The 57,671-nt window shown below is 67.9% G+C and carries 50 protein-coding genes (1 of these 50 running past the window's edge); 18 read left to right on the forward strand and 32 right to left on the reverse strand.

Features of this window, described 5'->3' with window-relative positions; genetic code table 11:
* The 3 genes from AC50YC_RS16945 to AC50YC_RS16955 form a co-directional block, all read right to left on the reverse strand.
* Positions 1-1,084, reverse strand: a 1,084-nt coding sequence (locus AC50YC_RS16945; protein ID WP_494954467.1) for a DUF4192 family protein, incomplete at its 3' end; no start/stop codon positions are given.
* Between the two features lie 102 nt (positions 1,085-1,186).
* Positions 1,187-2,518: an MFS transporter gene (locus AC50YC_RS16950; RefSeq protein WP_494954468.1), complete on the reverse strand. Its 1,332-nt coding sequence runs from the start codon at positions 2,516-2,518 to the stop codon at positions 1,187-1,189.
* A gap of 35 nt (positions 2,519-2,553) precedes the next feature.
* Positions 2,554-3,492 carry a proteasome assembly chaperone family protein gene (locus AC50YC_RS16955; RefSeq protein ID WP_494954469.1) on the reverse strand — a complete coding sequence of 313 codons (939 nt, stop codon included), beginning with the start codon at positions 3,490-3,492 and terminating at the stop codon, positions 2,554-2,556.
* 290 nt (positions 3,493-3,782) lie between these two features.
* Between AC50YC_RS16955 and AC50YC_RS16960 the strand changes: the two genes are divergently transcribed.
* From AC50YC_RS16960 to AC50YC_RS16980, 5 genes are all read left to right on the forward strand, one after another.
* Complete coding sequence (locus AC50YC_RS16960; protein WP_494954470.1) at positions 3,783-5,309, forward strand: leucyl aminopeptidase; 1,527 nt, start codon at positions 3,783-3,785, stop codon at positions 5,307-5,309.
* A gap of 254 nt (positions 5,310-5,563) precedes the next feature.
* Positions 5,564-6,949: a dihydrolipoyl dehydrogenase gene (gene lpdA, locus AC50YC_RS16965; RefSeq protein ID WP_226759879.1), complete on the forward strand. Its 1,386-nt coding sequence runs from the start codon at positions 5,564-5,566 to the stop codon at positions 6,947-6,949.
* Positions 6,950-7,075: 126 nt separating this feature from the next.
* Entirely contained in the window at positions 7,076-8,863 is a 1,788-nt protein-coding gene (sucB, locus tag AC50YC_RS16970; protein ID WP_494954471.1) for a 2-oxoglutarate dehydrogenase, E2 component, dihydrolipoamide succinyltransferase, read from the forward strand.
* A 163-nt stretch (positions 8,864-9,026) separates the two neighbouring features.
* Entirely contained in the window at positions 9,027-9,377 is a 351-nt protein-coding gene (locus AC50YC_RS16975; RefSeq protein WP_494954472.1) for a hypothetical protein, read from the forward strand.
* Positions 9,378-9,564: 187 nt separating this feature from the next.
* Entirely contained in the window at positions 9,565-9,993 is a 429-nt protein-coding gene (locus AC50YC_RS16980; RefSeq protein WP_494954473.1) for an OsmC family protein, read from the forward strand.
* A gap of 98 nt (positions 9,994-10,091) precedes the next feature.
* On the opposite strand, the gene AC50YC_RS16985 is transcribed toward AC50YC_RS16980, so the two are convergent.
* Entirely contained in the window at positions 10,092-13,745 is a 3,654-nt protein-coding gene (locus tag AC50YC_RS16985; RefSeq protein ID WP_494954474.1) for a S41 family peptidase, read from the reverse strand.
* A gap of 74 nt (positions 13,746-13,819) precedes the next feature.
* Between AC50YC_RS16985 and AC50YC_RS16990 the strand changes: the two genes are divergently transcribed.
* The gene (locus tag AC50YC_RS16990) at positions 13,820-14,722 is read left to right on the forward strand and encodes a TIGR01777 family oxidoreductase (protein WP_494954475.1); all 903 of its coding nucleotides are present in this window, start codon (positions 13,820-13,822) and stop codon (positions 14,720-14,722) included.
* Here AC50YC_RS16990 and AC50YC_RS16995 read toward each other — a convergent pair.
* On the reverse strand, positions 14,719-16,578 hold the full coding sequence (locus AC50YC_RS16995; protein ID WP_494954476.1) for a serine/threonine-protein kinase: 1,860 nt from the start codon (positions 16,576-16,578) through the stop codon (positions 14,719-14,721). The genes AC50YC_RS16990 and AC50YC_RS16995 overlap by 4 nt on opposite strands.
* Positions 16,579-16,685: 107 nt before the next feature.
* Here AC50YC_RS16995 and lipB point away from each other — a divergent pair, with 107 nt between their 5' ends.
* From lipB to AC50YC_RS17015, 4 genes are all read left to right on the forward strand, one after another.
* Positions 16,686-17,354, forward strand: a complete 669-nt coding sequence (lipB, locus tag AC50YC_RS17000; RefSeq protein WP_494954477.1) for a lipoyl(octanoyl) transferase LipB — start codon at positions 16,686-16,688, stop codon at positions 17,352-17,354.
* A complete protein-coding gene (gene lipA / locus AC50YC_RS17005) occupies positions 17,351-18,358 on the forward strand; it encodes a lipoyl synthase (RefSeq protein WP_494954478.1) in 1,008 nt (335 codons plus the stop codon). The genes lipB and lipA overlap by 4 nt, the downstream gene beginning before the upstream one ends.
* 89 nt (positions 18,359-18,447) lie before the next feature.
* Positions 18,448-19,209, forward strand: a complete 762-nt coding sequence (locus tag AC50YC_RS17010; protein WP_494954479.1) for a DUF4191 domain-containing protein — start codon at positions 18,448-18,450, stop codon at positions 19,207-19,209.
* 138 nt (positions 19,210-19,347) lie between these two features.
* Positions 19,348-19,698: a DUF3817 domain-containing protein gene (locus AC50YC_RS17015; protein WP_494954480.1), complete on the forward strand. Its 351-nt coding sequence runs from the start codon at positions 19,348-19,350 to the stop codon at positions 19,696-19,698.
* 67 nt (positions 19,699-19,765) lie between these two features.
* Here AC50YC_RS17015 and AC50YC_RS17020 read toward each other — a convergent pair whose 3' ends face one another.
* On the reverse strand, positions 19,766-20,203 hold the full coding sequence (locus AC50YC_RS17020) for an RDD family protein (RefSeq protein WP_494954481.1): 438 nt from the start codon (positions 20,201-20,203) through the stop codon (positions 19,766-19,768).
* 295 nt (positions 20,204-20,498) lie between these two features.
* On the opposite strand from AC50YC_RS17020, the gene glnA (AC50YC_RS17025) reads away from it, so the two are divergent.
* On the forward strand, positions 20,499-21,923 hold the full coding sequence (gene glnA, locus AC50YC_RS17025) for a type I glutamate--ammonia ligase (RefSeq protein WP_494954482.1): 1,425 nt from the start codon (positions 20,499-20,501) through the stop codon (positions 21,921-21,923).
* A gap of 100 nt (positions 21,924-22,023) precedes the next feature.
* Here glnA (AC50YC_RS17025) and AC50YC_RS17030 read toward each other — a convergent pair whose 3' ends face one another.
* Positions 22,024-22,224: a death domain-containing protein gene (locus AC50YC_RS17030; protein ID WP_494954483.1), complete on the reverse strand. Its 201-nt coding sequence runs from the start codon at positions 22,222-22,224 to the stop codon at positions 22,024-22,026.
* Positions 22,225-22,642: 418 nt separating this feature from the next.
* On the opposite strand from AC50YC_RS17030, the gene AC50YC_RS17035 reads away from it, so the two are divergent.
* Positions 22,643-23,728 carry a hypothetical protein gene (locus AC50YC_RS17035; protein ID WP_494954484.1) on the forward strand — a complete coding sequence of 362 codons (1,086 nt, stop codon included), beginning with the start codon at positions 22,643-22,645 and terminating at the stop codon, positions 23,726-23,728.
* Positions 23,729-23,781: 53 nt separating this feature from the next.
* Here AC50YC_RS17035 and AC50YC_RS17040 read toward each other — a convergent pair whose 3' ends face one another.
* The 4 genes from AC50YC_RS17040 to glnA (AC50YC_RS17055) form a co-directional block, all read right to left on the reverse strand.
* Positions 23,782-24,297 carry a GNAT family N-acetyltransferase gene (locus AC50YC_RS17040; protein WP_494954485.1) on the reverse strand — a complete coding sequence of 172 codons (516 nt, stop codon included), beginning with the start codon at positions 24,295-24,297 and terminating at the stop codon, positions 23,782-23,784.
* A 48-nt stretch (positions 24,298-24,345) separates the two neighbouring features.
* The gene (locus AC50YC_RS17045; RefSeq protein WP_494954486.1) at positions 24,346-24,762 is read right to left on the reverse strand and encodes a VOC family protein; all 417 of its coding nucleotides are present in this window, start codon (positions 24,760-24,762) and stop codon (positions 24,346-24,348) included.
* Positions 24,763-24,856: 94 nt separating this feature from the next.
* Positions 24,857-27,868, reverse strand: a complete 3,012-nt coding sequence (locus tag AC50YC_RS17050) for a bifunctional [glutamine synthetase] adenylyltransferase/[glutamine synthetase]-adenylyl-L-tyrosine phosphorylase (protein ID WP_494954487.1) — start codon at positions 27,866-27,868, stop codon at positions 24,857-24,859.
* Between the two features lie 10 nt (positions 27,869-27,878).
* Entirely contained in the window at positions 27,879-29,219 is a 1,341-nt protein-coding gene (glnA, locus tag AC50YC_RS17055) for a type I glutamate--ammonia ligase (RefSeq protein ID WP_282383217.1), read from the reverse strand.
* A 264-nt stretch (positions 29,220-29,483) separates the two neighbouring features.
* On the opposite strand from glnA (AC50YC_RS17055), the gene panB reads away from it, so the two are divergent.
* The 3 genes from panB to AC50YC_RS17070 all read left to right on the forward strand — a co-directional run bounded on the left by panB (position 29,484) and on the right by AC50YC_RS17070 (position 31,819).
* Entirely contained in the window at positions 29,484-30,413 is a 930-nt protein-coding gene (gene panB, locus AC50YC_RS17060; RefSeq protein WP_494954488.1) for a 3-methyl-2-oxobutanoate hydroxymethyltransferase, read from the forward strand.
* A 205-nt stretch (positions 30,414-30,618) separates the two neighbouring features.
* Positions 30,619-31,014 carry an SHOCT domain-containing protein gene (locus AC50YC_RS17065; protein WP_494954489.1) on the forward strand — a complete coding sequence of 132 codons (396 nt, stop codon included), beginning with the start codon at positions 30,619-30,621 and terminating at the stop codon, positions 31,012-31,014.
* A 46-nt stretch (positions 31,015-31,060) separates the two neighbouring features.
* Complete coding sequence (locus AC50YC_RS17070) at positions 31,061-31,819, forward strand: MBL fold metallo-hydrolase (RefSeq protein ID WP_494954490.1); 759 nt, start codon at positions 31,061-31,063, stop codon at positions 31,817-31,819.
* Positions 31,820-31,874: 55 nt separating this feature from the next.
* Here AC50YC_RS17070 and AC50YC_RS17075 read toward each other — a convergent pair whose 3' ends face one another.
* Positions 31,875-33,908, reverse strand: a complete 2,034-nt coding sequence (locus AC50YC_RS17075) for an alkaline phosphatase family protein (RefSeq protein ID WP_494954491.1) — start codon at positions 33,906-33,908, stop codon at positions 31,875-31,877.
* 120 nt (positions 33,909-34,028) lie between these two features.
* The gene (locus tag AC50YC_RS17080; protein ID WP_128081649.1) at positions 34,029-34,196 is read right to left on the reverse strand and encodes an SPOR domain-containing protein; all 168 of its coding nucleotides are present in this window, start codon (positions 34,194-34,196) and stop codon (positions 34,029-34,031) included.
* A gap of 70 nt (positions 34,197-34,266) precedes the next feature.
* Between AC50YC_RS17080 and map the strand changes: the two genes are divergently transcribed.
* Positions 34,267-35,145 (forward strand): type I methionyl aminopeptidase, encoded by an 879-nt coding sequence (gene map / locus AC50YC_RS17085; RefSeq protein WP_494954492.1) that lies wholly within the window; start codon positions 34,267-34,269, stop codon positions 35,143-35,145.
* Positions 35,146-35,234: 89 nt separating this feature from the next.
* A complete protein-coding gene (gene ppgK / locus AC50YC_RS17090; protein WP_494954493.1) occupies positions 35,235-36,038 on the forward strand; it encodes a polyphosphate--glucose phosphotransferase in 804 nt (267 codons plus the stop codon).
* A 144-nt stretch (positions 36,039-36,182) separates the two neighbouring features.
* On the opposite strand, the gene nrdR is transcribed toward ppgK, so the two are convergent.
* The 3 genes from nrdR to AC50YC_RS17105 form a co-directional block, all read right to left on the reverse strand.
* Entirely contained in the window at positions 36,183-36,674 is a 492-nt protein-coding gene (gene nrdR, locus AC50YC_RS17095; RefSeq protein ID WP_494954494.1) for a transcriptional regulator NrdR, read from the reverse strand.
* A gap of 146 nt (positions 36,675-36,820) precedes the next feature.
* Positions 36,821-38,212, reverse strand: coding sequence for a histidinol dehydrogenase (hisD, locus tag AC50YC_RS17100; RefSeq protein ID WP_494954495.1), 1,392 nt, complete (start codon positions 38,210-38,212; stop codon positions 36,821-36,823).
* Positions 38,213-38,297: 85 nt separating this feature from the next.
* Positions 38,298-38,897 (reverse strand): hypothetical protein, encoded by a 600-nt coding sequence (locus tag AC50YC_RS17105; protein WP_494954496.1) that lies wholly within the window; start codon positions 38,895-38,897, stop codon positions 38,298-38,300.
* 208 nt (positions 38,898-39,105) lie between these two features.
* On the opposite strand from AC50YC_RS17105, the gene AC50YC_RS17110 reads away from it, so the two are divergent.
* Positions 39,106-39,564 carry a flavin reductase family protein gene (locus AC50YC_RS17110; RefSeq protein ID WP_494954560.1) on the forward strand — a complete coding sequence of 153 codons (459 nt, stop codon included), beginning with the start codon at positions 39,106-39,108 and terminating at the stop codon, positions 39,562-39,564.
* A 4-nt stretch (positions 39,565-39,568) separates the two neighbouring features.
* Here the strand turns inward: AC50YC_RS17110 and AC50YC_RS17115 are convergent, their stop codons facing one another.
* The 16 genes from AC50YC_RS17115 to mraY form a co-directional block, all read right to left on the reverse strand.
* Complete coding sequence (locus tag AC50YC_RS17115) at positions 39,569-39,844, reverse strand: hypothetical protein (RefSeq protein ID WP_494954497.1); 276 nt, start codon at positions 39,842-39,844, stop codon at positions 39,569-39,571.
* 2 nt (positions 39,845-39,846) lie between these two features.
* Positions 39,847-43,404 carry a DNA polymerase III subunit alpha gene (gene dnaE, locus AC50YC_RS17120; RefSeq protein WP_494954498.1) on the reverse strand — a complete coding sequence of 1,186 codons (3,558 nt, stop codon included), beginning with the start codon at positions 43,402-43,404 and terminating at the stop codon, positions 39,847-39,849.
* Positions 43,405-43,498: 94 nt separating this feature from the next.
* Positions 43,499-44,569: an RluA family pseudouridine synthase gene (locus AC50YC_RS17125; RefSeq protein WP_494954499.1), complete on the reverse strand. Its 1,071-nt coding sequence runs from the start codon at positions 44,567-44,569 to the stop codon at positions 43,499-43,501.
* A complete protein-coding gene (lspA, locus tag AC50YC_RS17130; protein ID WP_494954500.1) occupies positions 44,559-45,143 on the reverse strand; it encodes a signal peptidase II in 585 nt (194 codons plus the stop codon). The genes AC50YC_RS17125 and lspA overlap by 11 nt, the downstream gene beginning before the upstream one ends.
* A 141-nt stretch (positions 45,144-45,284) precedes the next feature.
* Positions 45,285-45,971, reverse strand: coding sequence for a DivIVA domain-containing protein (locus AC50YC_RS17135; protein WP_494954501.1), 687 nt, complete (start codon positions 45,969-45,971; stop codon positions 45,285-45,287).
* Positions 45,972-46,120: 149 nt separating this feature from the next.
* On the reverse strand, positions 46,121-46,429 hold the full coding sequence (locus AC50YC_RS17140; protein WP_354173416.1) for a YggT family protein: 309 nt from the start codon (positions 46,427-46,429) through the stop codon (positions 46,121-46,123).
* Between the two features lie 138 nt (positions 46,430-46,567).
* Entirely contained in the window at positions 46,568-47,098 is a 531-nt protein-coding gene (locus AC50YC_RS17145; protein ID WP_494954502.1) for a cell division protein SepF, read from the reverse strand.
* 87 nt (positions 47,099-47,185) lie between these two features.
* Positions 47,186-47,935, reverse strand: a complete 750-nt coding sequence (locus AC50YC_RS17150; protein ID WP_494954503.1) for a YggS family pyridoxal phosphate-dependent enzyme — start codon at positions 47,933-47,935, stop codon at positions 47,186-47,188.
* Between the two features lie 7 nt (positions 47,936-47,942).
* Positions 47,943-48,728 (reverse strand): purine nucleoside phosphorylase YfiH/LACC1 family protein, encoded by a 786-nt coding sequence (locus AC50YC_RS17155; RefSeq protein WP_494954504.1) that lies wholly within the window; start codon positions 48,726-48,728, stop codon positions 47,943-47,945.
* Between the two features lie 99 nt (positions 48,729-48,827).
* Positions 48,828-50,054, reverse strand: a complete 1,227-nt coding sequence (gene ftsZ, locus AC50YC_RS17160; protein ID WP_494954505.1) for a cell division protein FtsZ — start codon at positions 50,052-50,054, stop codon at positions 48,828-48,830.
* 213 nt (positions 50,055-50,267) lie between these two features.
* Positions 50,268-51,140: a cell division protein FtsQ/DivIB gene (locus AC50YC_RS17165; protein WP_494954506.1), complete on the reverse strand. Its 873-nt coding sequence runs from the start codon at positions 51,138-51,140 to the stop codon at positions 50,268-50,270.
* Positions 51,133-52,548 carry a UDP-N-acetylmuramate--L-alanine ligase gene (gene murC, locus AC50YC_RS17170; RefSeq protein WP_494954507.1) on the reverse strand — a complete coding sequence of 472 codons (1,416 nt, stop codon included), beginning with the start codon at positions 52,546-52,548 and terminating at the stop codon, positions 51,133-51,135. Before murC ends, AC50YC_RS17165 begins: the two co-directional genes overlap by 8 nt.
* Before the next feature lie 4 nt (positions 52,549-52,552).
* Positions 52,553-53,719 (reverse strand): undecaprenyldiphospho-muramoylpentapeptide beta-N-acetylglucosaminyltransferase, encoded by a 1,167-nt coding sequence (murG, locus tag AC50YC_RS17175; protein ID WP_494954508.1) that lies wholly within the window; start codon positions 53,717-53,719, stop codon positions 52,553-52,555.
* 6 nt (positions 53,720-53,725) lie between these two features.
* Entirely contained in the window at positions 53,726-55,270 is a 1,545-nt protein-coding gene (gene ftsW, locus AC50YC_RS17180) for a putative lipid II flippase FtsW (RefSeq protein WP_494954509.1), read from the reverse strand.
* A 2-nt stretch (positions 55,271-55,272) separates the two neighbouring features.
* Positions 55,273-56,874, reverse strand: a complete 1,602-nt coding sequence (murD, locus tag AC50YC_RS17185; RefSeq protein ID WP_494954510.1) for a UDP-N-acetylmuramoyl-L-alanine--D-glutamate ligase — start codon at positions 56,872-56,874, stop codon at positions 55,273-55,275.
* Positions 56,856-57,671: the 3' portion of a phospho-N-acetylmuramoyl-pentapeptide-transferase gene (mraY, locus tag AC50YC_RS17190; RefSeq protein WP_494954511.1), read on the reverse strand. 294 nt of this gene lie beyond the right edge of the window; the window shows 816 of its 1,110 coding nt (coding positions 295-1,110); the start codon falls outside the window, past its right edge; it ends in the stop codon at positions 56,856-56,858. The genes murD and mraY overlap by 19 nt, the downstream gene beginning before the upstream one ends.

Consider the following 57,671-nt stretch of genomic DNA (forward strand, 5'->3'; position numbering starts at 1 on the left):
CCGCTCGCCCGGCGCCCGCTCGCCCGGCGCCCGCTCGCCCGGCGCCCCCTCGCCCGGCGCCCCCTCGCCCGGCGCCCCCTCGCCCGGCGCCCCCTCGCCTGGGGCCTTCTGCGTTGGGGCCCTCTGCTTTGGTGCCCCGGCCGCCCTCTCTCTTGGCGCCTTCTCTCCTGGCGTCCCGGCCGCGGGGAGGAAAGCCTTCCAGCGGCGGCAGCGGAGCGAGTGGCCGTGCAGATGGATCGGAGGCAGCAAGGGAACCGTCCCGTCCGGGCTTCGGTGTCCCGCCGTCGAACACACCGAAGTCTTCGGCTCCGCGCTCGGCGGCCTCCTGCCCGGCGGCCGCCATCACCAGCACCGCGTCCCGCCAGGACGGGACGCACAGGGACGCACGCAGGTAACCGATGAGCGCCGTTGACAGCGTCGGTGCGCGGGCCTGCAAAACCCGGCCCCACACGTCCAGGACCTGGCCGAACTGGAGCCTGTCCCGCACACACGCGGAAAACAATTGCGCCCAGTCCCGCTGTGCCTCCAGCACGGCGGGATCCGGCTCACCCGGCGGCGGCGTGAGCAGGGCAGTGCCGGGAGCCGCTCCCACGGTGCTGCCGCGGTAGACCATCTCGGCATTGAGCCTGCTGTTCCTGATCTCCTCCACAGGGCGCCCGGGCGGTGCGCAGCACGACGGGTCCAGGCAGTAGGCGTTGCGCCAGTAGTCGGCGCCGACCAGCCAGGCGTCCCGTACGGGCATGCCGGCGTCGGCCAGCGCGTTCTCCAGCGACGCCAGAAGTTCTGCCCACGGCGTGCTGTCCCCGTCGGTCTCGGTGAAGAAGGCCAGCAGCGAGCCGTCCGCCTCGGCGTCGGCCTCCAGGTAGGACGCCACGGAACGGGCAAAGGCCGCCGGCCCGGGACAACCGGACCAGTCAGGGCCGCCGCCGTCGCCGGGGAGGTCGACCCGCAGCGTGGCCCCGAGCCGTTTGCCCTGCATGGTCATGGCCACCAGGCTGCGGGCCGGCCAGTAACCCAGGGAGTGCGGGATGAACCCCAGGATGTCCTCCGGGCCGGTGATTCTCAGGTGATCGGGAGCTGTCATGAAGCCAGCTTCGCGGTCCCCGCACCCCCTTGTCAGTGCCGGATTGTCCTATGTGGATAACCAGGAGTGAACACGGCGGGAGACCACGCCACGTCCCCGCGGTCAGGGCGTGCGGCGCCGCTCTGCACTGCGCCGGCGCTGTTCGGCGAGGGCCGCCAGCAGCGGCGGCACCTGGACGCCCTGCGCCGCCATCTGCCTGCGCACCTTCCGGCGGATGACAAGGATGGCTCCCGCCCCGCCGGCCAGTAGCAGGAACTGCACGCTCAGGGCGATCCGGAACGGGTCGAGCCCGTACAGCTGGCCCTGGGAGAAGCCGGAGGCATACAGCAGGTCAAGGACCAGGCCGATCAGGTAGATGGCGATGAGGGAGGCGATAAAGCCGCCGACGTTCACAATCCCGGTCGCGGTGCCGATCCGGTGGGCCGGGTTGAAGGTGCGGGCAAAGTCGAAGCCGATCATGGACCCGGGGCCGCCGATGGCGAGCACCACCACCAGCCCGGCCAGCAGCCACAGCGGGGAGCGTCCCGGGATGAGCAGCACTGCCGCCCAGGCCGCGGCGGTGGCGGCGGAAATCAGCAGCACCATGGTGGACCGCCGCAGCGGGTGCCGGGCGACGAAGCTGCCCATCAGCGGCCCGGCGGCGATGGCCGCGGCCACGTAAAGCGTCATCAGCGCCGAAACGGCGGGCGTCTCCAGGCCCTGGGCGGAGATCAGGAAAGGATAGCCCCAGGTCATCGCGAAGACTGTGCCGCTGAACTGGACCGTGAAGTGGCTCCATAGCCCCAGCCGGGTGCCGGGCTGCCGCCAGGCATGGGAGATGGAAACGCCGGTGGCGCGCAGCCCCTGGGACGGTTCCGGGGCCGGGTGTCCGGGCGGCAGGTCCTGGAGCAGGACCAGCACGAGCACCAGGGCGAGGACGGACATGGCCGTGAGCGCCAGGAACGCGGGGGTCCAGCCGGCGAGGTGCAGGATCATGGCGAACGGCACCACGCTGAAGAGCTGGCCGAGCTGGCCGGACATCCCGGTCAGCTGGGTGAGCAGCGGGACGCGGGCGGGGGCAAACCAGATCGGGATCAGCCGGATCACGGAGATGAACGTCATCGCGTCCCCGGCGCCCACCAGGACCCGGCCCAGCACGCCTCCGGGGATGTTGTCGGCAAAGGCCAGCTGGAGTTGCCCCAGACCCATCAGGACGGCGCCGCCGGCGATCATGGCCCGGGAGCCGAAGCGGTCCACCAGGATGCCGACCGGAATCTGGAGGGCGGCATAGACAAGGAGCTGAAGCACGGTGAAGAAGGAGATTTCGGCCGCGCTGGCCTGGAAGCGTTCCGTGGCCTCCAGTCCCACCACACCGAACGAGGTGCGCTGGCTGACCGCCACGAGGTACGCGAACACCCCGACGATCCAGATCAGCCAGGCGCGGGGTGAAGTCACTCCCCCATTATGCCCAGCGGATAGAGAAATAGTATTTATTCGCCGGGTTCTTTACGGGCCAGGTAGGCCTCGACGGCGGCCCCGAGATCATCGGCGTTGGGCAGCTGGTCGTTCTCGTCGGCGAGCAGGGACCGGCGCACGGTCCCTTCGGCGTTCTCGTCGTAACGGGTTTCGAGCCGTGAGACCACCTGCTGCACTTCCTCCGAAGCCTCAATCTGCTCGGCAATCTGGCGCCCGACGTCCCGGCCCGCTTCGCGGAGCCGGTCGGCGGGCAGCATGAGCGAGGTGGCCGCGCCGAGGTATTCAAGTCCGGCGACGGCGGCCGTCGGGTACTCGGCTTCGGCAAGGTAGTGCGGCACATGCATCACGTAGCCGGCGACGTTGCGGCCGGCCTCCGTCAGGCGCAGTTCCAGGACGTGGCCGACGGCGGCAGGCACCTCGACAGTGGGCTTCCACACCGAGATGCCCTCGATGAGTTCCGGGCGGTTGCCGTGCACCGTCACCCCGACGGGCCGGGTGTGCGGCACCGGCATGGGAATGGAATGGATCCAGGTGACCAGGTTGACGTCCAGCTCCTCAACGATGCCCACGACGGCACGCGCGAACCGCTCCCATTGCAGGTCCGGTTCGAACCCGGCCAGGAGCAGGAACGGGCTGCCGAGCCCGTCGACCAGGCGGTAGAGCGCCAGGCGCGGCGCCTGGTAGTCCTGCAGGTGGTCCTCGACGAAGCTGATCTGCGGGCGGCGGGTCCGGTAGTCGATCAGCTGGTCGGCGTCGAATTCGGCCACCATCTCGGAATCCAGGGTGTCCAGCAGTTCCGCGGTGATCTGCCGGACGACGTGTCCTGCGTCGGCGAACCCGGTGAAGCCCATGACGAGGTTCAGCCCGCGCAATTCGGGGCTGTGGAACAGCGCGTCATCACGCAGGTAAAGCGATTCGGGGTCCAGCAGGGAGCCGGAAATCCGTTCAAGCACGGCATGTTCCTTTCGTCGTAGTCAGTGGGGCAGCCGGGCGGGCCCTGCGGGGCGGCGGCGCTGATATCGGGTACAACACGGCGGGGTACCGGCGCATTCCTGATCGGGGTGTGCTCCAGCTCTCATTCGATTGAACACCCGCGCCGCGGAGAGACTACGATCGGAGCTGGCCTTATGACGGCTTGAAGACACGTGGGTCACGTCTCAACCGGCAGCGGCCCAGGTTCCAAGGCAGGGCGCCAAACATGCAGTTCCTGCCGTAAAAACTCAGAGAATTGAGGACTGTTTTCGTGGTCAAGAATACTGAAATCAAACTTAGTGCAGTCGCAGGGGACCTCAAGAAGTCCCCCGGCGACGCCCTCGTCATCGGCGTCGGGCAGGGCACGGACGGTCCCGTCCTGCTCAGCAACCCCCTGACCGCCAAGGCAGCCGAAGCCCTGGCGGAATCACTGAGTGTTCTTGGCATCACCGGGGCAGCCGACCAGGCCCACCGCCTCCCGGGCCTGAGCGATTCGGGCGCGAAAGTCCTCGTGCTCGCCGGCGTCGGCAAGATCTCCGCCTCGCAGCCGCTCACCGAAGAGGCGCTCCGCCGCGCCGCCGGCTCGGCCGTCCGCCAGCTGGCCGGCGTCAGCACGGTCACCCTGGCTCTCCCGACGGCGACGCTCGGCGATGTTGCCGCCGTCGCCGAGGGTGCCGCGATGGGCGCCTACTCCTTCACCGAGTACCGCTCCTCCAAGGAGGGCCTGAAGGATCCGGTGCAGAATGTTGTGATTGTCACGGACTTGGCCGCCGACAAGGGTCTGAAGCCGGTCCTGGACCGTGCCGCACTGATCGGCAAAGCCGTCAACGCGACCCGTTCACTGGTCAACCAGCCGCCGAGCCACCTCTACCCCGAGTCCTTCGCGGACGCGGCCAAGGAACTGTCCAAGGGCCTTCCCGTTAAGGTCACCGTGTGGGACGAGAAGCGCCTGGAAAAGGAAGGCTTCGGCGGCATCCTCGGTGTCGGCAAGGGCTCCACCCGGCAGCCGCGCCTGGTCAAGGTCGAATACTCCCCCGCCCGGGCCACCGCCAAGATCGCGCTGGTGGGCAAGGGCATCACCTTCGACACCGGCGGAATTTCGATCAAGCCGGCCCTCGGCATGGGTGACATGAAGTCCGACATGGCCGGCGCCGCCGTCGTCCTGAACAGCGTGCTTGCCATCGCCGGCCTCGGCCTGCCCGTCAAGGCGACCGCCTGGCTCTGCATCGCCGAGAACATGCCCTCCGGCGCCGCCCAGCGCCCGGCCGATGTGCTCACCATGTTCGGCGGCAAGACCGTCGAGGTCCTCAACACCGACGCCGAGGGCCGGCTGGTCATGGCCGACGGCATTGTCGCCGCAAGCCAGGAGTTCCCGGACGCCATCATCGACGTCGCCACCCTCACCGGCGCGCAGCTGATCGCCCTCGGCGACCGCACCGCCGGCGTGATGGGCGCCGACTCCGTCACCGGCCCGCTCAAGGCTGCCGCCGACCGCGCCGGCGAGCTGGTCTGGCCGATGCCCCTGCCCGAAGAGCTGCGCCCCAGCCTCGATTCGCAGGTCGCGGACATCGCCAACATCGGCGAACGCCACGGCGGCATGATGACCGCAGCCGTCTTCCTGCGCGAATTCGTGGGCAAGGGCAAGGACGGCGAGCCGATCCCCTGGGCCCACATCGACATCGCCGGCCCGTCGTTCAACAACGGCAGCCCCTACGGCTACAACCACAAGCAGGGCACGGGCTGCACCGTGCGCACGTTGGTGGCCTACGTCGAGGACATCCTGGCCAAAACCGCCTAGCCGCAATCCGTCCAGCCGTCCGCGCCGCCTGGTGGCCGGGGCCACTCTGCCCCGGCCACCAGGCCGCGTGACACTGGACACAAGGGCTCCACAAACGCCACGGCAAGGTGGAGCATGTATTAGTGGTTCGCTAAGGTGAACACCGGTAGTCACAAATGAAAGGGAACTTACCTGCTGGCATAATCACGGCAGGGAAGTTCCAAGACCAGATGATGCGTACTCTCGTGTCATCGTTCACGCGAGGGAGCGTTTTAGTGGCCGATCAGGCAACTGCGCAAGAATTCGACATCCTGGTACTCGGCGGCGGCAGCGGCGGCTACGCAACTGCCCTGCGTGCCGTTCAGCTCGGCCTCACCGTCGGACTGATCGAAAAGGGCAAGCTCGGCGGCACCTGCCTGCACAACGGCTGTATCCCCACCAAGGCCCTGCTGCACTCGGCGGAACTGGCCGACCACGCCCGTGACTCGGCAAAATACGGCGTCAACGTCACCCTTGACAGCATCGACATCACCGCTGTCAACGCCTACAAGGACGGCATCATTGCCGGCAAGTTCAAGGGCCTGCAGGGTCTCATCAAGGGCAAAAAGGGCATCACCGTCATTGAGGGCGAAGGCAAGCTCCAGGGCACCGACACCGTCGTCGTGAACGGCACCGCGTACAAGGGCAAGAACATTGTCCTCGCGACCGGTTCTTACTCTCGCTCCCTGCCGGGCCTGGAAATCGGGGGCAAGGTCATCACCTCCGACGAAGCCCTCACCATGGATTTCATCCCCAAGAGCGCGATCATCCTGGGCGGCGGCGTGATCGGCGTCGAGTTCGCCTCGGTCTGGAAGTCCTTCGGCGTCGACGTCACCATCATCGAGGGCCTGCCCTCACTGGTCCCCAACGAGGACGCGACGATCGTCAAGGCCTTTGAGCGAGCCTTCAAGAAGCGTGGCATCAAGTTCTCCACCGGCACCTTCTTCCAGGGCGTCGAGCAGAACGCCGACGGCGTGAAGGTCACCCTCGTGGACGGCAAGACCTTCGAAGCCGACCTCATGCTCGTCGCTGTCGGCCGCGGCCCCGTGACGGCCAACCTCGGCTACGAGGAGGCCGGCCTGACCATTGACCGCGGCTTCGTTATCACCAACGAACGCCTGCACACTGGCGTCGGGAACGTTTACGCCGTGGGCGACATCGTCCCGGGCGTCCAGCTGGCCCACCGCGGCTACCAGCAAGGCATCTTCGTCGCCGAAGAAATCGCCGGCCTGAAGCCCGTCGTCGTCGAAGACGTCAACATCCCCAAGGTCACCTACTCCGAGCCCGAAATCGCCACGGTGGGCTACACGGAGAAGGCCGCCAAGGCCAAGTTCGGTGACGACCAGATCCAGACCCAGGAATACAACCTCGCCGGCAACGGCAAGAGCTCCATCCTGGGCACCAGCGGCCTGGTCAAGCTGGTCCGCCAGAAGGACGGCCCCGTCGTCGGCGTCCACATGATCGGCGCCCGCATGGGCGAGCAGATCGGCGAGGCCCAGCTGATCGTGAACTGGGAAGCCTACCCGGAGGACGTGGCCCAGCTGGTCCACGCACACCCGACCCAGAACGAGTCCTTGGGCGAGGCCCACCTGGCTCTGGCCGGCAAGCCCCTGCACGGCTAGCAGTTCCGCCCGCACCACCGCAAGAACTCAGGGCTTAGTGCACCCGGCCGAAAATGCCGGGTGCACTAAGCTCGACCAAGGCAGCAATCATCCGCACTAAAGATCAATAAGGAGAACGGGGACGACATGTCTGAATCCGTTAACTTGCCCGCCCTCGGTGAGAGTGTCACCGAAGGAACCGTCACCCGCTGGCTCAAGCAGGTAGGTGACCGGGTAGAAGTGGACGAGCCGCTGCTCGAGGTTTCCACCGACAAAGTAGACACCGAGATCCCCTCTCCGATCGCCGGCGTGATCGAGGAAATCCTCGTCGCCGAAGACGAGACCGCTGAAGTTGGCGCACCCCTGGTGCGCATCGGCGACGGCTCCGGTTCAGCCGGCTCGGGCGAAGCCCCCGCCGCTGAAGCGCCGGCCGAGGAAGCACCGGCCGAGGAAGCACCGTCAGCTGAAGCTGAGGCCCCTGCCGCCGAGTCCCCGTCCGCGGCCGAAGCACCGGCCCCCGAGGCTGAAGCACCCGCCGCCGAGGCACCCGCTGCCGAGGCCGCTGCTCCCGCCGGAGAGGGCCACGAAGTCACGCTTCCGGCCCTGGGCGAGAGCGTTACCGAAGGTACCGTCACCCGCTGGCTCAAGAGCATTGGCGACACCGTCGAGGTCGACGAGCCGCTGCTCGAGGTTTCCACCGACAAGGTCGACACCGAGATCCCGTCACCGGTGGCCGGTACCCTGCAGGAAATCCGTGTCGCCGAGGATGAGACGGCCGAGGTCGGTTCTGTCCTCGCCGTGATCGGTTCCGGCGCGGCGGCCCCCGCCGCGGCACCTGCCAAGGAAGCCCCGAAGGAAGCTGCAGAAGCTCCGAAGCAGGAAGCTGTTCCGGCTGAGGCGCCGAAGCAGGAAGCACCGAAGCAGGAGGCGCCGAAGCAGGAAGCGCCGAAGCAGGAAGCGCCCGCGCCGGCAAAGGAAGCTGCCGCGGCCGCTGCGTCCGCGGAGTCCGGCTACGTCACCCCGCTCGTCCGCAAGCTGGCGAACCAGCAGGGTGTGGACATCTCCTCGCTGGCCGGCACCGGCGTGGGCGGACGCATCCGCAAGCAGGATGTACTGGCGGCAGCGGAAGCCAAGGCCGCTCCGGCGCCCGCCGCGGCTGCCCCGGCTCCGTCCGCCGCTCCGGCTGCGCGTCCCTCCGCTGACCAGTCCTCGCTGCGCGGCACCGTGCAGAAGGCCCCGCGGATCCGCCAGGTCATTGCCCGCCGCATGCGCGAATCACTGGACATCTCCACCCAGCTGACCCAGGTGCACGAGGTCGACATGACCAAGGTTTCCAAGCTGCGCGCCAAGGCCAAGAACTCCTTCCAGGCCCAGAACGGCTCCAAGCTGACCTTCCTGCCCTTCATCGCCAAGGCTGTGGCAGAGGCCCTGAAGCAGCACCCGAAGGTCAACGCCTCGTACGACGAGGACAAGCAGGAGATCACGTACCACAACGCCGAGCACCTGGCGATTGCGGTGGACACGGATAAGGGCCTGCTGGTTCCGGTCATCGCCGACGCCGGCAACCTGAACCTCGCCGGCCTCGCCGGCAAGATCGCCGACGTTGCCGACCGCACCCGCAACGGCAAGATCGGCCCGGACGAGCTCTCCGGCGGAACCTTCAGCATCACCAACATCGGTTCCGTGGGCGCCCTGTTCGACACCCCGATCATCAACCAGCCGCAGGTTGCCATCCTCGGCACCGGCGCGATCGTCAAGCGGGCCGTCGTGGTCGCCGATGAGAACGGCGACGACTCGCTGGCCATCCGCTCCATGATGTACCTCTCCCTGACGTACGACCACCGGCTGGTCGACGGCGCCGACGCAGGACGCTTCCTGCAGACGCTGAAGGCCCGCCTTGAGGAAGGCGCCTTCGAAGCCGACCTGGGGCTCTAGCCTCCAGCGGCAAACGACACACACACGGCGACGGCGGCACGGACACCGGTGGGAAACCACCGGAGCCCGTGCCGCCGTCGCCGTTTCCGCGGCTGGTGGGGCGAGTTTCCGGACCGGGCGGGTCTTACTACGGCGCGTAGAATCTTCTGGCTAAACTGGGGCCATGAATATCGTCTATAACATCGTGGTCTTCCTGCACATCGTCGGCGCCGCCATGATCGTGGGAATCTGGATCGGCCAGATGAAAAAGCCCACCGTGCACCCCCGCCAGTTCGACGGCGCGATGCTTCAGCTCCTCACCGGCGTCGCCCTGATGGGGCTCATCCCGGCCCTGGACATCGATGCCGACTACGCCAAGCTCGGCGTCAAGCTGGTCGTGGCCGTAGCCGTGGGCGTCCTGGCCTTCATCGGCCGCCGCAAGTACAAGAAGGGCGAGGACGTCAGCAGGGGCCTCGCGCACGCTGTTGGCGGACTGGCACTGCTCAACGTGGCCATCGCCACCCTCTGGAAGTAGAGCTCTCCCTTTCACCACGACGGCGATGCATCCCCTGCGGGGTGCGTCGCCGTCGTCGTCGGATCGGGGTCACAATCCTCCAAGAGCGAATACCGGTGCGCCGGGGGCGGGGAATCCCTAGGATGGACACGGCATGATCCGGCTCATCGCCGGGTCTGTGGGAAATCAACGATCTTGAGGAGTGGACATGGCAGCTACACGCACCGCACACACTGTATGGAATGGCGACCTGATGACGGGCGCCGGCAACACGACGCTCGACAGCTCCGGCCTGGGTAACTTCGATGTCACCTGGAAGGCGCGCACCGAGGCCTCCGAGGGCAAGACCAGCCCCGAAGAGCTCATCGCCGCCGCGCACTCGGCCTGTTTCTCCATGGCGTTCAGCCTCGCCGTCGCCCAGGCCGGCCACACGCCGGAGGAAGTCAACACCAAGGCCGATGTCACCTTCGTGCCCGGTACCGGCATCACGGACAGCCACCTGACCGTCAGCGCGCGGATCCCGGGGATCACGGAGGATGAATTCCAGCGTATCGCTGAGGAAGCCAAGGTGGGCTGCCCGGTCTCGGCCGCCCTCACCGGCCTCAAGATCACGCTGGACGCCACGCTGGCCTCCTAGCCCCTGACGCGCCAACGCCGAAGGCCCCCGCTCCCTGCTGGTCAGGGAACGGGGGCCTTCGCCGTGCGCGGGCCGCGCGGACGGGCGCGAGACGCGGCCTAGCTGCCTAGCTGGCGGGCCGGCAACGGGGCGGGCCGGACCTGCCGGTAGCCCTCGCGCAGCGGCGGCCGGTCGGTGGGCAGCTCCTGGATCATTTCCTTGAGGGCGCCGATGCCGTATTCCAGCTGCGGGTCGGTGCCGGCGGCATAGGCATGCGGCGGGAAGGTCACTTCGATGTCCGGGGCGACGCCGAAGTTCTCGACCCCCCACCCCACGCCGCCGGAGAACCAGGTGGCGTAGCGCGGCTGGGTCACTCCGGTTCCGTCAGCCAGGGCGAAGCGGTTGTCGATGCCGACGACGCCGCCCCAGGTCCGGGTGCCGATGACCGGGCCGATCCCCCGCAGCTTGGAGACCTGGGTGATGATGTCGCCGTCGGATCCGGCGAATTCGTCGGTCAGGATGATGACAGGCCCGCGCGGCGCATGGTGCGGATACGTCCGCGCCCGCTCCCCGCGGGGCATGCTCCAGCCGGTGACCTTGCGGCCGATAAGCTCCGCGACGAGCTGGGAGGTGTGCCCGCCCCGGTTACGGCGGACGTCGACAATCAGGCCGTCAAGGGCCGTCTCGGTGTCGAGGTCGCGGTGCAGTTGGGCCCAGCCGTTGGCCATCATGTCGGGGATGTGCAGGTAGCCGAAGGTTCCCTGCGAGGCCTGCCGGACAGTCCGGCGGTTCGCGGCAACCCATTCCTGGTAGCGGAGCCGCTCCTCGTCCCGGACCGGGACCACCGCCACGCGGCGCTGCTTTCCGGCCTGGCTTCCGTGCCCGGCGCCGTTGCGCAGGGTGAGCTCGACGGCGCGTCCCGCGGCGCCGACCAGCTGCATGGCGGGCGTGCGCGCTTCGCTCAGCTCGACGCCGTCGATCGCCAGCAGCACGTCGCCGGTTTTAGCGTCAGCGCCGGGGCGCGTCAGCGGCGAGGTGGCCAGCGGGTCGGAGGACTCCCCCGCGAGGATGCGGGTGATCTCCCAGCCCTCGCCCGTGAAGGCGAGATCGGCGCCGAGGCGGCCCTGGCCGTTGCTGCCGTTCTCGGTGACGGCGGGGGGACGGACGTACGCGTGGGATGTGCCCAGTTCGCCGTGGAGCTCCCACAGGAGGTCCACGAGGTCATCGTGCGAGCCGAGCCGGTCCACAATCGGGCGGTAGCGGGAGTGCACCGAGTCCCAGTCCTGCCCAGCCATGTCTTCCGTCCAGAAGAAGTCCCGCTGGAGCCGCCAGGCCTCGTCGAAGGCCTGGCCCCAGACGCTGAGCGGGTCGAGCTGCACCCGGATGCGGCTGAGGTCAACCTTGACCAGCTGCCCGGATTCCTCGTCCGCCTTGGCACTGGCGGGCGAGACCCGGATCTGCTTGTCCTGCAGGGCCACGACCTTCTCGCCGTCGCCGGAGAGCCGGTAGCTGTCCAGGGCGTCCACGATGGTGGTGGTCTTGCGCCGGGCCAGGTCGAAGCGGACCAGACAGGGTGCCGCGTTCTTGTCCTCGAGGCTGGCACGGCCCTCGCCGGTGACGCCGAAGAGTTCGCTGTCGAGCCAGAGCAGGGCCCCGGCGGTGGCGGTGAGGGACGAGTAGTTCCCTTGCGGCACCGGCACGCTGATGACGCGGTGGGCCAGGCCTTCGGCGTCGACCCGGACCGCGGGAACCTGGTCCTGCGCTGCAGCTTCCGCGGCGCTGTCGCCAGTGCCGGCGCCGGCGCTGTCCTGCAGGTCGACGCTCGGGCCGAAGGGCGAGGGAGTGTCCGCGGCAAGGGCCACGAGGTAGGGCTTGATCGGGCTCGGGAAGGACAGGTCGAAGGAGTGACCGTCGTAGACCGGGTCGAAGCTGCGGTTGGAGAGGAAGGCCAGGTACTTGCCGTCAGGGGTGAACGCGGGCGATTCGTCGCGGAAGCGCCCGTCGGTGACGTCGATGATCGTGTGCGTCCCGGCCGCTGCGGCGCCGGCGTCCTCCACGCCGGTGATGCGCAGCCTGCTGCGGGAGCCAAAGGACGTGACCGGCTCGGACCAGCCCAGCCAGGCCGAGTCCGGGGACCAGCTGAAGCCTTCAATGCTGCCCTCGCCGATGCTGCTTACGAGGGACAGGGCGCCGGTACGGGTGTCGGCCACGTAGATGTCGCCGAAGGCGGTGCCGACGGCGAGCCAGTTGCCGTCCGGGCTCGCCTCGATGGCGCTGGCCCTGGTCGGCTTGGGGAAATCGATCCTGGTCAGTCGGCCGGACGGTTCCTGCACCGCCGGGACGTTGCCTTCCGCGGGACCGGCAGTGTCGGCAGCGTCGTCCGGGCTGGCAGCGTCGTCCGGGCTGGCAGCGTCGTCCGGGCCGGCCGCGGTGGCGGTCAGGTTGCGGTCTGATCCGTCCGGCTTTGCCGCCGGGACCGCTGTTACCGTACCCGGCCGGGTGAAGGCTGCGGCCGGGACCGGGCTGGGCAGGGGCATGCCGGCGTCGGTATCCCCACCCGTAGGAGCGGCATTCTGCGGCGCCGGAGCGGCAGGCTGCGCACCCGGCTGGTGCCCGGCTCCGGGGTTTCCGGCGCCCGTGTTTCCGGCGCCCGTGTTTCCGGCATCCTGGGATGCGGTCTCCAGGGGCGGGGCGATCGCCTTCAGGTACAGGGCTTCGACGCCGTCATGGTCGGCAACGTAGGCGATCCGGCCCGCGCCGAACGGGCGGGGCAGGCGGGCCCGGACGCCGGGGGTGGCTTCCAGCACACGCGAGGGGCCGTCCTTGTGCCGCAGCCAATGCAGTGTGCCGTGGGCCTCCACGGCGCTGGAGCCGCCGGTAAGGTCGGGAACCACATCGCCGAGGTGCCGTGACGGCTTCAGCGGTGCGCCGCGGCGGGCCTGGGAAGCGGATCCCAGTGAAATCTCGAGTTTAACGGCGTCCGAGCCGAGGTCGGGCAGCAGCCACAGCTCACCGGCGGATTCGAAGATGACCCGCTGGCCGTCGGTGGCGGCGTGCCGGACGTAGAAGTCCTCGTGGTCCGTGTGGCGGCGCAGTCCGGAGCCGTTGGGCAGCACGGAGTAAAGGTTGCCGTAGCCCTCGTGGTCGGAGAGGAAGGCGATCCGGCCGTTGACCCACATCGGGTCGGTCAGGTTGCCGTCCAGTTCAGCGGCGAGGCGTTCGAATTCGCCGTTTCCGTCGGCATCGATCCAGAGCTTGCCGGCGGCGCCACCCCGGTAGCGCTTCCACCACGCGGGTTCACGGGAGAGCACGCTGGCGAGGACGACGGGGCGTTCGTCGCCGACCACCGGCCCGAAGGCAACGGATTCCACCGGGCCCAGCGGGAGTTCGGTGGCCCAGCCGCCGGTGACCGGCAGGCTGTAGGCGTGGGTGTGGCGGCTGTCTGCCTGGCGGAAGGCGCTCGTGACCAGGACGTCCCCGTCGGGGGTGAAGCCCTTGACTTTGGTGCTGGCGTGCCCGAAGTAGCTCAACTGCCGGTAGCCACCGCCGTCGACGTCCGCGGTGACAACTTCCGGGGCCGTACCCTGAACGACCGTCCACACCAGGCGCTTGCCGTCGGGCGTGAAACGGGGGTTGCGGGCTGGCAGCTGCAGCGAGGAGACGCGCCAGGCGCGGCCCCCGCCGAGGGGCGCAATCCAGACGTCGTCCTCGGCCACGAAAGTGACCAGATCGCCGTGCAGATGCGGGAAACGGAAGTAACTCGAAGAGGTCATCGTTAGATCATAGTCAAGACGGGCCTTCCCGCCGGGGAGGTTTCCCTGCCGTGCCGGGCATGGTGAGATGGATCATGCGAATCATTGTTGCCGGAGCCTCAGGCCTGCTCGGAACCGCCATTTCCCGCTCCCTCCGCAGCGCCGGACACGACGTCGGCACGCTGGTCAGGCGGGTGCCCGCCGCACCGTCGGAGTTCCAGTGGAACCCCGCGGAGGGCAGCATCGACGACACCGCGCTGAAGCGGGCGGACGCCGTCATCAACCTCTCCGGCGCCGGCATCGGAGACCGGCCCTGGACCAGGTCCCGCATCAACGAACTCCGCAATTCGCGCCTCGGGCCGACGCGGACGCTGGCGGCCGCCATGGGACGCCTGGACACTCCCCCGGCGGTCTTCCTCAGCCAGTCGGGAGCCAACTACTACGGCAACGCCGGACTGGCGCTGCTCCGGGAGAACGCCCCCGCCGGCAGCGGCGTGCTGGCCAGGATCTGCGCCGACTGGGAAGCGGCCGCGCACGAGGCTCCGGCCGGCGTCCGGGTGGTCACCCCCCGCACCGGCGTCGTGCTGAGCCGTTCGGGTGGCGCGCTGGGACGTCTCATGCCGCTGCTGCGCCTGGGCGTGGGCGGCCCCTTGGGCAACGGCCGGCAGTACTGGCCGTGGGTCACACTCCCTGATGTTGCCGGCGCCTTTGGTTTCCTGCTCAGCAGCCGGCTGTCCGGGCCAGTGAACCTGTGCGCCCCGGAGAGCGCGGACGTGAACTCGCTGATCGCGGCGCTGGCCGGGGCCCTGCACCGGCCGGCGGTACTCCGCGTTCCCGCCCCGGTGCTGCGCCTGGCGATGGGCAAGCTTGCCGAAGAGCTGCTGCTCTCCAGCCAGCGGATGGAACCGGCCGCCCTGAGCGAGGCGGGTTTCGAGTGGCAGCATCCCTCGCTCGCCGAGGCCGCCGCCTGGGTGGCGGAACGCGGCCCGAAGTCCTAAGTTTTCCCGGCGGCGTCTACCGCGGCGGTCCCGGCGGCGCCGGGAAGGATGTCCTGGATCCGCCAGCGTCCCTCGACCGGCGCCAGCACGAGCCGCAACTGCAGTTCCGGTGCGGCTCGGGCGTCCGCCACCACCGTCCCGCTGGCGTCGCGTTCCTGGTAGGCGGACGTGCTCGCGGTGACGTCCACGACGGCCAGGGACGGGCCGCTGTCCCCCGTCTCCGCCGCGACATGTGCCACGTGGGTCAGGAGTGTCGTGAATCCGGCCAGCACCCGGCCTGATTCCGTCAGTCTGGCGCTGATCCGCCCGTCCGCCACGGCCGCCGCCGACGCGGGCACGTTGACCTGCTCCAGCAGCCCGAAGTCCCCCGAGCTGAACGCCAGGGAGCGGAGCCGGGCCAGTCCGCGGACCGCTTCCGCGGGGTCCGGCGATGCGAGCTGGGCCTGCACCCCGGGCGGAAGGGCCGCCGCAGCATCGGCTGCGGCATCCGGGGCCGCGGCATCAGGGGCCGGCGCCGCGGTTGCCGGGGCCGACTCCTTGACGGACCCGGCGTCGTTGACGGCATAGCCCGGTAACGGCGAGGGCAGCCCGGCCCGGGCGAAACCCCACCCGGTAACAAGGACAGCCGCGAGGGTCAGGCCCCCGGCCACCACCCGGAGGCCGCGGCGGCCCGGCCGCGCCGGGCGGGCGGGCGGCCGGAAGGAGCCAGACCGGAAGGCGCCAGACCGGAAGGGGCTCCGGTTGCTGGCGTCCCGGCGGGCAGAGTGGCGCGCGGCAAGGCGGCCGGCACCGGACGGCGCCGGGGCCGGGGGCGGCGCGGCCGCACTCGGCATGCGGATGCGGCCCGGCAGGGACCGGAGTTGTTCGACCCGACGCTCTCGGGCCGTGCCCGGTGTGGTGCGGCGGGTCAGCAGCTGCGGAATGACCGTGGGGTGGACCGAGACCGAGAGGTCCACCGGTACGGCCCCGGCGCTGCGGTGAACGGCGGCGGCCAGCTCTGCGGCAGTGGGCCGAAGCCTGCGGTCATCATGAAGTCCGGATTCCAGCGCAGCTGCCAGGGCAGGCGGCACCCCGGGAACCAGCAGCGGAAGCGGCGGCCGCTGCGCGCCCGGCTCCGGCGCGCGGCCGGTCAGGCAGTACCAGCCCAGGGCCGCGAGGGAATACACGTCGCGTTCCGGTTGCAGCCCTGCCCGGACGGCGTCCACTGGTGCCGGGTCGCGGAAACCCTCGGTTCCGGCGTCGGGCACCGCCTGGGCGTCAGCCACCATCCGGGCGATGCCCAGGTCGGCCAGCAGCGGTTTGCCGTGCGCGGTGAACAGCACATTGCCGGGAGAGACGTCCCCGTGGATGAAACCGTGACCGTGCAGGTAGGCCAGGGCCTGGCCGATCGGAGTCAGGACCGTCACGGTCTCCCCCGGCCCCAGGCTCCCCCGGCCGGCCACGAGCTGCCCCAGCGAGCCACCCGCGGCGTAGTCCATGGTCAGCCCGAGGCTGCCGGCCACCGGCGGGTCAACGTCACTGTCACCTTCGCCTTCGCCTTCAACGGTTCCGGCGCCGGTGCCGTTGCCGTTGGAACCACGCCACCGGCCCCCGGGCAGGCGCAGCACCGAGTGGGCCCGGACCAGATGGTCATGGTCGAGTGCGGACAGGATCCGCACCTCGCGCCGGATCGCCTCTTCTGCCTCACCGGGGCTGGTGGCGTCGCTCGAGGAGAAGCACTTCAGCGCGTACTCGCGGCCGGTCGACTGGTCGGTCACCAGCCAGACGGTGGCGCCGCCGCCGCGCCCGAGGCAACGGCCGACGTCGTATCCGGGGACCTCGGGCGCCGCAGTTCCGGACGGTGCGTAATCTTCCATAACCAAGGAATAGCGGATCCCGGGGAATCCCGCTGGAGTTATCCACAGGGGTGAGAGCTTGGCCACAGAATCGGCTGCTGCGACAGCCGGGGTCTAAGCTGGATGCCATGACTCTTGAGTTCTCCCAGCTGGGTCTCGACCCGGAATTCGTCGATTACACGCGCGGCTGGGACATCCAGCGCGAACTCCATGGGAGGGTCCTCGCCGGCGCCGCCCCGAGCACGGTCCTGCTGCTGGAGCACGCCGCCGTCTACACGGCAGGCAAACGCACCGAGGACCATGAACGCCCCTTTGACGGCACTCCCGTGGTCCCGGTGGACCGCGGCGGCAAGCTCACCTGGCATGGTCCGGGGCAGCTGGTCGGCTACCCCATCATCAAGCTCAGGAACCCGGCCGGGATCCGCGACTACGTGGAGCGGCTTGAAGCCGTCATCATCGCCGTCCTGGCCGACTACGGCATCGAGGCGGTCCGGATCAAGGGGCGTGCCGGCGTCTGGATCGACGAGGACGGGAAGGGGCCCGCGCGCAAGATTGCCGCGATCGGCATCCGCGTCAACGAGGGCGTGACCATGCACGGCTTCGCCATCAACTGCAACAACGATCTTGCACCATACGCCCAGATCATCGCCTGCGGGATCACCGACGCCGGTGTCACCACCATCGCGCAGGAGATCGGCCGGGACGTCACCCCCGCCGATCTCGTGTCGCGGATCATCGAAGAACTGCGCAACAATGAAGAAGCGCTAGTTGCAACCCATGAAGGAGCTCTACTGTGACCCTGGCACCAGAAGGCCGGAAAATGCTGCGTATCGAGCAGCGCAATGCGGCCACCCCGGTGGAACGCAAACCGGAATGGATCAAGGCCAAGGTCCAGATGGGTCCCGAGTACGTCCAGCTCAAAAACCTCGTCAAGAAGGAAGGCCTCCACACCGTATGTGAAGAGGCCGGCTGCCCCAACATCTTCGAATGCTGGGAAGACAAGGAAGCCACCTTCCTGATCGGCGGCTCCGAATGCACCCGGCGGTGCGATTTCTGCCAGATCGACACCGGCAAGCCCTCCCCGGTGGACGTTTTCGAACCCACCAAGGTGGCCCGCTCGGTACAGGCGATGCAGCTCCGCTACGCCACCGTCACCGGTGTGGCCCGCGATGACCTCGCCGACGAGGGCGTCTGGCTCTACGCCGAAACGGTCCGCAAGATCCACGAACTCAACCCGGGCACCGGCGTCGAACTCCTGATCCCGGACTTCTCCGGCAAACCGGAGCACATCGAAGCGATCTGCGACTCCAAGCCCGAGGTGTTCGCGCACAACGTCGAGACCGTCCCGCGGATTTTCAAGCGCATCCGTCCGGCGTTCCGCTACGAGCGGTCGCTGGATGTCATCACGCAGGGCCGCAACCTAGGCATGGTCACGAAGTCCAACCTGATCCTGGGCATGGGCGAGACCCGCGAGGAAATCTCCGAAGCGCTCCGGGACCTGCACGACGCCGGCTGCGACCTGATCACCATCACCCAGTACCTGCGCCCGTCCGAACGGCACCTGCCCGTTGACCGCTGGGTCAAGCCGCAGGAGTTCGTGGACCTGCAGCAGGAAGCCGACGAGATCGGTTTCCTCGGCGTCATGAGCGGTCCGCTGGTGCGTTCCTCCTACCGTGCGGGCCGGCTCTGGGCCACCGCGATGCGCAAGAAGGGCTGGGAAATCCCGGCCCAGCTCGCCCACATCGAAAGCTCCGGCAGCACCCGCCAGGAAGCCAGCTCACTGCTCGCCGCGCGTTCCTGAATCCAGCTGTAACGATCGCGGCGAAGGGCCGGCACCGGAGGAATCCGGCGTCCGGCCCTTCGCTGTCCATCACGTAGAATTAAGGCACTATGGCGAATTCCCCTGATTCCAGCAACTCCACTCCGGCTTCTGATGCTCCGAAGCGCGGCCTCTTTTCCCGAAAGCCCAAGGTGGCCAAGGTCAAGAAGCCGAGCCGCCTGAAGCAGATCCGGGAAGTCTTCCAGATGACCCGCCAGCACGATCCGATGGTCCCGTGGCTCATGCTGCTGGCGTTCCTCGGCGTCGTGGCTGTCAGCTTCGTCATCGGATTCCTGCTGGATAACTGGATCACGGGCCTGATCATCGGCCTCCCGCTGGGTCTCCTCGCGGCAACCCTGATCCTGTCCCGCCGCGCCGAGCGCGCGGCCTTCGCCCGGATTGAAAACCAGCCCGGCGCCTCGGGCGCTGCGCTGGGCACGCTCAAGCGCGGCTGGATCGTCGAAGAGCAGCCCGTCGCGGTGAACCCCCGCACCCAGGACGCCGTTTTCCGCGCCATCGGCCGTCCCGGCGTTGTCCTGGTCAGCGAGGGCCCCAGCCACCGGGTCAAGCCGCTGCTCGACGCCGAACGCAAGCGGCTCGCCCGCATCCTGCCCAACGTCACCATCCACGTGATTGAAAGCGGCCGTGGCGAGGGCCAGGTTCCGATCAGCCAGGTCTCCAAGAAGATGACCAAGATGAAGAATGAACTGACCAAGCTCGAGGTCAGCACGGTTTCCAAGCGCATCTCTTCGCTCGGAAGCCGCCTGCCCATCCCCAAGGGCATTGATCCTTACAAGGCCCGTCCGGACCGCAAGGCGGCCCGCGGACGCTAGGCCACACGCCAGCCCGCAGGAACGCCCCGGTAACCGCCTTCCAGGCCGGCAGCCGGGGCGTTTCCTTTGCCCAGCCCATATCGTCCCCTCGGGACAGAACCCGGAGATTCCGCCATGAAACTTCCGTCCACTTCTGCCGTGATCCGCATCTTCCGGGTCCTGGCCATCGCCGAGGGCTTCAGCTGGGCCGCGCTGTTGGTGGGGATGTTCCTTAAGTGGGTCACCCGGACCACGGAACTCGGGGTGGAGATCGCGGGCCCGATCCACGGGGCGTTCTTTATCGGCTACGGGATCGCAGCACTGACTTTGTGGGGCATGCTGCGCTGGCCGTTCCGGGTGGCCGTGTTCGCCGGGCTCTCCGCGGTTTTCCCGTTCGCCACGGTCTGGTTTGAGCGTTGGGCGGGCCGCCACGGTTACCTGACGGCAAAGGCCGGACAGGATGCTGCGCAGCCGTCGCAGGAGACGGCCGGCGAAACTGCCGGGGTCTAGCCACGGTTACATTCGTGGGTTCTTCCCCGGGATGGCGCGGACGGGCGCCAGCACCGACCGGCCGACGCTACATCCGGACGAGGACGGTGTTCATGGCCTTGTCGTGGAGCCCGCGGTGGTCCGGGTCGAAGATGACGGCGGGGATCACAAGGCACAGCAGGAGGCTGCGGACCAGGGCCGGCAGGGGGCCGGCGGGGCCGCCGCCGAGCCGGACGACGTGGATGCCCATGATGCGGTGGCCGATGCTGTAGCCGAGGGTGCCGACCAGCAGGGCCTGCTCGACGGCGAAGACGGCCAGGGTCGCCCAGGGGTCGCCGGCGAAGGCGTAGTTGCTGATCAGCAGCGCGATGGCCCAGTCAACGCAGATGGCGACGATGCGCCGGCCGGCACGGGCAATGGAACCCGGCCCGGACTCGGGCAGGCCCAGCCGCTCCCCCGGGTACTTCGAAATGCCGGAAGTGTCCGGCCCGCTGAGCCATGAACCTATGTCTTTACGATCAACCACCTTCCAAGACTATCGGCAATGGCCCCTCCCCGCGCTGTTCAGAGTGTGGACATTCGGGGGCCACACTCTGGTCACGGATAGGCCACGTTGTGGACAGCGACTACCGTTTACCTGTCAGGGCATTCTGTAACCTGCCGGAAACAAGGCGGACACCATGGGGAAATCCCGTGTCCTTAGAGTGGTAACAGTTGCTAGCGGCATAGGAGCGGGGGAACTTTTGTGTTTTCCCCGCTGTCCGACTGCGCTGGACCACACGGCCTGACGGCCAGATCTTTCACATGCATAAGGAGCATAGATGTTCAAGACTGCGGACGAAGTCCTCAAGTTCATCAAAGACGAAGACGTTAAGTTCGTCGATATTCGCTTCACCGATCTCCCTGGCGTTCAGCAGCACTTCAACGTGCCCGCCAAGAGCGTTGACGCGGACTTCTTCGTCAACGGCCAGCTCTTCGACGGATCGTCGATCCGCGGTTTCCAGGGCATCGCCGAGTCGGACATGCAGCTCATCCCGGACGTCACGACGGCGTTCCTCGACACGTTCCGCATGGAGAAGACCCTTGCGCTGAACTTCTCGATCGTGAACCCGCGCACCGGTGACCCCTACCACCGCGACCCCCGCGGCGTAGCCGAGAAGGCCGAGGCCTACCTGGCTTCCACCGGCATCGCCGACACCGCATTCTTCGCACCCGAGGCCGAGTTCTTCGTCTTCGACAACGTCCAGTACGAGTCCTCCCCGCAGGGCAGCTTCTACAAGATCGATTCCGAGGAAGCACACTGGAACACCGGCCGCGAAGAAGTGGGCGGAAACCTCGGCTACAAGACCCCGGTCAAGGGCGGCTACTTCCCGGTCTCCCCCACCGACAAGCAGGCCGACCTCCGCGACGCCATGTGCATCGCCCTGGACGAGGCCGGCCTTGAGGTCGAGCGCAGCCACCACGAAGTCGGCTCCGCCGGCCAGGCTGAGATCAACTACAAGTTCACCACGCTGACCCACGCGGCTGATGACCTGCAGAAGTTCAAGTACGTCATCAAGAACACCGCCGATGCCTGGGGCAAGTCGGTCACCTTCATGCCGAAGCCGGTCTTCGGTGACAACGGCTCGGGCATGCACTGCCACCAGTCGCTGTGGAACGGTGGAGAGCCGCTGTTCTACGACGAAAAGGGTTACGCCGGCCTGTCCGACATGGCCCGCTGGTACATCGGCGGCCTGCTGAAGCACTCCTCCGCCGTCCTGGCCTTCACCAACCCGACGGTGAACTCCTACCGCCGCCTGGTCAAGGGCTTCGAAGCTCCGGTCAACATGGTCTACTCGCAGGGCAACCGCTCCGCCGGTATCCGCATCCCGATCACGGGCTCCAACCCGAAGGCCAAGCGCATCGAGTTCCGCGCTCCGGACCCCTCCTCCAACCCGTACCTGGCCTTCGCTGCCCAGCTGATGGCCGGCATTGACGGCATACGCAACCGCATCGAACCGCCTGCTCCGATCGACAAGGACCTCTACGAGCTCCCCGCCGAGGAAGCCAAGGACATCCCCAAGGCCCCCGGTACGCTCGAAGAAGCCCTGGATGCCCTGACCGAGGACAACGAGTTCCTCCAGGCCGGCGGCGTCTTCACCCAGGACCTGATCGACACCTGGATCGAGTACAAGTACGAGAACGAGATCCGTCCGCTCTCGCTGCGCCCGAACCCGTACGAGTTCGAGCTGTACTACGGCGTCTAGCTAAAGGCTGTCCCCAAGGGATTGCACGACGGCGGCCCCCACCTCACGGTGGGGGCCGTTTGTCGTTGAGCCATAAACCTCTAAGCCACTGCCGTCCGGGTCAGCGCTTTCCGTACTTTCGGTGCACGGCCTGCTTGCTGACGCCGAGACAGGTTGCAATGGCTTCCCACGACAGGCCTGCCCGGCGCGCACGCAGGACCATTTCCGCCTCGGTGCGGGCCACTTCCTTGCGCAGCTCGGCCACCTCGTACAGTGCCTCCGCCAGACCCTTGCCGTCCATCGAACCGATCAGTGTTCTCATCGGGCACCTCCTCGACGTCAACCCTAGTTGACAAAAAGTTCTCAAGTCAACGCAAGTTGACGACATTGTGGCTGCTTTGAGGCGCCTTACTGACACGCCAGAACGGAAGCCGCGGATTTCTCTTGTAGCATGTGCCCTAGGTCCCTTCCCCGTCGCGGTAAGGGCATTCTTTGGGGGAAAATTTGAAGAGATCTCAGTCGCGCGCGGCTTCGGCCGTCGGTGCCGCCATCATCCTGTCGACCGTCGGCTTTGCTGGCCCCGCCCAAGCGACATACGCATGCTGGGACAGTGGTTATGGGACGCCATGCCGCGACTACCCCGAAAGCGCCGCAGGCCTTGCCATAGTCCGGGCGGCTGAGCAGCCGAATTTCACCGGCATCCTCTAAGCGGGACAACCCCTCACATCCTCCCCAGGCGTGTGGCTCTACGGCCAACAGATACGCTGAAATACCAGTGGCTGCGCGACGGTGTCGGCATCCCCGGAGCCATCGGGGAAACCTACAGGATCACGAAGTCCGACACGGACCATTCCCCGGCGCTGCGTGTGAGCGCGTCCGCCCCAGGGGTGAACGACGGGGTGGAGACAACCCTGCCGTCCCCGAAAGTCAGCGAGGCCAACACCGCCGAGTACACCGGCCGGCCCGGCATCACCGGCGAGGCCCCGACCGTGTGGGGCCGGACCAGGGTCGGATCCACGCTGGAGGTCAGCAACCTTGGGACCTGGTCGCCCAGCTGGATGGCCCTGAAACTTCAGTGGCAGGCTGACGGCGTGGACATCGAGGGGGCCACCGCCAACGCCTACACGATCAAGGCGGCCGACCTGGGCAAAATGGTCACCCTGAAAGCGACCGGCATTTCGGCCGGCGTGCCAAGCGTGTCCTTGTCAAACACTTCGACGGCGGTCACCCCCGGCTTCATCGCGCCCCCCGATGAAATGTGGCTGTCCGGCGGGGACAAGGTCGGCAACACGCTCAGTGTGGAACCCATCCAGTGGTGGTACGCCGGCGGCGAACTCATAACCCTTCTTTACCAGTGGGAGCGGGACGGCCAGGCGATCGCCGGGGCCACCGCAAGCACGTACACCGTCGTGGCCGCCGACAGCGGGCACTGGGTCCGGGCGAGGGTCACCGCAACGGCGCCGGGCTACAATCCGAACACCCAGACGACGCTGTACACCGACATCGTCGACGCCGGCACGGGCGCGAACGGCGAGGTGGACCCCGGCGACCAGCCCGTCGTCCCGGAACCTGCCCCCGTGCCGGTACCGGCCCCGACGGAATCCTCCCCCGCGGCCCAGGCACCGGCTGCCACGGCGGGCCCGTCGCCGTCCCCGTCGGCTGCATCCGCACCGGCGGCCGCCACCACACAGGCAGCCGCCACACCCTTCAACCCGCTGCCGATATTCTTCACGGTCGCCGGGGTCCTGATCGCCGCCGGACTGGTCTGGGTCATCCGTCCGCTGCGCGCCTCCATGGCGCGGATTGCGCGCCGGAAAGCCCCCTAGGACCTGCCAGGACCCGCATCGCCCGTCGCCCGTCGCCCGTCACCCTCGGCGGATCAGAAGGGCCGGTACATGGTCCGCTGCGGGCCGGCGTCGCCGCCGAGGTACTGGCCGCGGTCCTCGAACCCTGCCTTGCGGTAGGCGGCCTGCCCGGCAGGGTTGTGTTCGTTGACCGAGAGCACCACGCCGGCCTGCCCGCCGCCGAGCGCTGCCGTCAGCTTGGCGGCGGCCCGCACGGCAGCCTCTGCTGCCAGCGTGCCCAGGCCTTTGCCCTGCTGCCTGCGGTCGATCAGGAAGCCGCGCAGCAGCCAGACCGAATCGTCGTCCACCCAGCCGGCCAGGGTCGCGGCTCCGGTCTGCAGCGTCAGGACCCCGACGGCCGATCCGTTGGCGTCAATGGCAAAGGGGTGCCGGGAATCCTCTTCCAGCCCGATCAGCACCATCCGCAATGGCTCCCCGACGAACTTGCGCTGGCCTTCCAGCACGTCGAGTTCGGCAATCTCCCCGAGCTTGATGGCCCGTGCGTCGTCGTCGAGGTCCTTCAGCGGCAGCAGCCACACGTGTTCAGCCATAAAAGAAGCCTACCCACGCCGGCGGGAGCCCGCCTCCGGGCGCTCAGATCAGAGTGCCGCTTCCTTGGGCGGTCCGGCCGGGTCCATCCAGAAGACTTCCCACAGATGGCCGTCCGGGTCCTGGAAGCTGTGGGTGTACATAAATCCATAGTCCTGGGCTTCCTCGGACGGGGTCCCGCCGGCGGTGAGGGCCGTCCTGACCAGCTCGTCCACGGCCTCGCGGCTGTCCAGGGAGAAGGACATGATCGCCTCGGTGGTGCTGCGGGCGTCAGCAAGGGGTTTGGACGTGAAGGTCTTGAAGTAGCTCTCCACCAGCAGCATCACAAACGCGTCGTCGTTGATGATCATGCATGTGGCGTTCTCATCGGTGAAGTCGGGGTTGAAGGAAAACCCCAGCCCGGTGAAGAACTTAACCGATTTGTCGAGGTCCTTCACGGGCAGATTCAGGAACATTTGCTTGGCCATGGGCCCAAAGTAGCATCGGGGCCCGGCGCGTGTCAGCCCTTGCGGGCCAACGCCGGAGCACACCGGAGCCCCGACAGGGTCCCGGCGGACGACGTTACTGGCCGTAGAAGACCCGTTCGAACACGCTCCGGGCCCGGCGGCTGAGCCGCAGGTAGTCCTCCTCGAGTGCCGCGGCGTTGCCCTGCCCGTAGCCGCACCAGCGGGCCACCGCTTCCAGGTCCCGGCGGGAGGACGGCAGCACATCCGAGGCCCGGCCGGTCCAGATCACATTGGCCGACCGGATCCGGCTCGCCAGGCGCCAGGCCCGGAGCAGGATCACCACGTCCTCCGCGTCGAGGAGCCCGACGGCCGCCGCGGCTTCGAGCGCCTCGACGGTGGAGGTGGTCCGCAGCTCGGGGTGCTGCCCGGCGTGCTGCAGCTGGAGCAGCTGGGCCAGCCATTCGACGTCGCTCAGGCCACCGCGGCCCAGCTTCAGGTGCCGGGCGGGGTCCGCGCCGCGGGGCAGGCGCTCCGCTTCCACGCGGGCCTTGACGCGCCGGACCTCGCGCGCGTCCTGGTCAGAGAGCGACTCGGGGTAGCGGATCGGGTTGATCAGCGCCACAAACCCGGCGGAGAGCGCGTCGTCGCCGGCCATCGGGCGGGCGCGCAGCAGCGCCTGAGCCTCCCACACGAGCGACCACCGGCGGTAGTACTCCGCGTAGGACTCCAGCGACCGCACCATGGGCCCGCTCTTGCCCTCCGGGCGCAGATCGGCGTCCACCATCAGAACGCGCTCGGCGAGGATGGCAGGTTTGAGCGGCTGGGTCAGCAGGTTGGAGAGCCTGCTGACGATCTGCAGGGCCTGCTGCTGGGCCTCGTCCTCCGGGACTCCGGGGAGTCCGCGGTGCACGTACATAACGTCCGCGTCCGAGCCGTAGCCGATCTCCCGGCCACCCTGCCGTCCCATCGCGACCACCAGCACATGCGTCTTCAGCGGCTCGTCGGCGGTGACCATGGTTTCCGCGACGCGCAAGGCGCCCAGGACCGCGGCCCGGTCAGTGTCTGCCAGCGCTGCGCCGACCTGGTCCTGGTCCAGAAGCCCCGCGCTGTCCGCGATCGCAATCCGCAGGATCTCGCGGCGCCGGATCAGGCGGATGAGGCGCATCGCGCTTTCCGGCTCCGCGTGCCGGGACATCTTCGAGACGATCTCGAGCCACTGCGCCTCGAACGTCACCGGCACGAGTTCCTTGTCAGAGCCAAGCCAGGCCACAGACTCCGGCGAGACCTCCAGCAGGTCGGCGATCAGGCGGGAGTTGGAGAGCACGTGGCAGAGCCGCTCAGCCGCCGCCGTCGAGTCCCGGAGCATACCGAGATACCAGTGGGTGGTGCCGAGTGCTTCACTGACCCGCCGGAAGGCCAGCAGGCCGGCGTCGGGGTCCACGCCCTCCGCGAGCCAGCCGAGCAGGATTGGCAGGAGCTGGCGCTGGAGCGCGGCGCGGCGGCTGACTCCGCCGGTGAGGGCTTCGATGTGGCGCATGGCGCCGCCCGGATCGAGGTAGCCCAGGGCAGCGAGGCGCCCCTGCGCGGCTTCCGGGCTGAGCTTGGCTTCCTCGCTGCTGAGCGCTGCCGCAGTGTTGAGCAGCGGGCGGTAGAAGATGCGTTCGTGCAGCTCACGCACGGAGCGTTTGGTCTTTCGCCAGGCCTCGGCAAGGGCGTCGGGTTTGGGCCGTTCGCTGGAGAAGGGCCCCAGCACGGCTTTGGCGAGGGCCCGCAACGAGGCCTCCTTGACCGGCATGAGGTGGGTGCGGCGCAGCTGGAAGAGCTGGATCCGGTGTTCGAGGAGCCGCAGGTAGCGGTAGTCGCGGTCGAACTCGGCGGCGTCGGAGCGGCCGATGTAGCCGCCCGCGGACAAGGCGGCGATGGCCGAGGTGGTGTCGCGGCAGCGCAGCGTCTCATCGGATTTGCCGTGCACCAACTGCAGCAGCTGGACGGTGAATTCGACGTCGCGCAGCCCTCCCCGGCCCAGCTTGATCTGCCGCTGCTCTTCCTCGGCGGGGATGTGTTCGGTGACGCGGCGGCGCATCGACCGGACGGACTCCACGAAGCCTTCCCGGCCGGCGGAGGACCAGATCAGCGGTGCGACGGCGGCCTCGTAGCGGGCGCCGAGCTCGGTGTCCCCGGCGATGGTCCGGGCCTTGAGCAGGGCCTGGAACTCCCAGCTCTCGGCCCAGCGGGCGTAGTAGCTCTGGTGCGAGGCCAGGGTTCTGACCAGCGGCCCGGACTTGCCCTCCGGACGCAGGTTGGCATCGACCTCCCAGAGCCCGGGCTCGCGGCCGACGGACATGATGGCCCGGGAAATGCCGAAGGCCAGGGCCGTGCCGATCGTGTTGGCGCGCGAATCGTCGAGCTCGCCGGACTCGATCACGTAGATGACGTCGACGTCGGAAATGTAGTTGAGTTCGCGGGCACCGCATTTGCCCATGCCGATGACGGCCAGCCCGACGTCGGCCACCTCGGTGGCGCTGAAGTGCTCGGCGGCCTCGGCCCGCGAGACTGCCAGGGCCGCCTCGATCGCCGCGCCGGCGAGATCCGCCAGTTCGGCGCCGGCAGCGGGCATAAAATCCAGCGGATCCGCGGCGCAGAGGTCCTTGACGGCCAGCTCAACAAGGCCGCGCCGGTACTCCGTGCGGAGCGCCACGTAGCCTTCCTGCCCGGTCAACGCCGCGACCGGGCGGGCGGACTTCGGATCGGCATGCACGGAGCGCAGCAACCTGGCACGCAGCTCCGCGGCGTCCGCGGCCCGCGGTTCCGGGCTGGCGGTCACCTCGAAGGCCTCCAGATGCTCGGGATGGCGGATCAGGAACTCACCCAGCGCCTCGGAGGCGCCCAGCACCCGGTACAGGGGTTCGCTGCGCTCCGGTTCCGCGACCGCCAGCTTCCGCAGGTCCGGGTGCTTTTCGATCAGCCGGACCAGCGACTGCAGCGCCGTGTCCGGGTTCGCGGCCAGCTGCAGCCCGGAGAAGAGGATGTCCTGGTCCAACCCCTCCAACTCTGGGGCGGCCAGCCACCGTTCGCCGTTTTCCAGATCGCTGAAACCGGCGGCAATAAGGCGTCGTGCCAGGCTCACCTTAGGAAGCCTAAAGGATGCCGAGGTTGCGCTGCAGCTCGTAGGGCGTGACCTGGAGACGGTAGTCCTGCCACTCGGCACGCTTGTTCCGCAGGAAGTGCTCGAACACCTGCTCGCCCAGGATCTGCGGCATGAGTTCGGAGTCCTCCATCGAGCGGATGGCGTCGTGCAGGCTGGCCGGGAGCGGATCGTGGCCCATCGCACGGCGTTCGGCCGAACTCAGCGACCAGATGTCGTCCTCGGCTGCGGCGGGAAGCTGGTAGCCCTCCTCGATGCCTTTGAGGCCGGCGCCCAGCAGCACGGCGTAGGCGAGGTAGGGATTGGCTGCCGAGTCGATGCCGCGGTATTCGATCCGCGCTGACTGGCCCTTGCCGGGCTTGTAGAGCGGGACGCGGACCAGGGCGGAGCGGTTGTTGTGGCCCCAACTGAGGTAGCTGGGTGCTTCTCCGCCGCCCCAGAGCCGCTTGTAGGAGTTCACGAACTGGTTGGTGACCGCGGTGAACTCCGGGGCGTGCTTGAGGATGCCGGCGATGAACTGCCGGGCCGTCTCGGACAGCTGGAACTCCGCTCCCGCCTCGTAGAACGCGTTCGTGTCGCCCTCGAAGAGCGAGAAGTGGGTGTGCATGCCGGAACCCGGGTGGGCCGTGAACGGTTTCGGCATGAAGGTGGCGTACGTGCCCTGCTGGAGCGCGACCTCCTTGATTACCGTGCGGAACGTCATGATGTTGTCCGCGGTCTGCAGCGCATCCGCGTAGCGCAGGTCGATCTCGTTCTGGCCGGGGCCGGCCTCGTGGTGGCTGAACTCCACGGAAATGCCGACCGATTCCAGCATGGTCACGGCTGTACGGCGGAAGTCCTGAGCCACACCGCCCGGTACGTGGTCGAAGTAGCCGCCCTCATCCACGGGGACGGGCGCACCGTCCGGACCCGGCTGCTGGGACTTGAGTAGGTAGAACTCGATCTCGGGGTGGGTGTAGCAGGTGAAGCCCATGTCCGCGGCCTTGGCCAGATTGCGCTTGAGGACGTTGCGCGGATCAGCAGCGGAGGGTTCGCCGTCGGGCGTCAGGATGTCACAGAACATCCGGGACGTCGCTTCGGTCTCGCCGCGCCACGGCAGGATCTGGAAGGTGGCGGGGTCCGGCTGGGCCAGCATGTCGGACTCGAAAACGCGGGCCAGGCCCTCGATGGAGGAGCCATCAAAGCCCAGGCCCTCCTCGAACGCGCCTTCCACTTCCGCCGGGGCCAGCGCCACGGACTTCAGCGATCCGACGACGTCGGTGAACCACAGCCGCACAAACCGCACGTCGCGCTCTTCGATCGTCCGCAGGACAAACTCTTGCTGGCGGTCCATACTGGCCTCTTTCCGGTTCTTTCGTCCGTGCCCCAGGCCCGTCATGCATGGGTCCCGCAGCTGCTCACGGTTCACTTTACTAATCATTGCCACCGATTGCTGGCGCAGCTGCCCCGCGTAACACAGCGTTAACACCGGAAGGCCATAATTCGCCGCTCCAGGGCTTCCCCCGGGCGTCCGGCCGGCTGCCGTGTGATGTGATTCACGCGCCCACGGGCTGGAGCCCGGTAGCTAGGACGCGAGGTATCGCACTACGCTCGTGCCATGGCCACAAGCACCAGCCCCGATTCCAGCATGCCCGCAGAACTAGCCGCCCCCTATGGCAACGGCCCGGCGGGCGCGTCCGCGGCCCCGGCCGCGGGTTCCACGGCGGGCCAGGAGCCTGGCGCCCGGAAACCGGTGGCGAAAATCCGCACGCACCACCTGCGCCAGGCCAAGCTCAACGGCGAGCGCTTCGCCATGCTGACCGCCTACGACCAGTACACGGCGGAAATCTTCGACCAGGCCGGCATCGAGGTCCTCCTGGTGGGCGACTCAGCGTCCAACAATGTCTTCGGCAATGAAACCAGCCTGCCCGTCACCGTGGACGAACTGCTGCCCCTGTGCCGCGCCGTCACCCGCTCGGCCAAGCGCGCCCTCGTCGTGGCGGACCTTCCCTTTGGCAGCTACGAGGTTTCCGCCCAGCAGGCGGTGGCCACCGGCGTCCGGTTCCTCAAGGAAGGACTGGCCCACGCGGTCAAGATCGAGGGCGGGAAGTTCTATGCCGAGACCGTCCGGGCCATGGTCCAGGCCGGCATCCCCGTGATGGCGCATATCGGATTCACTCCGCAGAGCGAGCACGCCCTCGGCGGCTACCGGGTCCAGGGCCGCGGCGATGACGCCCAGCGGCTGGTCGACGACGCCGTCGCTCTCGCCGACGCTGGTGCCTTCTGTGTCCTGATGGAAATGGTTCCGGCGGCGACGGCGGCTGCCGTGGACGCCGCCGTCGACGTCCCCACCGTCGGCATCGGCGCCGGCAACGCGACCACCGGCCAGGTGCTGGTGTGGCAGGACATGGCGGGCCTGCGCGCCGGCAGGATGGCCAAGTTCGTCAAGCAGTACGCGGACCTGCGCACCTCCCTCAGCGACGCCGCAACAGCCTACGGCGAGGACGTGCGCTCAGGGCAGTTCCCCGGCCCCGAACACTCCTTCTAGGCGGCCGCCGCCGGCTGGCCTCCACGGCCGCCACTGCGCAGTCGCGGTCCCACCTCATCCTTCACGGGCGATGCACTGTTCCGCTGGTCCGGGCACGCTGGCCTTTAAGGGCCTGCACCGGGTCCCAGCAATTGTTCCGCCGTCCGGACGGATTCGTGGCGAAGCGACGGGCCAGACGCCGGCGGACACTAGTGGAGGAGTAGCCATGGACTCAATTACGACTGACTTCTGGGACATCCTGCTGTGGAGCTTCTGGTTCTTCATCTGGATCTCCGCCCTGATGGTGTGGTTCCGCTGCCTGTTTGACCTGTTCGGGGACAGCACCCTCAGCGGCTGGGGTAAGGCCGGCTGGGCCATACTGCTCGTCTTCCTGCCCTGGATCGGCGCCATCATCTACCTGATCGCCCGCGGCCGCAGCATGGCCGACCGTCAGATGGCCATGATCGCCGACCAGCAGGCCGCCCAGCAGAAGTACATCCAGCAGGTCGCGCGCAAGTCGGCAAGCCCCGCCAGCCAAATCGCCGACGCCAAGGCCCTGCTCGACTCCGGCGCCATCAACCAGACCGAGTTTGACTCCCTCAAGGCAAAGGCCATGGTCTGAGCCGGGTTTCCGGGCAACGCCCGGGGCGCTCCGACCTGCCGGCGGCATGAAACTCACCTGGCTGGGTCACTCCTCGGTGGTCCTGGATCTCGATGGGGTTCGGGTCCTGACCGATCCGCTGCTGCGTCCCCATGCGGGGCTGCTGCGGCGCCTGGCACCCCGGCCGGACCCCGCGTCGTGGAGCCGTCCGGACGTCGTGCTCCTCTCCCACCTGCACCACGACCACGCCGAGCTGCGCTCCCTCCGCATGCTGCCCGGGGCGGTCCTGATGAGCGCCCCGGCGAACGTCGCCTGGTTGCGCCGCCGGACGCCGATGGACGCAGTCCCCCTGGGAGAGAGCTGGACCGCGGTGGGCCGCGGGGTCGAGATTCGCCAGGTGCCGGCGGAGCATCGTCACCGCCCGATGCCGCATCGTCCCAACGACGCCCACGGCCAGCTGGTGCGCGGCCCCTCGGGTACCGTCTGGATCGCGGGCGACACGGGGTTGTTTCCGGAGATGGCCGGGCTCTCCGGCATGGCGGGCGGCCGCATCGATGTTGCCCTGGTGCCGGTCTGGGGGTGGGGACCAAGGCTCTCGGCAGGACACCTGTCCCCCGAGACCGCGGCCCGCGCCGTCGCCCTGAGCGGGGCGCGGTTCGCCCTGCCGGTGCACTGGGGAACGCTGCATCCGCCCTTCGTCACACGCTTTGCCCGGAGCTGGCTTGAGCAGCCCGGGCGCCGATTTGCTGACGCCGTGGCGGAGCAGGCTCCGGGCTGCACGGCTGTCGTCCTCTCCCCCGGCCAGTCATGGGCCCCGCCCGGGTGAGAGCCGGGGGCCGTGAACCGTTCCCGCGTGACAGGTACCGCAAAGTTCCGGCCACTCAACGGGGGAACACCGTCGCGGCGCGCTGGCCACTGGCCTCAAGCATCGACACCAGCACCCGGTGGAGCTCATCGGCACCCTCTATCCGCTCGGGCAACCCGGCCATGAGATCGGCCGGACCGAGGAGCACCGCACGGTCCTGCCAGCCGCCGAGGCCCCCGTGGGATCCGACCAGGCCCTCGAACGCTGCGACGTCGTTGGTCACCGGATCGACTCTGCTGTTGACGTAGAGATCCGGCGCCGCGGGGTCCATCAGCGCACGTCGGAGCACCCGCGCCGCGTGCGATCCGAAGCCCGCCAACGGGTCGGTACCTTCACCCGCACCGCTGGTGAGGTTCAGGCGCCCGCCGCTCCCGATCGCCCACGTGCGGCCGTCGTCGTCGATCCCGGCGACGAACGCGACGCCGGGATGGCCCGCCAGGCCGGACACCAGGGCCGGCCACTCCCGCTCGAGCCCCTCGAGCGTCCAGCGCCGGTCGCCCCGCAGGTAGACCAGGCCCAGGTTGCCCGAGCCCAGCACGACGACCGGCTCCTCGGCGGCGTCGCCGGGGTCTGTTGTCTGCTGTGCCTTGGTCAGCCCCTCGTTGGCGCGGGCGGCGAGTTTCCCGGTCATCCCCCCGTCCGCGATGTCACCGGCAATGGAGTCGGCGCGCCCCAGCCCTTCGACGGACGCGTCCACCGTCTGTACGTGTTCCTGCATGAGTTCGCCGCACAGATCACCGAGCGTGTGGCCGTACCGGTCAGCGAACGGAGTGCCCTGGGACTGTCCGTGGTCCGAAAGCACCACCAGCCGGTAACGGCGGGGAGCGGAACCGGCGAGCCGGGTCAGGGACCCCAGCGTGCGGTCCAGGCCATCAAGGGCGGCGAGAGATTCGGGCCGGAAAACGCCTGCGTGGTGGGCGATCTCGTCGTAGTCCACGTAGTCGACATAGATGCACTTCGTGCCACGCCGCAGCTCCTCGGCGACAAGGGCCGTGTTCAGGTCACGCAGGAGGCTGTTGGTCACTGCCCGCAGCACGGCGAAGGTCCAGTCCCGGTACACCCGCGGGTCGAAGTCTCGCCTGACCTGCCGGCGGGCCTGCCACCGCTCCTTGACGACCTCCCCGACGGTCCGCGTGAAGCTGCGCATGAACCCGTTCGGTGAGGTGAAAAACCAGGCGAACGCCCGGCGTGTCTGAGTGGAGCCGCGCCGGACCTCGACCCGGCTCATCGTCAGGAGCGAGCGGGGCGCGTCACCGGTGAACAGGTTCGAAATGGAGACCCCGTCGTCGTAGAGCAGGCCTTGGCCGGTGCTGTGCCTTTCCTCAATCACCCGGGCGTCCGCCGGGCGGTTAGCGACCAGGACCCGTTTGAGCTCCCGGTCGTACCACCGGAAGGCGGGGATCCCGTCAACTGTGCCGTGCAGAATGCCCAGCTGGCTGGCTGGGGTGGTGCAGGGCAGTTGGGGAGTCCACTCCCGGCACGTATAGTCGCCCGAGGACAGCCAGCGCCGGATATACGGAACCGCCCCGGACTGGACCGCCCACTGCAGCACCGGGAACGGGACACCGTCGAGCTGCACGAACAGGACGCCGTCAACCTCCGGGTCGGTCACCGCGCCCTGCCGGCGTGCCCTGCCGGCCAGGGAGGTGATCAGGCCGTCATCAGAACCGGCCGTGGTGGCCCACGAGATGAGGGTCGCCACGACGGCACTGATCCAGGTCGCAGCGAGGGCGGTCCACGCCGTCGACTCGATGCCGGGCACCAGACGAATGGCGACATACATGATCAGGGCTTGACCGACCACAGCCGCAAGACGCACCGCCAGCCAGCCCACCCTGGCCGAGATTTCCACCAGCGCGGGGCGGAGGACCAGACCGACGACGCCGGCCACTGCTGCCACGGCGGCGTAGTCCCACCAACTGGAGGCAGAGAACCCCGGCAGCAGCGCACCGGTGACGATCAGGGCTGCCGTCGAGGCAGCCCAGGCAGCGGCCAGCCTGGCCAGATCGGTGACGCGGACGCCGCGGGTGCGGGAATCGCTCGTCGGCATTTTCCCAGTATGGCCCGCCGCAACCGGCGGTCACTCATCCGCGCCGGGTGAGAAAAACCAGTCCCCGGAGCGGCGTTAGCTCCCGGTGCTGCTCCCGCTCTTCAGCGTTCGGTCTACCAGCTAGTCGTCCTCGTCGCCCTTTTCCCAGGATTCGTTGCGGGCCTTGACCTTCTCGAGGGCGTGTTCAGCTTCTTCCCGCGTCTTGTACGGGCCAATCAGCTGGCTCCAATCGGACATGGCGTCCTCTTCAACCTCGTGCGTGTTGACGTTGTACCAGTACTCCGGCATCGATGCTCCTCAGCTGATATTTGTTGGCCGTCGTTTATCTGCCTCCGGCCGCGCCTTATATGATCAATGTATGCCTTCTCTAGCCTCGACTGCACCCATCGGCACCCTGGTCCCGGGAGCCGTCAGTCCGCAGCTTCCCGTTCCGGCGTCGATCCCGCGCCCTGAATACGTGGGCAAACCCGCGCCGGCCAAGTTCACCGGCTCCGAGGTCAAGTCGGCGGAGACCATCGAGAAGATCCGCATCGCCTCACGGATCGCCGCCCAGGCGATCGTGGAGGTCGGGAAGCACATCCAGCCCGGCGTCACGACGGACCAGCTGGACCGCGTGGGCCACGAGTTCCTGCTCGACCACAACGCGTATCCGTCCACCCTCGGCTACCGCGGCTTTCCCAAATCCCTGTGCTCGTCGCTGAACGAAGTCATCTGCCACGGCATCCCGGACAACACCGTGGTCCGGGACGGGGACATCGTCAATATCGACATCACGGCCTTCATCGGCGGCGTGCACGGCGACACCAACTACACCTTCCTCGCCGGAGACGTCGACGAGGAATCCCGGCTCCTCGTCGAGCGCACGCAGGAGTCCCTGAACCGTGCCATCCGTGCCGTGGCCCCGGGCCGTGAGATCAACGTGATCGGCCGGACCATTGAGTCCTTCGCCAAGCGCTTCGGCTACGGTGTGGTCCGCGACTTCACCGGCCACGGCGTGGGCGAGGCCTTCCACACCGGCCTGATCATTCCCCACTACGACGCTGCCCCCGCCTACAACACCGTCATGGAAGCCGGGATGGTCTTCACGATCGAACCCATGCTGACGCTCGGCACCGTGGACTGGGACATGTGGGCCGATGACTGGACCGTCGTGACCCGCGACCGCAAACGCACCGCACAGTTCGAGCACACCCTGCTTGTCACGGAATCCGGCGCCGAAGTCCTGACGCTCCCCTGATTCCCGCTCCACCAGAAGATTCCGGTCTTCGCCCGCCGGCCCTGGGCCGCACCCTCCTAGCCCCGCCCCCTGCCACGAACGGAACCACATTGGCCAAGAAGGACGAGAAGTCGAAGAAGAACGCCCCGCTGATCGGCATCGACATCGGTGGCACCGGGATCAAGGGCGGGATCGTGGACCTGAAGAAGGGCAAGCTGGTCGGTGACCGCCTGCGCATCCCCACCCCGCAGCCTTCCACGCCCAAGTCCGTGGCCGAGGTTGTGGCCCAGGTTGTCGCCGCACTGTCCGCCCGGCCCGACGCTCCGGCCCCCGACTCTCCCGTGGGCGTGACCTTCCCCGGCATCATCCAGCACGGTGTGGTCCACTCCGCCGCCAACGTGGACAAGTCCTGGCTGGAATTGGACATCGATGCCCTGCTGACCGCCCGCCTGGGCCGCCCCGTGGAAGTCATCAACGACGCCGACGCCGCAGGCCTGGCGGAGGCGCGCTTTGGTGCCGGTGAATTCGTGGAAGGGACCGTACTGGTCATCACACTTGGCACCGGCATCGGTTCCGCCTTCATCTTCGACGGCAAGCTCGTCCCCAACGCCGAGCTCGGACACCTGGAGATCGACGGATTCGACGCCGAAAGCAAGGCCTCCGCCGTGGCCCGCGAGCGGGACGGCCTGAGCTGGGAGGAGTACAGCGTGCTGCTGCAGCGGTACCTGTCCCACGTGGAGTTCCTCTTCTCCCCCGAACTGTTCATCATCGGCGGCGGCATCTCGAAGCGCGCCGACGAATACCTGCCGCGGCTGCAGCTGCGCACACCCATCGTTCCGGCCGAGCTGAAGAACGACGCCGGCATTGTCGGCGCCGCCCTCGAGATCGCGCTGAAACACAAACTGGCCAAGTAGCCAAAAGAGCTATCACTCCGGGTCGTTCTGAACGCTGGGAACGACCCGGAGTGATAGCTCTTTTTTATGTGGTGCCGGTGGTGGCCACGGCTTCCCCTCCGCTGCCACCACCGGAGTCTTTGAGCCGGCGCTCCTGGAACAGCCCTAGAGCGGACTTTTCCGCTGGCTGGTGCCCCCGCGGCCCTTGGTTTCGGCCTCATGGCGGAGCAGGGAGATGGCGGCTTCGAAGTCCTCGAGGGATTCGAAGGCCTGGTAGACGCTTGCGAAGCGCAGGTAGGCGACCTCGTCGAGCCGCTGGAGCGGGTTGAGGATGGCGAGGCCGACTTCGTGAGCATCGATTTCGGCGGCGCCGGAGGCACGGATGGCCTCTTCGACTTCCTGGGCCAGCATCGCAAGGTCGTCCTCGGTGACAGGACGGCCCTGGCAGGCCTTGCGGACGCCGTTGATGACCTTGCTGCGGCTGAACGGCTCGCCGACCCCTGACCGCTTGATCACGGTAAGGCTGGTCGTCTCGACAGTGGTGAAGCGGCGGCCGCACTCGGGGCACTGCCGGCGGCGCCGGATGGCTGAACCGTCGTCGGCGATCCGACTGTCCACCACCCGCGAATCAGGGTTACGGCAAAACGGGCAATACATGACGTTTCCTCCCCTGTCGCACGCGGATGGCCCACTGGAGGTCGCCCGAAGACGGCCACCCGAGATTCGCCGGAGCGGTTGGCTCCGCCATCAGTTTACGACTAGATGTAGCTGAATAACAAGCCTGTAATTACTACATGTTGTGGTCAGGCGCCCTGCGGGAACCGGGCGGTGACCGCCTCGCCGTGCGCCGGCAGATCCTCCGCCCCGGACAGGCTCACGATGTGCCCGCTGACCTCGGCCAGGGCGGCGCGGGTGTAGTTGACCACCTGGATGGCGCGCAGGAATGTGGTCACGTTCAGCCCCGACGAGAACGCTGCGGTGCCGCTGGTCGGCAGCACGTGGTTGGAACCGGCGCAGTAGTCGCCCAGGCTGACGGGGCTGTAGTCCCCCACGAAGATCGCCCCGGCGCTGCGGATCCGGCCCGCCACGCCTGCCGCGTCCGCCGTCATGATTTCCAGGTGTTCGGCGGCGTAGGCATTGCACGCCGCGATGCCCTGATCCAGGTCGTCCACCAGGACCACGCCGGACTGCGGGCCTGAGAGGGCCTCACGGACCCGCGCACTGTGCTTGGTCGCTGCCGCCTGGCGCTCCAGTTCCACCCGGACGGCGGCGGCGAGGTCCTCGGAGTCCGTGATCAGCACGGACGCCGCCTTGGGATCGTGCTCGGCCTGGCTGATCAGGTCGGCCGCGACCAGGACCGGCTGTGCCGTGGCGTCGGCCAGAATCGCGATCTCGGTGGTGCCGGCCTCGGAATCGATGCCGACGACGCCCTTGACGAGGCGCTTCGCCGTGGCGACGAAGACGTTGCCCGGGCCGGTGACGACGTCCACCGGGTCGAGCCCGGCCTTGTCCTCTGCGGCGGGGATGCCGTAGGCGAAGGCCGCGATGGCCTGGGCGCCGCCGATCGCGTAGACCTCGTCGATTCCGAGCAGGCACGCTGCGGCAAGGATCGTGGGGTGCGGGAGCCCGCCGAAGTCTTTCTGCGGCGGAGATGCCAGGGCGATGGATTCGACGCCAGCGGCGAGGGCCGGGACGACGTTCATGATCACGGAGGACGGGTAGACCGCCAGGCCGCCGGGGACGTAGAGGCCCACGCGGGCCACGGGGACCCAGTTCTGGCTGACCACCGCGCCTGCGCCGAGTTCGACGTCGGTGTCCGCCGGGCGCTGGGCGTCGGCAAAGAGCCGTGCGCGCCTGATGGACTCTTCCAGTGCCGCCCGCACGGCGGGATCGAGACCGGCCAGGGCCGCCGTCAGCGCTTCAGCGGGGACCCGCGGGTGCGACTGCTCAACGCCGTCGAAGGTCCGGGCGAGCTCGCTGAGCGCCTCGAAGCCCCGGGTGCGGACGGCGTCGATGATGTCCAGGACCTTGTGTTCGGCATCAGCCATGGTGCCGGCCTGCGCCCGGGGCACCGCGGCGCGGAGGCCGGCGAGGGTCAGCCGCCGACCGCGCAGGTCGACGGTGTGGAAGTTGAGGCCGGTGGGAGCCGGGGGCGCAGTAACGGCGGGCACGGAGCTGTCAGCTGAAGGGGTCACCCGTTCATTTTACGGCCAGCTCCTGCGAGTCCCGCGCCTGTTACTTCGGACGGTTACGTCGGGGAGCTGCTCTGCTGCCCCGCGGTCAGGCCCCGGACCCGGATTTCGGCGTCGGCGTGGTGAAGACGGTGTTCAGGAAGATGGTCAGTGCGGCCGCTGCCGGCCAGATTGCCAGGACGGCGAAGGACCGCAGGGAGAAGGCGACACTGGCGCTGGCCGAGGTGTCCTCCGGTGTTCCCCACCAGAGGCCACACAGGACGCCGGTCCCCCAGGCCGCGAGTGCGCCCACTGCTCCGGCACCCACGGCGAGGAGAACGTCCCGGCCGGACGGCGCGTGGTGCTTACTGCCGGAGGCAACCGCGCCCGAGATGCAGCCGGCGAGCAGGAACAGGCCGGCCAGGACCAGGTCCCGCGGCAGCCACCCTTCCGTGTTGCCGCCGCTGCGCAGCTCCGGATCACCGGAGAGCAGGTTCAGCCCGGAGGGCGCCAGAAGCCACCAGAGCACCCCCACGGGAACGCCGGCGGCGGCGATGACGGCGGCCTTGCGCCATGTCGCGGCACGGATGCCTGCCTCGTGGACCGGCCGGCCGGCGGCGGCGTCCGGCTCGGAACCCGGGCGGGGAAACCGGGGCGTGTCCTGCGGGGCATCCTGCGGGAGCTGGCCGTGCACTGCGGGCTGTGTCATGCAACAAACCTTAACAAGCTTTCCGCCGGCAGGGCACATGACACCGCGCGCCCCTGATGGCCTTGCACATGACGCCGCCGGGTAAACAAGTACCGCGGCCGTTCGCAGGCGCAATACGCTGGCAGGGTAGGAACATCACACATGTGCAGCAGGGAGTTGGATCGCAGTGGCCACAGAGGACCAAGCCTTCGAAGGAACCTTCAAGGAAATGTTCCGCCGGCATGCGGCCGGGGTGGCCATCATCACCGCCAACCTCAATGGCGTCCCCTTCGGCTTCACGGCTACCTCCGTGGCCTCGCTGTCGGCGAAGCCGCCACGGTTCACCTTCAACATGGCCCGCACGTCCAGCTCCTGGCCGGCCGTGGCCAACACGACCTACATCGGCGTTCATATGCTGGGGCTGGAGAACCAGGCGCTGGCTGACCGCTTTGCCCGGACCAGCAACCGCTTCGAGGGCGATCACTGGGCGCTCGGGCCCCATGACGTGCCGATCCTCAATGACGTGGCGGGCTGGCTGATCGGCAAGGTCCAGATGCGGCTCTCTTTCGAGAACAACGCCGTGGTGGTGGTCGAGGTCGTGGAAGGTGAGGTGGGCGCCGACGGTGCTCCCCTGCTCTACCACTCCGGCGCCTACGGCCAGCCCGCGCCGCTCGACTACGAGATCTGACCGGCTACCAGGGCAGGTCCCTGCGGGAACCCAGTTCCAGGAAGCGGGGGCCTTGTCCCGAACGGGCGGACAGCCCGCTGGCCGCTTGGCTGGATATGTCCCACTCAAGGCGGCGTGCGGTCGCGCCGTCGAGCTCCGGCGACCCCGGCCGGACGATGCCGTAGACCGTCCAGCCGTCCGCCAGCAAAGTGCTGCACAGGGCTGCGCCGAATCCGCGGCCCGCCCCCGAGATCACCGCCGTGCGCACCGCGGCCTGCCGCGAATCCGCCCGGTCCGGCACGTCTAGCTGTCCAGGCAGGTCGGGCCGAGCAGCACCTTCAGGTCCCCGAACAGTGACGGGCTGGGGTTCACCCGCAGATGCACGGGCAGGCCCATGATTTCCACGCGGGAGTCGCCCTGCAGGTGCAGCCGGACCTCGGATTTGCCGCGGTGCGTGCGCAGTACGTCCCCGAGTTCGGTCACGACGGCTTCCGTGGCCTTGTGGGTCTGCATGGTGATCACCAGCGGGCCGTTGAGTCCTTCGCTGAGGTCCGGGACGGACAGTTCCATGCAGTTGAGCGCGACGGCGCCGTCATCTCGGCGCTGTAGCCGTCCCTTGACCACCACAATCAGGTCTTCGGCCAGCACGGAGGCGATCGGGCCGTAGACCTGGCCGAAGAACATGACCTCGACGGAACCGCCCAGGTCCTCGATCTCGGCGCGGGCGTAGGCGTTGCCGCTGGCTTTCGCGATCCGCCGGCTCAGTGAGGTGATCATGCCGGCGATGGTGACGATGGCGCCGTCGTGCGGACCGTCCTCGGCGATGAGCGTGGTGATGGACTGGTCGGCGTGCTGGCTCAGGACCCCTTCGAGCCCCTGCAGCGGGTGGTCGGAGACGTACAGGCCGAGCATGTCCCGTTCAAAGGAGAGCTTGTCCTTCTTCTCCCATTCGGGAAGGTCCGGGATTTCGATGCTCAGCGAGGCCTCGGATTCGGCCTCGTCGAAGCCGGCGAAGAGGTCGAACTGGCCGATCGCCTCGTTGCGCTTGAGCGTGATGACGGAGTCGATCGCTTCTTCATGGATCATTGCCAGGGCGCGCCGGTGGTGGCCGAGGGAGTCGAAGGCGCCGGCTTTGATCAGGGATTCAATCGTGCGCTTGTTGCACACCACGGCCGGGACCTTCACGAGGTAGTCCTTGAACGACGTGTAGGCGCCTTCCTTGTCCCGGGCGGCCACCATGGCTTCGACGACGTTGACGCCGACGTTGCGGATCGCGCCCATGCCGAAGCGGATGTCGGTGCCGACCGGCGTGAAGTTCAGTGCGGACTCGTTGACGTCCGGCGGCAGCACCGTGATGCCCATGCGCCGGCATTCGTTGAGGTAGATCGCGGACTTGTCCTTGTCGTCCCCGACGCTGGTGAGCAGGGCGGCCATGTACTCGGGTGCGTAGTGGGCCTTGAGGTAGGCAGTCCAGTAGGAGATCACGCCGTACGCGGCCGAGTGCGCCTTGTTGAAGGCGTAGTCGGAGAACGGCAGCAGGATGTCCCAGAGGGTCTTGACCGCGGCCATCGAATAACCGTTGTCCTGCATGCCCTGGGAGAACCCGGCGAACTGCTTGTCCAGCTCGGATTTCTTCTTCTTGCCCATGGCGCGGCGCAGGATGTCGGCCTGGCCCAGGGTGTACCCGGCGAGCTTCTGCGCGACGGCCATAACCTGCTCCTGGTACACGATCAGGCCGTACGTGCCACCGAGGATCTCGGAGAGCGGCTCCTCCAGCTCCGGGTGGATCGGGATGACCTCCTGGATCCCGTTCTTGCGCAGGGCATAGTCGGTATGCGCGTTGGCGCCCATGGGGCCGGGCCGGTAAAGGGCCAGCACGGCGGAGATGTCTTCGAAGTTGTCAGGCTTCATGAGCTTGAGCAGGGAGCGCATCGGTCCGCCGTCGAGCTGGAACACGCCCAGGGTGTCGCCCCGGGCCAGCAGCTCGTAGGAGGCCGCGTCGTCGAGGGCCAGCGATTCCAGGTCCAGGTCCTCGCCGCGGTTCATCTTGATGTTTTCCAGGGCGTCGGAAATGATCGTGAGGTTCCGCAGGCCCAGGAAGTCCATCTTGATCAGGCCGAGGCCCTCGGACGTGGGGTAGTCGAACTGGGTGATGACCTGGCCGTCCTGGAAGCGGCGCATGATCGGGATGACGTCGATGATCGGGTCCGAGGACATGATGACGCCGGCCGCGTGGACACCCCACTGGCGTTTCAGGCCCTCGATGCCAAGCGCCGTCTCGAAGACCTTGGCGGCCTCCGGGTCCGTGGCGATCAGCTGCCGGAAGTCGCCGGCCTCGCTATAGCGTTTGGAGTCCTTGTTCTGGATGTCCGCCAGCGGAATGTCCTTGGCCATCACGGCCGGCGGGAGGGCCTTGGTGAGCTGTTCTCCCATGCTGAACGGGTAGCCGAGCACGCGGGAGGAGTCCTTGAGCGCCTGCTTGGTCTTGATGGTGCCGTAGGTGACAATCATCGCGACACGTTCGTCGCCGTATTTGCGCGTGACGTAGTCGATCACCTCGGACCGGCGCCGGTCATCGAAGTCGACGTCGAAGTCAGGCATGGAGACGCGGTCCGGGTTGAGGAAGCGCTCGAAGATCAGGCCGTGGTGCAGCGGATCGAGGTCGGTGATGCGCATGGCGTAGGCCACCATGGACCCGGCGCCGGAGCCGCGGCCGGGACCCACCCGGATGCCGTTGTTCTTGGCCCAGTTGATGAAGTCGGCGACGACGAGGAAGTAGCCCGGGAACCCCATGGACGTGATGACGCCGAGTTCGTAGTCGGCCTGGGTGCGCACCTTGTCCGGGATGCCCTGGGGGTAGCGGTAGTGCAGTCCCTTGTCGACTTCCTTAACCAGCCAGGATGTTTCGTCCTCCCCCTCGGGGCAGGGGAAGCGGGGCATGTAGTTGGCGCCGGTGTTGAAGGAGACTTCGCAGCGCTCGGCGATCAGGAGCGTGTTGTCGCACGCCTCCGGGTGGTCGCGGAACAGCTCCCGCATTTCCTGCGGGGACTTCAGGTAGTACCCGCTGCCCGAGAAGGCAAAGCGCGAGCCGCCGTTGTCGTACGTCGGCTCCAGCAGGGTGGACCCTGACTGGATGGCCAGCAGGGCCTCGTGCGCCTTGGCGTCGTGCTCGTGCGTGTAATGCAGGTCGTTGGTGGCCACCAGCGGAAGGTTCAGTTCCTTGGCCAGACGCAGCAGGTCCCCCGTGACGCGCCGCTCGATGTCCAGGCCGTGGTCCATGAGTTCGCAGAAGTAGTTTTCGGCGCCGAAAATGTCGCGGAACTCCGCGGCAGCCTCGACAGCTTCCCGGTACTGTCCCAGCCGGAGCCTCGTCTGGACCTCACCGGACGGGCAGCCGGTGGTGGCAATCAAGCCGTCGGAGTAGGTGTTCAGCAGCTCACGGTCCAGCCGGGGCCATTTGCCGAAGACCGAGTCCAGGGAGGCGATCGAAGAGGCACGGAACAAGTTCCGCATGCCCTTGTTGTTGTAGCTGAGCAGCGTCATGTGCGTGTAGGAGCCGCCGCCGGAGATGTCGTCCTTGCGCTGGTTCTCCTCGCCCCAGCGGACGCGCGTCTTGTCCGTGCGCGCGGTCCCGGGGGTGACGTAGGCTTCTACGCCGATGATCGGCTTGATGCCCTTGTCGGTGGCACGTTTCCAGAAGTCGAAGGCACCGAAGAGGTAGCCGTGGTCCGTGGTGGCCAGGGCGGGCATGCCCAGCCGCTCGGTTTCGTCGAACAGCTCCCCCAGCCGGGCGGCACCGTCCAACATGGAGTACTCGGTGTGGTTGTGGAGATGGACGAACGAGTTGTTGCTGGAAGTCACCGAATCATTCTAGTGCCGCGCACAGACGTTTCGGCGCGGCACTCCGGCCGCCGCCCGATTGGACAGCTCGAAACCGGGCGGCGCAGCAGGCACCTCAGGCCTGTCCGGACTCCAGGACCTCCAGGGCGTACCGCAGGTCCTGCGGGTACTCGCTGGTGACCGTGACCCGCTCCCCCGTCCGGGGGTGGTCGAAGCCCAGCTGCCGGGCGTGCAGCCACTGCCGGGTGAGTCCCAGCGTGGCGGCGAGCCGGGGGTCCGCTCCGTAGGTCAGGTCGCCGGCGCAGGGGTGGCGCAGCGCGGAGAAGTGGACGCGGATCTGGTGCGTGCGGCCGGTCTCCAGGTGGACTTCCACGAGCGAGGCCTTCCCGAACGCCTCCAGGACCTCGTAGTGCGTGATGGAGTCGCGGCCGTCCTCGATGACGGCGAAACGCCAGTCGTGGCCCGGGTGGCGGCCGATCGGCGCGTCAATGGTGCCGGCCAGCGGATCGGGAAGACCCTGGACCACGGCGTGGTAGACCTTGTCCACGGTGCGCTCCTTAAAGGCACGCTTGAGCGCGGTGTACGCCTCTTCCGTTTTGGCGACCACCATCACCCCGGACGTCCCGACGTCGAGCCGGTGCACGATGCCCGCGCGTTCCGGGGAGCCGGACGTGGAGATCCGGTAGCCGAGTCCCGCGAGACCGCCGACGACGGTGGGCCCCACCCAGCCGGGTGAGGGATGCGCGGCCACGCCGACCGGCTTGTCGATGACGACGAACTCGTCATCGTCCAGCAGGATGTTCAGGCCTTCCACTACTTCCTCCACAATTTCCAGGGGATCCCGGCGTGCCGGGACGGTGACGTCGAGCACGGCGCCGGGGGCGAGCTTGAGCGACTTTCCAACCGCTTTGTCCTTGCTGATGACGTTGCCCTCGGCGATCAGCGTGGCGGCCTGTGAGCGGGAGATGTCCATGAGTTTCGCCAGCCCGGCATCCACCCGGCTTCCCGCGAGTTCATCCGGGACCACAAACCGGTGGGCGGCCGCAGCCGTGGCCCCGCCTCCGGCGTCGACGTCGTCAACGTCTTCCGGCAGGATGTCCTCCGGCTGCGCGCCGGCCGGTGCCAGGTCTTCCGGTGTCAGGTCCTCGGGCGGGTTGTGTTCCGGCACCGTGTGCTCAGGAGTCATGTTTCACTGTGTCCTTCGTCAGGCGGGAGCCGTCCAGGGAGATCCCGCGCAGCGTCAGCAGGCAGATGATCACCACGGAGGACACGACGGCCGAGTCGGCGATGTTGAAGATCGCAAAGTTGGGAAGCTGGATGAAGTCTACGACGTGGCCCATGGCGAAGGAGGGCTCGCGGAACAGCCGGTCGGTGAGGTTGCCAAGCGCGCCGCCGAGCAGCAGCCCGAGCGCGAGGGCCCACCAGATCGACCCCAATTTGCGAAGCTGCAGCAGGATGGCGATGGAGACCGCGGTCATGATGATGGTGAATACCCAGGTGACGTTCTCGCCGATGGAGAAGGCTGCGCCGGAGTTCCGGATGTAGTACCAGTGCAGCAGCGGGGGCAGCACTGGGATCCTCTCCCCCTCGGTCATGTTGGCGGTGACCCACAGCTTGGTCAGCTGGTCGAAGACGTAGGCGAACACCGCCAGGCCAAAGAAGACGGAGAGCAGCAGGGCCCGCCGCGGGCGCGGCTTGGTGGGGCCTTCAAGGGCCGGCTCTGCTGGCTGCGTGGCGTCGGGTGATGGTGCGTCAGTCATAAGGCTTTCGTTCGCGGGCCAGTGCGGGGACTGGGAGCTGGGTGCTTGGTCACGGCCGCCGGCGGAACCGGGGGTTAATGCCAAAAGCCGGCGGCAGAGGAATCCTCAGCCACCGGCTTTCAGAATACTTGGTTTTCCGCCCTAGCTGCTGGCTTCGACCTCAGGGGCCGCGACGGAGCCGCGGGCGTCCAGGTCACGCAGCTGGCCTTCGATGTAAGCCTTCAGGCGTGAACGGTAGTCACGCTCGAAGCCGCGGAGCTGCTCGACCTTGCGCTCCAGGACGGAGCGCTGCTGCTCGAGGGCGCCGAGGATCTTGCGGGACTTCTCCTGGGCGTCGTTGACGAGGCTGCTGGCCTCGATCTGCGCTTCGGCGATGATCTTGTCGCGCTGCTGCTCGCCGTCGGCGACGTGCTTGTCGTGCATCTGCTGCGCCATGGCCAGCAGGCCGGCAGCGGATTCGGAGGCCGGGGTGACCGCGGTGCGTGCCGGGGCGGCTGCCTGCTCGGCTTCCTTCTTCTTGGCAGCGTCAGCAGCCTTGGCGGCTTCAGCGGCCTTGGCCTCGGCTTCTGCCTTGGCGTGGTCTTCCTTCTCGGCCTTGACGGGTGCCGGAACCTTTTCCACGACGGGAGCCGCGGCGGCGGAGCTGGCAGGCGTGCCGGCGCCCAGTTCGGCGAGCTTCTTGCGCAGCTCGTCGTTCTCCTGGTTCAGGCGTCGCAGTTCGACGACGATTTCGTCCAGGAAGTCATCAACTTCATCCTGGTCGTAGCCTTCGCGGAACTTGGTCGGCTGAAAGCGCTTGTTGACAACGTCTTCTGGCGTCAAAGCCATCTGGTCACCTCGTTGGTCTAGTTAGTCAGTAGGCCTTCCGGCCGTCAAACTACGGTACCTAAATATGGTCTGGTTCCTCTAATTCAACACCGCAGTGTCAAACCGGAGTTTCTATCTGTTGTGGGCCCCGGACGAGGCCCGCCGCCCGGCTACGCCACGATCGGCTGGGAGAACACCAGGAACTTGGCAACCGCCATGGCAATGGTGACTGCCACGAACAGCAGCAGGAAGCCGAGGTCCAGGGAGATTCCCCCCAGCCGCAGCGGCGGGATGAGCCGCCGGAGCAGTTTGAGGGGCTTGTCTGTGACCGAATACACAGCGTGTGCGGTGACGAGGGCCGCGCCGCGGGGCCGCCAGCTTCGCGCAAACATCTGCACCCAGTCAAAGATCAGTCGGATGATGAGGGCAACAAAGAACAACAGCAGGGCGATATAGACAAGTCCGAAAACAATTCCCATGAGTTAACTCATATCTCCATGTTCATTCCGGATACCGCAGTGTCCTCGTGATAGTTACGCCTCTATTTCAACACGGATAATTCAGCACGGATGCCAGGCAAGGTGTCCTTGCCTGGCATCCGTGGGAAGAATCCTGGGCTAGCTCTGGTTGAAGAAGCTTGCCTGTGTCTCACTGACCTTCTTGTCATCGCCGATGACTTCAACGTACGACGGCGACAGCAGGAAAACCTTATTGGTGACGCGCTCGATGCTGCCGCGCAGGCCAAAGACCAGCCCGGCGGAGAAGTCGACGAGTCGCTTCGCATCCGCTTCTCCCATGTCCGTGACGTTCATGATGACGGGGATGCCGTCCCTGAAGCTTTCACCGATGAGTTTCGCGTCGTTGTAGGACCGCGGGTGGATCGTGGTGATCTGGCGGAGTCCGGTGTGCTCTTCACGGCTCGATGCCGCTCGCTTGATGGGTGTCACAGGTGCGCGATATTCCTCTTCAGCGGCGTAGGGCTCTTCCCTGGGGACCTCGCGGACAGGCGCCGGTGCACGGCGTTCCTCGCGGTCATGCTCCATGGAATTGTCCTCATCCTTGTGCGATGTTTGGTGCTCGGACTCATAGTGTTCGTCGCCATCGGCGAGCCCAAGATAGATCATTGTCTTGCGCAGAGCGCCGGCCATGGTCGACTCCTAATAGTGTCCGTCGGCGGGCCGATCAGTGACTAAGCAGCCTTGGAATCCCCGCCATTACCTTCCAATACGTTGAACCTACCGCAACGCCGGACGCGGACCGAGAATATCGGAGCCAACGCGCAGGTGTGTCGCCCCGAAACGGACGGCCTGTTCCAGGTCCTGGCTCATGCCCGCAGAAATGCCCGTGGCCCCGGGATGGACAGCGGCCAGCCGGACGGAAAGCTCCGCCAGCTTTTCGAAGGCCGGGACCGGATCCGCACCGAAGGGCGCGACCGCCATGACGCCGGCCAGATGAAGTCCCTGCGCGCCGGCCAATTGCTCCGCCAGCGCCGGCACGTCTGCCGAGAGGGCACCGCCGCGGTGGCCGCCGGCGTCGTCGTCGTCGAGGCTGACCTGGATATAGCAGTCCAGCGGCGCCCGTCCGGTGCGTTCCTGTTCGGCGGCCATGGCCTTGGCCAGGGCGCCGGCCAGTTGCGGCCGGTCGACGGAGTGCACGGCGTGGGCGTATTTGACGACGGATTTGGCTTTGTTGCTCTGGAGCTGGCCGATGAAGTGCCAGCGGAGCTGCAGCCCGCCCAGTGCAGCGGCTTTCTCCGCGGCTTCCTGGTCCCGGTTCTCGCCCACGTCCGTGATGCCGAGCGCGGCGAGCCGCCGGACGTCGTCGGCGGGGTGGAACTTGGTGACCACGATCAGTTGGGGCGGCTGCTCCTGCCGGCCGGCCGCCGCGACGGCGCTGTCGATGCGCTGCCGGACGGCGGCGAGCCGCTCGCGGAGCTGTTCCAGCCGGGGATCGTGCTGCCCGCGCGCGGGCCCGTGTTCAGTCATGCGTTCATCAACTCATCTGCTCATTCGCCCTGGGGGTCCCCGCCGGCGCCCCGGCGTCGGTCCAGACGAGTCCCGCGAATCGTCCGGTGTTCGGATCACGGCGGTAGGAGAACAGCGTGTCGTCTTCCAGGGTGCAGCCCCCGGAATACTCAACCCTGACGCCGGCGTCCTGCAGCTGGCTGCGGACGGCGGCCGGCAGGTCCAGGCCCGGGGTGCCGCGGGAGGTGGTGCACCGGGCGGCGGGCACCCGGGCCGCCACCTGCTCGCGCATGTCTTCGGGGACCTCGTAGCAGCGCCCGCAGACGGACGGGCCGATCCAGGCGGTGATCTCCGCCGCGCCCAGTTCGCGCATGCGCAGCACCGCCGCCGGGACGACGCCGGACGCGACGCCGGGGCGTCCGGCGTGGACCACCGCGAGGACGGGGGTTTCCCCGCCGGTCCTGTCCCCCACCAGGACGACCGGCACACAGTCGGCCACCATCACGGCCAGGGGCTCACCCAAGGACACCATGGCATCGGCCGTCGGGGCGTCGGCAGTCGGGGCGTCGGCAGTCCGGACACCAGAGCCGGATCCGGCAGCGGAGGCGGCGCCGATGCCGGCGACGTCGTTGCCGTGGACCTGGTTCATATACCGGAAGTGAAGGCCGTCGAGGCCCACCGCCGCTTCGATGGCCCGGCGCCGGCGCGCGACCCCGGACGGATCATCGCCGACGTGCAGAGCCAGGTTGCCGGCGGCAGCGTCGGTGAAAGCCACCCACACGCCGGGCCGGACTTCCGCCCGCCACGAAAACACTCAAAACCCCAAATCGTCGCCAAACTTGTTTGCAGAACTTCGATCCTACGAGAAAGCACCATGGCACTGCCATCCGGCAGTGCCATGGTGCTTCAGGATCTACTTGAGGAAGTCAGGGACATCCAGGTCGTCCGTGTGGCGGCCGGACAGGTCCGGCTCCACGACGGAGGGCAGGTCGACGTCGAAGCCGGAGTCCGCCGGGACTGCGGAGGGCCGCTGCTGGCCCCAGCCGCCGTAACCGGAGGCGCCGACCGTGGCGTGCAGCGGCTGGACCTGGGCCGAGGACGGAGCCTGGACCGGGGCGGGGGCCGCTGCCGGCGCCGCCGGACGCTGCGGCGCCGACTGCGGCAGGGACTGGTCCATGGACGGCGAGGTGGCCTTGACGTCGTCGAAGCCGGCCGCGATGACCGTCACGCGGGCCTCGTCGCCGAGGGCATCATCGATGACCGCACCGAAGATGATGTTGGCCTCGGGGTGGGCGACTTCCTGGACCAGGCGGGCAGCCTCATTGATTTCGAAGAGTCCGAGGTCCGAGCCACCCTGGATGGACAGCAGGACGCCGTGGGCTCCGTCGATCGATGCTTCAAGCAGCGGGGAGGCGATGGCGAGTTCCGCAGCCTTGACGGCGCGGTCTTCGCCGCGTGCCGAGCCAATGCCCATCAGCGCGGAACCTGCGCCCTGCATGACGGACTTGACGTCGGCGAAGTCGAGGTTGATCAGGCCCGGGGTGGTGATCAGGTCAGTGATGCCCTGGACACCGGACAGCAGGACCTGGTCGGCGGAACGGAACGCGTCAAGCACGGAAACGTTGCGGTCGCTGATGGAGAGCAGGCGGTCGTTCGGGATGACGATCAGGGTGTCGACTTCGTCGCGGAGGGCGTCGATGCCGGCTTCGGCGGAGCCGGCGCGGCGGCGGCCTTCGAAGGTGAAGGGTCGGGTGACAACGCCGATGGTCAGCGCGCCGAGCGAGCGGGCGATGCGGGCGACGACGGGCGCGCCGCCGGTGCCGGTGCCGCCGCCTTCGCCGGCGGTGACGAAGACCATGTCAGCGCCACGGATGACCTCTTCGATCTCCTCGGCGTGGTCCTCTGCAGCCTGCCGGCCGACCTCCGGGTTCGCACCGGCTCCCAGGCCGCGCGTCAACTCACGCCCGATGTCGAGCTTGACGTCTGCATCGCTCATCAACAATGCCTGCGCATCGGTGTTGACGGCGATGAATTCGACGCCGCGAAGACCGACCTCGATCATGCGGTTGACTGCGTTCACGCCACCGCCGCCGATGCCGACGACCTTGATGACGGCCAAGTAATTCTGCGGAGCTGCCACGTTACGTGTCCCTTGTTCGTGTTCTGTTGCTTCTATTGCGAAAACTGATGGAGTCGAGCTTGAAGCTTTGAACCTTAACCTTCGAGTTGAGGGTTATAGTTATGTCAAGTAACTCTTGTTGTGACGCTATTTCCTATGCCGGGGACATTCAATAACCGGCGCCGCGTGTCGCGGTATTACCGTGAAATAGCTTCCCGGCGAAGTGATCGGCGGCTATCGGGTGACCGGGTGCCGAGGCACACTGACATCGTAAATCCGCACCGGATTTTTCGGGTCCGCGGGCGCCTTGAGCAGGGCTTCAAGGACCTTTGCCTTGAGCTCCTTCTCCCCCGCGTTGCCCCAGACAATCGTCTGTCCGTCGACAAGCTTGAGCTCCACGGCGTCCACCGACTTCGCCGAGGCATTCGAGAGCCGGGCGAGCACGTCGGCCGGCAACGCACCCAGGACTTCGGTGATCGCATGGAACAGGTCCTTGGGCAGGGTGCCGCCTCCGCCGTCGATGACCGGCAGCGGAATCGACTCCGGGTCGGCCGTGTCGCTGAGCTTCACACCGTCGACGTCGACCAGCTGGTGCGCCTCACCCTGCCTGACCAAAGCCACCGGCACACGTTCGGTCACCTTGACCTGCAGCGTCGACGGCGGGTGGGCCTGGGTGGTGACTTTCTTGACCTGGACCAGCGGCTGCAGGAGGGCTGTCACGTCGTCGTCGCTGATCTGTGGCAGCGGCTTGCCCTGCAGCGGCGCCAGGGCTGCCTGGACCTGGTCAGGGGTCAGCAGCTTGGTGCCCTCCACGGAGACGGTCTGCACCGCGAGGACCGGCGAGTAGACGGCAGCGGCGAGGATTCCCGCGACCAGCACCGCCAGGGCTGCGATGGTGCCCTGCACGATCCGCCTGCGGCGTTTGGCTTTGGGTTCCGGGAAGGTCAGCACATTATCCGGAGCCGGCGGGGCCGCCGCGGCGGATGCGGCGCCAGTTGCCGGGCTGTCCTTGGAGGCTGAAATAACGTCGGGTGACCCCGACTCCCCTCGCGTGGCGGGCGGGCGGCGTGCACCCCCCTTGTAGCTGGGCCGGCGGGTGCTAGGCATCGGGAGCACCGTCACCCAGGGCCGCGACGATCATCGGCCCGTAGGCGGTCACGTCGCCGGCTCCGACGGTGAGCACGATGTCCCCCGCCGCGGCGGCGGAGACAAGGGACTGCACAGCCTCGTCGCCCGGTCCGACGAGCCGGCCGCCGGCGCCAAGGTGCGCCGCGATCAGCTGGCTGCTGACGCCCGGAATCGGATCTTCGCGGGCGGGATAGATGTCCAGGACCAGTGCCGTGTCGGCGGTGTTGAGCGCTGCGGCGAACTCTTCGGCGAATTCCCGGGTCCGGGAAAACAGGTGCGGCTGGAAGAGGACGTGCAGCTTGTGGCCGCCGGCCACCGACCGCGCTGCGGACAGGGCTGCCCGGACCTCGGTGGGGTGGTGGGCGTAGTCGTCGTAGACCCGGACTCCCCGGCCCTCGCCCTTGAATTCGAAGCGCCGGGAAGCACCCGTGAAGTGGGCCAGGGCTCCGGCGGCAATGCCGGGGTCCACACCGAGTTCCAGGGCGACGGCGAAGGCGGCCGCCGCGTTGAGGGCGTTGTGCCGCCCGGGAACGTGCAGCTCGAGGGGGAAACGTCCGGCCGGAGTGGTGATCGAGACGTCCCCCGGGCCGCCGTCGTGCAGCACAATCTGGGCGTCATCGCTGGTGCCGTAGAGCACCACGCGGGTGTTGCCGCGCTCAAGGGTCCGCCTGGCGAGGGCGCGGGCGCCGGCGTCGTCCGCGCAGGCGACCAGCACACCGTCGGCCGGGAGCAGGGCGGTGAAGCGGTCGAAGGAGGCGTAGACGGCCTCCGCGGTGCCGTAATAGTCGAGATGGTCCGGTTCGACGTTGGTCACGACGGCGATCTGCGGGCGGTAGTTCAGGAAGGAGCCGTCGGATTCGTCGGCTTCCGCGACGAAGACCGGCGAGCTGCCGCTGGCGGCGTTGACGCCCAGCGCCGGGACGTTCGCGCCGATGGCGAAGGACGGGTCCAGGCCCACGCCCTGCAGGAGGACGGTAATCATCGACGTGGTGGTGGACTTGCCGTGGGTGCCGGCGACGGTGACGGCGGTGTCCTGCGCCATCGCGGCCGCCAGTGCCTCGGAGCGGTGAAGCACCGGCAGTCCGGCGGCCCGGGCCGCCACCAGCTCGGGATTGTCCGGCCGGATGGCCGAGCCGGCGACCACACTCTGCGCGTCGCCCAGGTTGGCAGCGTCGTAGCCGACGCAGATCCGGGCGCCCGCCGCGGCCAGGTCCGCCATGACCGGCAGGTCCTTGGCATCGGAACCGCTGACCGGCAGGCCGCGGGCGACAAGGATGCGCGCCACGGCGGACATCCCCACGCCGCCGATGCCGATGAAGTGAACCCGGCCGAGGTCTTCCCCGGTGCGGGCCGCCGTGGGGGCGTGGTGCTGGTCGGGCTGGGTCATTCCGTTACCGCTTCCTGCTGTGCTGCTTGGAGGGCTTTGCCTTCAACGACTTGGGGTTCAACGACTGTGCTTTCAGCGCCGTTTCCAGGACGAGTCCGGCCATGCGCTGGTCGGCGTCCCGGATGCCGAGCTTTTCGGCGCTGGCCGCCATCCGTGCGAGCCGGACGGGGTCCTGGAGAAGCGGGATGATGTACTCGCGGACCCAGCCGGGGGAAAACGTGCTGTCCTCCACCAGCAGGGCACCTCCCGCGTCGACGAGTCCGGCGGCATTAAGCGCCTGTTCGCCGTTGCCAATTGGCAGCGGAACGAAGACGGCGGGCAGGCCGACGGCGGCGACCTCGCAGACCGTCGCAGCCCCGGAGCGGGCCAGCAGCAGGTCTGCGGCGGCGTACACGGTTTCCATGCCCTCGACGTATTCGCGCTGCTGGTAGCCGGGTGCCGCGAGTGGCCTGCCGTCGGCGTCGTGGACTGCCTTGCCGCGTCCGGTGAGGTGCACGGTCTGGATGCCGGCCTCCGCGAGGAGGCCGACCGATGCCGCGATGGTGCGGTTGATGCTTTGGGCGCCCGAGGAGCCGCCGGTGACAATCAGGGCCGGACGGTCCGGGTCCAGGCCGAGGGCTTCCCTGGCCGCGGTCCTGGCTGCGGTCCGGTCGAGGCCCGAGATTTCCTTGCGCATCGGCATGCCGACGTGCCGGGAGGCGCCCAGCCTGGTGGCGGCGAAGGCCACAGCGACGTGTCCGCCCAGCCGGGCTCCGACGCGGTTCGCCAGTCCCGGGCGGGCATTTGCCTCGTGGATGACGATCGGGATCTTCCGGCGCCGGGCGGCGAGGTACATCGGTGTGCAGACGTATCCGCCGACGCCGACCAGGACGTCGGCTTGGGCCCCGTCAAGGATGACACCGGCCTGTTTCACCGCACCGGCCAGCCGTCCCGGCAGCCGCAGCAGGTCCAGCGAAGGCCTGCGCGGGAAGGGAACCCGGCTGACGGTCGCAAGGTCCAGCCCTGCGGCCGGGACCAGCCGGGCTTCCATTCCGCCGGGTGTTCCGACGGCCAGGAGCCGCACCCCGGGGCGGGCCTCCCGGAGCGCGTTCGCGATGGCCAGGAGCGGGCTGATGTGCCCGGCTGTGCCGCCGCCGGCGAGGACGACGGACAAGGACGAATCGGTGTTCATGGAGGCCTATTTACGCTTTCGTGCGGGATTGCTGGGGGCAGGAGTTCTTGCGGTCCGCGGTCCGGTCACGGGTGACCCGGCTCCCGGTGTTCCGGTGGCGGGCTTGGCGGCGGCCTTGCGGGCCGTGGCCGCCTTGGCGGCCGGATCTTTGCCGGGTTTCCCGGATTTGGCGGGCTTCGTGGGGTTTCCGCCCGCGGCGCGCGCCGCGGTCCGCTTCCGCAGGGACGCTGCGAGTCCGGCCGGGCCGAACCTGAAGAGCCGCTTGGGCTGCAGGCCGGGTGCCATCTGGGCACGGGCCAGTGACAAGACTACGCCGATCGCGCACAGCGACATAAGCAGCGCCGAGCCGCCGTAGGAAATGAACGGGAGCGGGATTCCCACCACGGGGGCCAGACCGGTGACCACGGCCATGTTGACCGTCGCCTGGCCGAGCAGCCAGACCATGATGGTGCCGGCCAGGACACGGTGGAACATGTCCTTCTGGGCCACCACAACGCGGTAGATGGCGGTGCCGAGGATGGCGAAGAGGACCAGCACCACCAGGGTCCCGACCAGGCCGAGCTCCTCGCCGATGATGGCGAAGATGAAGTCATTGTGGGCTTCCGGGATCCAGCTGTACTTCTGCCGGCTTTGGCCCAGCCCCACCCCGAACCATCCGCCGGAGGCGAGGCCGTACAGGCCGTTGGTGGACTGGTAGTTCAAGTCGGTGCCGTCCGCGCAGGTCTGGCCGGTCCAGGACAGGATCCGGCACACACGGTTGGGGCTCGTAATGGCCAGCACGGCGGTACCCGCGGCGAGGACGACCCCGGCGATGCCGAACAGGTACAGCCGCACCCCGGCGAAGAACAGGGCGGCCGCCGTAATCATCATGACGATCATGGCGGTGCCGAGGTCGTTGCCCATGAGGATGAGCCCGATCACTCCGGCTGCGCCCGGAAGCACAACCGGGATCAGGGCGTGCTTGGCCTGGGACAGCAGCTTGGCCTTGCGGTCCAGTACCGTGGCCATCCACAGCGCAAGCGCAAGTTTGGCGGCCTCGGAGGGCTGGAAGGTGAAGGGTCCGACGTCGATCCAGTTCTGGTTGCCGAGGGCGCTGCGGCCGACCAGCAGCACCAGGACCAGCAGCACGAACGCCACCAGGATGGCGATCCAGGCGCCGCGCTTGAGCCAGACCACGTTGACCCGCGAGAGCAGGAACATGCTGAAAAGGCCGATCCCGGCGAACATCCCCTGTTTGAGGGCGGCGGTGTAGGGCGACTCCCCTGCCGCGATGGCCTCCACGCTGGATGCGGAGAGCACCATCATGATGCCGATGGCCGTGAGTGCGAGGGTTGATCCCAGGATCAGGTAGTACGTGGAGCCGTTGCGGGACTTCCCCGTTCCTTCCAGGGCGGACCAGAATCCCTGATACCAGCCCCGGACTTTCCGGGCAGCCGACTGCGGGCCCGTTGCTGCCCCGGGCGCTGATGCTTTCCCTGCCGGTGACTTCGCGGCGGGCGGTTGGGTTGCGGCCGGGGCGGCCGCTGGGTTACGTGTGGGCGTGCTGACCATTGTTACTCCTCGCTGGTCTGAGCCTGCCCTTCCACGAGCTCGCGGACAGCTTCGATGAAGGCGTCGCCACGGTGAGCGTAGGAAGAGAACTGGTCCATGGATGCTGCTGCCGGGGCCAGGAGCACAGTGTCCCCGGAAGCGGCCAGCTGCGCCGCCGACGCAACGGCCTGGGCCATCACAGTCCCGCCGGGAATCGGCGAGGGTGCTGCTACGGCGTCGGCCGTCCCGGCAGTCTGCACCTCTTCAGTTTCGCCCTTCCCCGCACCGATCACGGGGACATCGGGTGCGTGTCGCTGCAGTGCGGAGCGGAGATCGCTGGAGTCGGCCCCGATCAGTACCACGGCCTTGAGCCGCCGGGCGTGCGCCTGGATCAGCGGCTCGTAGTTCACGCCTTTGGACAGCCCGCCGGCTATCCACACGACGCTCTCGAACGAGGAGAGCGAGGCGGCGGCGGCATGCGGGTTGGTGGCCTTGGAGTCATTGACCCAGAGGACGCCGTTGTGGCGGGCGACGAGCTGGATGCGGTGGTCCCCCGGCAGGTAATTCAGCAGTCCCTTGCGGACGGCCGCAGGTTCGACCCCGTAGGCCCGGACAAGGGCTGCAGCCGCCAGGGCGTTGGCCACCATGTGGCGGGGAGCCACCGGGCCGAGTTCCGACACGGACGCCAGTTCGGCGGCGCTGTCCTTGCGTTCGGCGATGAAGGCGCGGTCCACCAGGAGCCCTTCGACGACGCCGAGCATGCTGACGGCCGGCGTGAGCGTGGTGAAGGCCACCGCACGGCAGCCCTCGACGACGTCGGCGTCCTCCACCATGCGTTCGGTTTCGATCTGCTCGGCGTTGTAGATGCACGCCTTCTGGGTGTGTTCGTAGACCTTGGCCTTGTCCGCCAGGTAGGACGCATAAGAGCCGTGCCAGTCGACATGGTCCTCGGCGACGTTGAGGCAGACGCTCGCAACCGGCGAGACGGAATCGCTCCAGTGCAGCTGGAAGCTGGAGAGCTCGACGGCGAAGACGTCGTAGTCCACCGGGTCGCGCAGCGCGTCCAGGATCGGCGTCCCGACGTTGCCGACGGCGATGGCCTTGAGCCCGGCCGCCTGCAGCATCGATTCGGTCAGCCCGACGGTGGTGGTCTTGCCGTTGGTGCCGGTGATGGTCAGCCAGTCGGCGGTCTTGCGACCCTTGCGTTCACGGAGCCGCCACGCGAGTTCGACGTCGCCCCAGACCGGGATGTGGGTCCTGGCCGCGGCGGCGAGCAGCGCCTGGTCCGGCCGCCAGCCCGGGGAGGTGACGATCAGGTCCGGCTTGGCACCGTCGATTTTAGGGACGGTTTCCACGGCGTCCTCGCCCAGCAGGACGTCGGCGGCGCCGACGATCCGGAGCGTGTCCGCCTGGGCCTGCGCCGTGGGGCCGGTGGCGGCGTCGACCACGATCACGCGGGCGCCCAGTTCGATGAGCGTGTCCGCGGCGGCGAAGCCGGAGACCCCGATGCCGGTGACGACGACCCGCAGTCCGGCCCAGTCGGAGTCCCAGCTGACCAGGTCCTGGAGCCGGGGTGAAGTGGTGAGGGGTGCGGGAATCGGACCAGTCACAGGAGTACCACCCATTCGGCGTAGAAGATGCCCATCCCTGCGGCGACAAAGAGTCCGCACAGGATCCAGAACCGGACGACGACGGTGACCTCGGCCCAGCCCTTGAGTTCAAAGTGGTGCTGGAGCGGGGCCATCTTGAAGAAGCGTTTGCCCTTGGTGATCTTGAAGTAGCCGACCTGGATGATCACCGAGAGGGTGATCAGGACGAAGAGGCCGCCGATGAAGGCGAGCAGCAGCTCGGTCCGGGACAGGATGGCGAAGCCCGCGACGGCGCCGCCGATGGCCAGCGATCCGGTGTCTCCCATGAAGATCTTGGCCGGTGACGTGTTCCACCACAGGAAGCCGACCAGCGCCGCGCTGAGGATGGCGGCGAGCAGGGCCAGGTCCAGCGGGTCGCGGACGGTGTAGCAGCCGGCGCCGGCCTGCCGCGGCGAACCGCAGGACTGGTTGCTCTGCCAGATTCCCATCAGGGTGTACGCGCCGAAGACCATGATGGCGGCACCGGCGGCGAGGCCGTCGAGGCCGTCGGTGAGGTTCACGCCGTTGGTGGCGGCGGTGATGATCAGGTTCGACCACAGCACGAAGAGGATGGCGCCGATCAGGGTGCCGGCAAAGGCCAGGTTGAGCCACGGGATATCGCGGACCAGGGAGATCTGGTAGGACGCGGGCGTCACGCCGTTCTCGTCCGGGAACTGCAGGGCAAGGACCGCGAAGATGATGCCCACGGCGGCCTGCAGGATCAGCTTGGCCTTGGCGTTCAGGCCCAGGCTCCGCTGCTTGGAAATCTTGATGAAGTCATCCAGGAAGCCGAC

Source organism: Pseudarthrobacter sp. MDT1-56 (assembly GCF_059383555.1).

Coding starts and splice junctions, on each gene's coding strand:
- sucB (WP_494954471.1), top strand. CDS start 7,076: ATGTCTGAATCCGTTAACTTGCCCGCCCTCGGTGAGAGTGTCACCGAA.
- AC50YC_RS16975 (WP_494954472.1), top strand. CDS start 9,027: ATGAATATCGTCTATAACATCGTGGTCTTCCTGCACATCGTCGGCGCC.
- AC50YC_RS16980 (WP_494954473.1), top strand. CDS start 9,565: ATGGCAGCTACACGCACCGCACACACTGTATGGAATGGCGACCTGATG.
- AC50YC_RS16985 (WP_494954474.1), bottom strand. CDS start 13,745: ATGACCTCTTCGAGTTACTTCCGTTTCCCGCATCTGCACGGCGATCTG.
- AC50YC_RS16990 (WP_494954475.1), top strand. CDS start 13,820: ATGCGAATCATTGTTGCCGGAGCCTCAGGCCTGCTCGGAACCGCCATT.
- AC50YC_RS16995 (WP_494954476.1), bottom strand. CDS start 16,578: ATGGAAGATTACGCACCGTCCGGAACTGCGGCGCCCGAGGTCCCCGGA.
- lipB (WP_494954477.1), top strand. CDS start 16,686: ATGACTCTTGAGTTCTCCCAGCTGGGTCTCGACCCGGAATTCGTCGAT.
- AC50YC_RS17010 (WP_494954479.1), top strand. CDS start 18,448: ATGGCGAATTCCCCTGATTCCAGCAACTCCACTCCGGCTTCTGATGCT.
- glnA (WP_494954482.1), top strand. CDS start 20,499: ATGTTCAAGACTGCGGACGAAGTCCTCAAGTTCATCAAAGACGAAGAC.
- AC50YC_RS17030 (WP_494954483.1), bottom strand. CDS start 22,224: ATGAGAACACTGATCGGTTCGATGGACGGCAAGGGTCTGGCGGAGGCA.
- AC50YC_RS17040 (WP_494954485.1), bottom strand. CDS start 24,297: ATGGCTGAACACGTGTGGCTGCTGCCGCTGAAGGACCTCGACGACGAC.
- AC50YC_RS17045 (WP_494954486.1), bottom strand. CDS start 24,762: ATGGCCAAGCAAATGTTCCTGAATCTGCCCGTGAAGGACCTCGACAAA.
- glnA (WP_282383217.1), bottom strand. CDS start 29,219: ATGGACCGCCAGCAAGAGTTTGTCCTGCGGACGATCGAAGAGCGCGAC.
- panB (WP_494954488.1), top strand. CDS start 29,484: ATGGCCACAAGCACCAGCCCCGATTCCAGCATGCCCGCAGAACTAGCC.
- AC50YC_RS17065 (WP_494954489.1), top strand. CDS start 30,619: ATGGACTCAATTACGACTGACTTCTGGGACATCCTGCTGTGGAGCTTC.
- AC50YC_RS17070 (WP_494954490.1), top strand. CDS start 31,061: ATGAAACTCACCTGGCTGGGTCACTCCTCGGTGGTCCTGGATCTCGAT.
- AC50YC_RS17075 (WP_494954491.1), bottom strand. CDS start 33,908: ATGCCGACGAGCGATTCCCGCACCCGCGGCGTCCGCGTCACCGATCTG.
- AC50YC_RS17080 (WP_128081649.1), bottom strand. CDS start 34,196: ATGCCGGAGTACTGGTACAACGTCAACACGCACGAGGTTGAAGAGGAC.
- map (WP_494954492.1), top strand. CDS start 34,267: ATGCCTTCTCTAGCCTCGACTGCACCCATCGGCACCCTGGTCCCGGGA.
- nrdR (WP_494954494.1), bottom strand. CDS start 36,674: ATGTATTGCCCGTTTTGCCGTAACCCTGATTCGCGGGTGGTGGACAGT.
- AC50YC_RS17105 (WP_494954496.1), bottom strand. CDS start 38,897: ATGACACAGCCCGCAGTGCACGGCCAGCTCCCGCAGGATGCCCCGCAG.
- AC50YC_RS17110 (WP_494954560.1), top strand. CDS start 39,106: ATGTTCCGCCGGCATGCGGCCGGGGTGGCCATCATCACCGCCAACCTC.
- AC50YC_RS17125 (WP_494954499.1), bottom strand. CDS start 44,569: ATGACTCCTGAGCACACGGTGCCGGAACACAACCCGCCCGAGGACCTG.
- lspA (WP_494954500.1), bottom strand. CDS start 45,143: ATGACTGACGCACCATCACCCGACGCCACGCAGCCAGCAGAGCCGGCC.
- AC50YC_RS17135 (WP_494954501.1), bottom strand. CDS start 45,971: ATGGCTTTGACGCCAGAAGACGTTGTCAACAAGCGCTTTCAGCCGACC.
- AC50YC_RS17140 (WP_354173416.1), bottom strand. CDS start 46,429: ATGGGAATTGTTTTCGGACTTGTCTATATCGCCCTGCTGTTGTTCTTT.
- AC50YC_RS17145 (WP_494954502.1), bottom strand. CDS start 47,098: ATGGCCGGCGCTCTGCGCAAGACAATGATCTATCTTGGGCTCGCCGAT.
- AC50YC_RS17150 (WP_494954503.1), bottom strand. CDS start 47,935: ATGACTGAACACGGGCCCGCGCGCGGGCAGCACGATCCCCGGCTGGAA.
- AC50YC_RS17165 (WP_494954506.1), bottom strand. CDS start 51,140: ATGCCTAGCACCCGCCGGCCCAGCTACAAGGGGGGTGCACGCCGCCCG.
- murC (WP_494954507.1), bottom strand. CDS start 52,548: ATGACCCAGCCCGACCAGCACCACGCCCCCACGGCGGCCCGCACCGGG.
- murG (WP_494954508.1), bottom strand. CDS start 53,719: ATGAACACCGATTCGTCCTTGTCCGTCGTCCTCGCCGGCGGCGGCACA.
- ftsW (WP_494954509.1), bottom strand. CDS start 55,270: ATGGTCAGCACGCCCACACGTAACCCAGCGGCCGCCCCGGCCGCAACC.
- murD (WP_494954510.1), bottom strand. CDS start 56,874: ATGGGTGGTACTCCTGTGACTGGTCCGATTCCCGCACCCCTCACCACT.